Annotated in this window: 50 protein-coding genes, 3 tRNA genes, 1 other RNA gene and 1 pseudogene (1 of these 55 running past the window's edge); 27 read left to right on the top strand and 28 right to left on the bottom strand. The window is 32.8% G+C overall.

Going from position 1 to position 57,671, the window contains the following annotated elements; all coding sequences use genetic code 11:
- Positions 1-71 carry the 5' end (the start) of a type I methionyl aminopeptidase gene (gene map, locus GQ598_RS03095; protein WP_160402305.1) on the bottom strand. It extends 718 nt beyond the left edge of the window, so only the first 71 of its 789 coding nucleotides appear in the window; it begins with the start codon at positions 69-71; the stop codon falls past the left edge of the window.
- Positions 72-287: 216 nt separating this feature from the next.
- Between map and rlmC the strand changes: the two genes are divergently transcribed.
- The 3 genes from rlmC to GQ598_RS03080 all read left to right on the top strand — a co-directional run bounded on the left by rlmC (position 288) and on the right by GQ598_RS03080 (position 4,018).
- Positions 288-1,436, top strand: coding sequence for a 23S rRNA (uracil(747)-C(5))-methyltransferase RlmC (gene rlmC / locus GQ598_RS03090; RefSeq protein WP_160402304.1), 1,149 nt, complete (start codon positions 288-290; stop codon positions 1,434-1,436).
- A gap of 229 nt (positions 1,437-1,665) precedes the next feature.
- Positions 1,666-3,237, top strand: coding sequence for a glutamate--cysteine ligase (gshA, locus tag GQ598_RS03085; protein WP_160402303.1), 1,572 nt, complete (start codon positions 1,666-1,668; stop codon positions 3,235-3,237).
- On the top strand, positions 3,230-4,018 hold the full coding sequence (locus GQ598_RS03080; protein WP_160402302.1) for an endonuclease/exonuclease/phosphatase family protein: 789 nt from the start codon (positions 3,230-3,232) through the stop codon (positions 4,016-4,018). The genes gshA and GQ598_RS03080 overlap by 8 nt, the downstream gene beginning before the upstream one ends.
- On the opposite strand, the gene GQ598_RS03075 is transcribed toward GQ598_RS03080, so the two are convergent.
- The gene (locus GQ598_RS03075; RefSeq protein WP_160402301.1) at positions 3,990-5,261 is read right to left on the bottom strand and encodes a transglycosylase SLT domain-containing protein; all 1,272 of its coding nucleotides are present in this window, start codon (positions 5,259-5,261) and stop codon (positions 3,990-3,992) included. The genes GQ598_RS03080 and GQ598_RS03075 overlap by 29 nt on opposite strands.
- Before the next feature lie 725 nt (positions 5,262-5,986).
- A complete protein-coding gene (gene rnhA / locus GQ598_RS03070; protein ID WP_160402300.1) occupies positions 5,987-6,460 on the bottom strand; it encodes a ribonuclease HI in 474 nt (157 codons plus the stop codon).
- A 218-nt stretch (positions 6,461-6,678) separates the two neighbouring features.
- Here rnhA and dnaQ point away from each other — a divergent pair, with 218 nt between their 5' ends.
- Together dnaQ and GQ598_RS03060 are read left to right on the top strand one after the other, a co-directional pair.
- Positions 6,679-7,413, top strand: a complete 735-nt coding sequence (dnaQ, locus tag GQ598_RS03065; RefSeq protein ID WP_202112660.1) for a DNA polymerase III subunit epsilon — start codon at positions 6,679-6,681, stop codon at positions 7,411-7,413.
- A 115-nt stretch (positions 7,414-7,528) separates the two neighbouring features.
- A tRNA-Asp gene (locus GQ598_RS03060) sits at positions 7,529-7,605 on the top strand.
- Positions 7,606-7,900: 295 nt separating this feature from the next.
- Here GQ598_RS03060 and GQ598_RS03055 read toward each other — a convergent pair.
- The gene (locus GQ598_RS03055; RefSeq protein WP_160402299.1) at positions 7,901-8,950 is read right to left on the bottom strand and encodes a dihydroorotate oxidase; all 1,050 of its coding nucleotides are present in this window, start codon (positions 8,948-8,950) and stop codon (positions 7,901-7,903) included.
- A 533-nt stretch (positions 8,951-9,483) separates the two neighbouring features.
- Here GQ598_RS03055 and GQ598_RS03050 point away from each other — a divergent pair.
- The 3 genes from GQ598_RS03050 (at position 9,484) to GQ598_RS03040 (ending at position 14,949) form a co-directional block, all read left to right on the top strand.
- Positions 9,484-12,255 (top strand): flavocytochrome c, encoded by a 2,772-nt coding sequence (locus tag GQ598_RS03050; RefSeq protein ID WP_160402298.1) that lies wholly within the window; start codon positions 9,484-9,486, stop codon positions 12,253-12,255.
- Positions 12,256-12,285: 30 nt separating this feature from the next.
- Positions 12,286-13,251: an FAD:protein FMN transferase gene (locus GQ598_RS03045; RefSeq protein ID WP_160402297.1), complete on the top strand. Its 966-nt coding sequence runs from the start codon at positions 12,286-12,288 to the stop codon at positions 13,249-13,251.
- 237 nt (positions 13,252-13,488) lie between these two features.
- Positions 13,489-14,949, top strand: a complete 1,461-nt coding sequence (locus tag GQ598_RS03040) for a DASS family sodium-coupled anion symporter (RefSeq protein ID WP_160402296.1) — start codon at positions 13,489-13,491, stop codon at positions 14,947-14,949.
- Between the two features lie 76 nt (positions 14,950-15,025).
- Here GQ598_RS03040 and GQ598_RS03035 read toward each other — a convergent pair whose 3' ends face one another.
- The 4 genes from GQ598_RS03035 to GQ598_RS03020 form a co-directional block, all read right to left on the bottom strand.
- Positions 15,026-16,549, bottom strand: a complete 1,524-nt coding sequence (locus GQ598_RS03035; protein ID WP_160402295.1) for an exopolyphosphatase — start codon at positions 16,547-16,549, stop codon at positions 15,026-15,028.
- A 10-nt stretch (positions 16,550-16,559) separates the two neighbouring features.
- Positions 16,560-18,617 (bottom strand): polyphosphate kinase 1, encoded by a 2,058-nt coding sequence (gene ppk1, locus GQ598_RS03030; protein WP_160402294.1) that lies wholly within the window; start codon positions 18,615-18,617, stop codon positions 16,560-16,562.
- A 108-nt stretch (positions 18,618-18,725) separates the two neighbouring features.
- Positions 18,726-20,138, bottom strand: a complete 1,413-nt coding sequence (gene pykF, locus GQ598_RS03025) for a pyruvate kinase PykF (protein ID WP_091346902.1) — start codon at positions 20,136-20,138, stop codon at positions 18,726-18,728.
- 352 nt (positions 20,139-20,490) lie between these two features.
- A complete protein-coding gene (locus GQ598_RS03020) occupies positions 20,491-20,910 on the bottom strand; it encodes an META domain-containing protein (RefSeq protein ID WP_160402293.1) in 420 nt (139 codons plus the stop codon).
- Between the two features lie 76 nt (positions 20,911-20,986).
- Between GQ598_RS03020 and hrpA the strand changes: the two genes are divergently transcribed.
- The gene (gene hrpA / locus GQ598_RS03015) at positions 20,987-24,862 is read left to right on the top strand and encodes an ATP-dependent RNA helicase HrpA (protein ID WP_202112659.1); all 3,876 of its coding nucleotides are present in this window, start codon (positions 20,987-20,989) and stop codon (positions 24,860-24,862) included.
- Positions 24,863-24,932: 70 nt separating this feature from the next.
- On the opposite strand, the gene GQ598_RS03010 is transcribed toward hrpA, so the two are convergent.
- The 13 genes from GQ598_RS03010 to thrS all read right to left on the bottom strand — a co-directional run bounded on the left by GQ598_RS03010 (position 24,933) and on the right by thrS (position 38,030).
- On the bottom strand, positions 24,933-25,976 hold the full coding sequence (locus tag GQ598_RS03010; RefSeq protein WP_160402292.1) for a YdgH/BhsA/McbA-like domain containing protein: 1,044 nt from the start codon (positions 25,974-25,976) through the stop codon (positions 24,933-24,935).
- A 50-nt stretch (positions 25,977-26,026) separates the two neighbouring features.
- Complete coding sequence (locus tag GQ598_RS03005) at positions 26,027-26,614, bottom strand: helix-turn-helix domain-containing protein (RefSeq protein ID WP_160402291.1); 588 nt, start codon at positions 26,612-26,614, stop codon at positions 26,027-26,029.
- A gap of 324 nt (positions 26,615-26,938) precedes the next feature.
- The gene (locus tag GQ598_RS03000; protein ID WP_237410305.1) at positions 26,939-27,388 is read right to left on the bottom strand and encodes a phage/plasmid replication protein; all 450 of its coding nucleotides are present in this window, start codon (positions 27,386-27,388) and stop codon (positions 26,939-26,941) included.
- A gap of 197 nt (positions 27,389-27,585) precedes the next feature.
- Positions 27,586-29,526: a U32 family peptidase gene (locus tag GQ598_RS02995; RefSeq protein WP_160402290.1), complete on the bottom strand. Its 1,941-nt coding sequence runs from the start codon at positions 29,524-29,526 to the stop codon at positions 27,586-27,588.
- Between the two features lie 122 nt (positions 29,527-29,648).
- Positions 29,649-30,518, bottom strand: coding sequence for a protease HtpX (gene htpX / locus GQ598_RS02990; protein WP_160402289.1), 870 nt, complete (start codon positions 30,516-30,518; stop codon positions 29,649-29,651).
- Between the two features lie 211 nt (positions 30,519-30,729).
- An RNA gene (gene ffs, locus GQ598_RS02985) (signal recognition particle sRNA small type) lies at positions 30,730-30,825 on the bottom strand.
- Between the two features lie 142 nt (positions 30,826-30,967).
- Positions 30,968-31,261 carry an integration host factor subunit alpha gene (locus GQ598_RS02980; RefSeq protein ID WP_065637551.1) on the bottom strand — a complete coding sequence of 98 codons (294 nt, stop codon included), beginning with the start codon at positions 31,259-31,261 and terminating at the stop codon, positions 30,968-30,970.
- Positions 31,262-31,265: 4 nt separating this feature from the next.
- Complete coding sequence (gene pheT / locus GQ598_RS02975; protein ID WP_160402288.1) at positions 31,266-33,653, bottom strand: phenylalanine--tRNA ligase subunit beta; 2,388 nt, start codon at positions 33,651-33,653, stop codon at positions 31,266-31,268.
- A gap of 16 nt (positions 33,654-33,669) precedes the next feature.
- Positions 33,670-34,653 (bottom strand): phenylalanine--tRNA ligase subunit alpha, encoded by a 984-nt coding sequence (gene pheS, locus GQ598_RS02970; RefSeq protein WP_160402287.1) that lies wholly within the window; start codon positions 34,651-34,653, stop codon positions 33,670-33,672.
- Positions 34,654-34,870: 217 nt separating this feature from the next.
- Complete coding sequence (gene rplT / locus GQ598_RS02965; protein ID WP_024496189.1) at positions 34,871-35,224, bottom strand: 50S ribosomal protein L20; 354 nt, start codon at positions 35,222-35,224, stop codon at positions 34,871-34,873.
- A 31-nt stretch (positions 35,225-35,255) separates the two neighbouring features.
- On the bottom strand, positions 35,256-35,453 hold the full coding sequence (gene rpmI, locus GQ598_RS02960; RefSeq protein ID WP_025315575.1) for a 50S ribosomal protein L35: 198 nt from the start codon (positions 35,451-35,453) through the stop codon (positions 35,256-35,258).
- Between the two features lie 84 nt (positions 35,454-35,537).
- Complete coding sequence (gene infC / locus GQ598_RS02955; RefSeq protein WP_065587350.1) at positions 35,538-36,077, bottom strand: translation initiation factor IF-3; 540 nt, start codon at positions 36,075-36,077, stop codon at positions 35,538-35,540.
- Positions 36,078-36,104: 27 nt separating this feature from the next.
- The gene (gene thrS, locus GQ598_RS02950; RefSeq protein WP_160402286.1) at positions 36,105-38,030 is read right to left on the bottom strand and encodes a threonine--tRNA ligase; all 1,926 of its coding nucleotides are present in this window, start codon (positions 38,028-38,030) and stop codon (positions 36,105-36,107) included.
- 241 nt (positions 38,031-38,271) lie between these two features.
- On the opposite strand from thrS, the gene GQ598_RS02945 reads away from it, so the two are divergent.
- A complete protein-coding gene (locus GQ598_RS02945; protein WP_160402285.1) occupies positions 38,272-38,727 on the top strand; it encodes a YaiI/YqxD family protein in 456 nt (151 codons plus the stop codon).
- Positions 38,728-38,756: 29 nt separating this feature from the next.
- Here the strand turns inward: GQ598_RS02945 and recO are convergent, their stop codons facing one another.
- Positions 38,757-39,449 carry a DNA repair protein RecO gene (gene recO, locus GQ598_RS02940; RefSeq protein WP_160402284.1) on the bottom strand — a complete coding sequence of 231 codons (693 nt, stop codon included), beginning with the start codon at positions 39,447-39,449 and terminating at the stop codon, positions 38,757-38,759.
- Positions 39,450-39,604: 155 nt separating this feature from the next.
- Here recO and GQ598_RS11095 point away from each other — a divergent pair.
- The 14 genes and pseudogenes from GQ598_RS11095 (at position 39,605) to GQ598_RS02870 (ending at position 51,314) form a co-directional block, all read left to right on the top strand.
- Positions 39,605-41,233 (top strand): annotated as a pseudogene (locus GQ598_RS11095) (Na+/H+ antiporter).
- Positions 41,234-41,254: 21 nt separating this feature from the next.
- A complete protein-coding gene (locus GQ598_RS02930; protein WP_160402329.1) occupies positions 41,255-41,740 on the top strand; it encodes an SCP2 domain-containing protein in 486 nt (161 codons plus the stop codon).
- A gap of 128 nt (positions 41,741-41,868) precedes the next feature.
- On the top strand, positions 41,869-43,302 hold the full coding sequence (sbcB, locus tag GQ598_RS02925; protein WP_160402283.1) for an exodeoxyribonuclease I: 1,434 nt from the start codon (positions 41,869-41,871) through the stop codon (positions 43,300-43,302).
- 96 nt (positions 43,303-43,398) lie between these two features.
- Positions 43,399-43,854 carry a CidA/LrgA family protein gene (locus GQ598_RS02920; protein WP_160402282.1) on the top strand — a complete coding sequence of 152 codons (456 nt, stop codon included), beginning with the start codon at positions 43,399-43,401 and terminating at the stop codon, positions 43,852-43,854.
- Positions 43,851-44,540: a CidB/LrgB family autolysis modulator gene (locus GQ598_RS02915; protein ID WP_160402281.1), complete on the top strand. Its 690-nt coding sequence runs from the start codon at positions 43,851-43,853 to the stop codon at positions 44,538-44,540. Before GQ598_RS02920 ends, GQ598_RS02915 begins: the two co-directional genes overlap by 4 nt.
- A gap of 1 nt (position 44,541) precedes the next feature.
- Entirely contained in the window at positions 44,542-45,189 is a 648-nt protein-coding gene (locus GQ598_RS02910; RefSeq protein WP_091346871.1) for an ElyC/SanA/YdcF family protein, read from the top strand.
- A 164-nt stretch (positions 45,190-45,353) separates the two neighbouring features.
- The gene (gene artP, locus GQ598_RS02905) at positions 45,354-46,082 is read left to right on the top strand and encodes an arginine ABC transporter ATP-binding protein ArtP (protein WP_160402280.1); all 729 of its coding nucleotides are present in this window, start codon (positions 45,354-45,356) and stop codon (positions 46,080-46,082) included.
- A gap of 23 nt (positions 46,083-46,105) precedes the next feature.
- Positions 46,106-46,840 carry a transporter substrate-binding domain-containing protein gene (locus GQ598_RS02900; protein WP_160402279.1) on the top strand — a complete coding sequence of 245 codons (735 nt, stop codon included), beginning with the start codon at positions 46,106-46,108 and terminating at the stop codon, positions 46,838-46,840.
- Positions 46,841-46,985: 145 nt separating this feature from the next.
- A complete protein-coding gene (gene artQ / locus GQ598_RS02895) occupies positions 46,986-47,714 on the top strand; it encodes an arginine ABC transporter permease ArtQ (protein ID WP_160402328.1) in 729 nt (242 codons plus the stop codon).
- Between the two features lie 12 nt (positions 47,715-47,726).
- Positions 47,727-48,404, top strand: coding sequence for an arginine ABC transporter permease ArtM (gene artM, locus GQ598_RS02890; protein ID WP_160402278.1), 678 nt, complete (start codon positions 47,727-47,729; stop codon positions 48,402-48,404).
- Between the two features lies 1 nt (position 48,405).
- Positions 48,406-50,241: an excinuclease ABC subunit UvrC gene (gene uvrC / locus GQ598_RS02885; RefSeq protein WP_160402277.1), complete on the top strand. Its 1,836-nt coding sequence runs from the start codon at positions 48,406-48,408 to the stop codon at positions 50,239-50,241.
- 108 nt (positions 50,242-50,349) lie between these two features.
- Positions 50,350-50,904: a CDP-diacylglycerol--glycerol-3-phosphate 3-phosphatidyltransferase gene (pgsA, locus tag GQ598_RS02880; protein WP_160402276.1), complete on the top strand. Its 555-nt coding sequence runs from the start codon at positions 50,350-50,352 to the stop codon at positions 50,902-50,904.
- Between the two features lie 234 nt (positions 50,905-51,138).
- A tRNA-Leu gene (locus GQ598_RS02875) sits at positions 51,139-51,226 on the top strand.
- 12 nt (positions 51,227-51,238) lie between these two features.
- Positions 51,239-51,314, top strand: a tRNA-Gly gene (locus GQ598_RS02870).
- Between the two features lie 151 nt (positions 51,315-51,465).
- On the opposite strand, the gene GQ598_RS02865 is transcribed toward GQ598_RS02870, so the two are convergent.
- The 4 genes from GQ598_RS02865 to GQ598_RS02850 form a co-directional block, all read right to left on the bottom strand.
- Positions 51,466-51,810, bottom strand: a complete 345-nt coding sequence (locus tag GQ598_RS02865) for a DDE-type integrase/transposase/recombinase (RefSeq protein WP_160402275.1) — start codon at positions 51,808-51,810, stop codon at positions 51,466-51,468.
- A gap of 178 nt (positions 51,811-51,988) precedes the next feature.
- Positions 51,989-52,270: a YciI family protein gene (locus tag GQ598_RS02860; protein ID WP_065586252.1), complete on the bottom strand. Its 282-nt coding sequence runs from the start codon at positions 52,268-52,270 to the stop codon at positions 51,989-51,991.
- Between the two features lie 211 nt (positions 52,271-52,481).
- A complete protein-coding gene (locus tag GQ598_RS02855) occupies positions 52,482-52,709 on the bottom strand; it encodes a hypothetical protein (RefSeq protein ID WP_160402274.1) in 228 nt (75 codons plus the stop codon).
- 4 nt (positions 52,710-52,713) lie between these two features.
- Positions 52,714-53,340, bottom strand: coding sequence for a TetR family transcriptional regulator (locus tag GQ598_RS02850; protein ID WP_202112654.1), 627 nt, complete (start codon positions 53,338-53,340; stop codon positions 52,714-52,716).
- A gap of 467 nt (positions 53,341-53,807) precedes the next feature.
- Here GQ598_RS02850 and GQ598_RS02845 point away from each other — a divergent pair, with 467 nt between their 5' ends.
- The 3 genes from GQ598_RS02845 to GQ598_RS02835 are packed head-to-tail and all read left to right on the top strand — an operon-like array spanning position 53,808 to position 56,027.
- Positions 53,808-54,173 (top strand): hypothetical protein, encoded by a 366-nt coding sequence (locus tag GQ598_RS02845; RefSeq protein WP_160402273.1) that lies wholly within the window; start codon positions 53,808-53,810, stop codon positions 54,171-54,173.
- Between the two features lie 11 nt (positions 54,174-54,184).
- Complete coding sequence (locus tag GQ598_RS02840; RefSeq protein WP_160402272.1) at positions 54,185-55,666, top strand: MFS transporter; 1,482 nt, start codon at positions 54,185-54,187, stop codon at positions 55,664-55,666.
- Positions 55,667-55,682: 16 nt separating this feature from the next.
- Complete coding sequence (locus GQ598_RS02835) at positions 55,683-56,027, top strand: AMP-binding protein (protein WP_160402271.1); 345 nt, start codon at positions 55,683-55,685, stop codon at positions 56,025-56,027.
- Positions 56,028-56,176: 149 nt separating this feature from the next.
- Here the strand turns inward: GQ598_RS02835 and GQ598_RS02830 are convergent, their stop codons facing one another.
- Together GQ598_RS02830 and GQ598_RS02825 are read right to left on the bottom strand one after the other, a co-directional pair.
- Positions 56,177-57,445, bottom strand: a complete 1,269-nt coding sequence (locus GQ598_RS02830) for a glycosyltransferase N-terminal domain-containing protein (protein WP_160402270.1) — start codon at positions 57,443-57,445, stop codon at positions 56,177-56,179.
- Between the two features lie 86 nt (positions 57,446-57,531).
- A partial coding sequence (locus tag GQ598_RS02825; RefSeq protein WP_160402269.1) for an IS3 family transposase occupies positions 57,532-57,671 on the bottom strand: 140 nt, incomplete at its 5' end.

Here is a 57,671-nt window from a genome sequence, read left to right as displayed (position 1 = left end):
ACTTCAGCTGCAAGTTTTCCAGCTATTCGCATTTTTTCAATTTCGACGGGGGTTTTTAACTTTATAGACATTAAATTTTTCCTGTAATATTAATGACAATATCCTATCATACCCCGCTATTTCGTCAAATCATACCGGATGATTAATTATGCATTTTACTTATATTCTTATAAAATTTTGTAAAAAAGTTTCAGGAAAGTATGTGTTTTAGTATAAAATAAAAAATTATACTTATTTCAATACGGTTTTATATATAATAACTCATTATAAAAAAGGGTTTTATCGCAATGCAATGTCGTTTTTATCAGCAGAAAAAATGTTTATCTTGTCAGTGGATGGATAAGCCCTATCATGCACAACTAGCAGAAAAACAAAATAATCTGTTACAACAATTAACTCAATTTAAACCTAATGACGTTGTAGAACCGTTTGCTAGTCATGAATTTGCTTTCCGTAATAAAGCAAAAATGGCGGTGTTAGGTACTGTTGAAAGACCTATTTTAGGAATACAAACAGATAATGAGATGGTCGATTTATGTGATTGTCCTCTTTACTCAAATAGTATGCAAAACATCCTAAAACTTGTTCGAACTTTCATCCGTAAACAGGGACTTGTACCTTATAATATTAATAAGCGAAAAGGAGAGTTGAAATTTGTTATTGTTATTGAAAGTAAAGAGAATAATACAAGCTGTTTTATGCTGCGATTTGTTTTAAAATCGCACAAACTTGTCGAAAAAATAAATAATTCTTTTAAACAATTACAAGATAAAATACAAAATTTAAAGGTAATTTCAATAAATATCCAACCTAATCATGCCGCTATTTTAGAAGGGGAAGAAGAGTTAGTTTTAACCGACACCTCATTTTTACCAATGACATTAAATGGCGTTCCTCTTTTCATTAAGCCTAAAAGTTTTTTTCAAACAAACAGTGATGTTGCCAGCAATCTTTATAAAACTGCAAGTGACTGGGTCACAAATTTATCTATTCACTCTATTTGGGATTTGTTTTGTGGTGTAGGTGGTTTTGGCTTAAGTTGTGTTAGTCTTGCTATTGAAAATCAAATCCAGCTAACAGGAATTGAAATTAGTCCAGATGCAATTGAATGTGCAACAAAATCAGCTAACAAGTTAGGTTTTAAGCGATTAACGTTTAAATCACTTGATGCGACCCAATACGCTATTGCTGAACAACACACTCCAGATCTAGTGCTGCTTAATCCACCAAGACGAGGGGTTGGTAAAGTGCTTATGCAGTATTTAGAAAATGTACAACCAAGCTATATTTTATATTCAAGTTGCAACTTAACCTCGTTAGTCGAAGATTTGATGTTGTTATCCAACTATCAAATCATGAAAGTGCAACTGTTTGATATGTTTCCCCATACATCACATATGGAAGTCTTGGTTTTATTACAAAGAAAAGATAGATAATTTAATTATCAAACCCTAATATTATCTTCAATTAATGAGGTAGTTGTTATATTTAAAAATCTGCCAATATTCAATTATCTGTAATAAAAATAGTGAATTGTATTTTCTAATCATTAAATTACACATTATATTTAGTTTTTATTTTAAAGGTTGTTATAAATTAGACCATTGTTAATATCAAATTATGTTAATATAAAAAATAAATAATTTCATTTAAGGAAGGCAAAATATGATTCCTGATGTTTCTAAAGCGCTTAACTGGTTAGAAAAACACTACAGCATCTTACAAGGTATTCAACGCGGTGTTGAACGTGAAACTTTACGCATTTTGCCTGACGGGACATTGTCGAAAACTTCATTCCCCGCAAAAATTGGCGCAGCGTTGACTCATCCTTGGATAACAACTGATTTTGCTGAATCAATGCTAGAATTTATTACACCAGTTAATACCAATATCGATTATATGCTAACGTTTTTACGCGATCTGCATCGTTATGCTAGTGTAAATATTGATGATGAAATGATGTGGCCATTAAGTATGCCATGTTTTGTTGCCAATGAAGAAGATATTATTTTAGCTCAATATGGATCATCAAATGAAGGGCGTTTTAAAACGGTTTATCGAGAAGGTCTAAAAAACCGTTATGGTGCAATGATGCAAACCATATCTGGCGTTCATTATAATTTTTCATTACCCATGGCATTTTGGCAAGCAAGAGATGGTGTAAAAAATACAGAAGAGGGTAAAGCTGTTATTTCTGAAGGCTACTTTACATTGATTCGTAACTATTATCGCTTTGGTTGGGTTATTCCTTATTTGTTTGGATCATCACCATCGATGTGCTCCTCATTTATTCAAGATCCACAAAAAGCAAAAGCCTTTATTGAACAAACAAATGGTAACTGTTATTTGCCTTACGCAACCTCTTTAAGGTTAAGCGATATTGGGTATACTAATAATGCACAAAAACAACTAGGCATTACTTTTAATCATTTAGATACTTATGTTGAAGGATTAAAACGAGCAACGCATACAAAATCAGCGGAATTTGCTAAATTGGGCATCAAAGTTGATGGTCATTATCGTCAATTAAACGATAATGTATTGCAGATTGAAAATGAATTTTATGGGCCAATTCGACCTAAAAGAGTCACAATGACTGGGGAGTCGCCGTCGGATGCACTTTTACGTGGCGGTATTGAATATATTGAAGTACGCGCATTAGATGTTAATCCATTTTCACCGGTAGGGATTACTGAAGAACAGATACGATTTATCGATCTGTTTTTAATTTGGTGTGCACTAGCACCTGCGCCAGAAATGAGCAGTCAAGAACTTGAGTGTGCCAAGTTAAATTGGAATAGGGTAATAATGGAAGGACGAAAACCAGGGCTTGAGATCGGTATAGGTTGCAATAGCTATCAAGAACCTTTGGCCAAAGTTGGACACCAATTATTCAAAGATTTATTACGTGTTGCTGATGTTTTAGATCATCAAGATGACAAGCAGGGGTACCGTAATGTTTGTGAGCGTTTAGAGTTAATGTTTGATCAACCTGAATTAACTTTATCAGCAAGAACACTACAAGCAATAAGTGATTTAGGTACAGCAAAATTTGGTTTAGCTTTAGCAAGCCAATATAAAAAACAGCTTATGGCAGAACCCTTAGCATTATTAACTGAAGGTGATTTTGTTCAACAACGCGATTTATCTATTGAAAAACAGAAGAAGAAAGAGCTGAGTGATGCTTTAACTTTTGATCAATATTTGCAGAAAAAGTTGAACGATAAAAATGTTTAAAAATCGATGTTATACTTTACGTTATCGGGCAAGCAACGAAGTTGAGTTGATCTTGCCTAATCAACCAATAATAGTTAATAAACCGTTAATTGAACATACATCATTTTCGATTTTAGTTTGGAATATTTTTAAACAAAAAAGAGCTGATTGTATTGATATACTTCAACAATATGCAGATAAAGTTAAACTGATCTTGTTGCAAGAAGCCCAAACAACACCACCATTACTTAATTTTATTTCACAATATAATAAAATTGCGGATCATGTCCCTGCATATTGTTTTAACGATATATATGCTGGCGTAATGACAATTTCTGATTCATTACCAACTTCGCTTTTTTCTTTTAGAGAAAAGGAACCACTTATCCGAGTACCTAAATCTGCTTTGATTACTATTTATCCTATTAATAATTCCAAGCAACAATTATTAGTTGCGAATATTCATGCTGTAAATTTTAGCATTGGTATAAAAATATACCGGCAACAAATACGTATGCTATTAACTCGAATAAAAGAGCATAATGGCCCAGTTATTTTGGCTGGGGATTTTAATGCATGGAGCAGACAGCGAGTTGATTTGTTGTATAATCTTGTTCGTTCAATTGAACTTAAGCCTGTTAGTTTTTCTGTTGATATTCGAAAAAAATTTATGGGTAGGCCACTTGATTTTGTTTTTTATCGAGGATTACGACTTGATACAGCAGAAATTATTAGCACAACCACATCAGATCATAATCCTCTATTAGTAAATTTTAGATTGGATTTGCATCCACAATATTAATCGTCAAAATATCACCTTCTTGGACACGAGCGTTTTTCAGATTATTCCATTGAAGTATGTCTGTTATTTTAACTCGATAATTTTGTGCAATAGAATATAAATTATCGCCAACTTTAACCTGGTAGGTTATCTGCTTTTTACCATTAGATTTTGCATTAGCTGTTAAAATAGAGTTCGTTTTTCTATTATCAATTGCACTATATTTAATGCTTGTCGTTGATTTAACTTCAAATGGCATATTTGTGTGTGGTACATCTTGTAAAAGCTCGGTAACTTGATTTACCACTAAGTTTTCTGCTTTCAGTTTTTTAAATAACTCTTGAGCATGAATATATGGTACTAGTAAATGAAACGGACCATTGACTTTTTGCTGAACATAACCAGCGTTATATGTCATTAAATCATTCAACGGTAAGCCCGTATACTTAGCTACCTTAGCTAATGAGATATTTTTTGACATATCAATACGAACAAGCGAATTTTCATAATTACAATCAGGCAATTTAATACCATACCGTTTGTTATTTTTTACAATATCAATAATGGCTAAAATTTTAGGCACGTAGTGCATTGTTTCAGTTGGTAAATCGAGTGACCAATAGTTTGTAGGTAAACCATTCGCTTGGTTTTTTTCGATAGCTTTTCTGACTCGACCCTCACCAGCGTTGTAAGCCGCTAATGTTAATAGCCAATCGCCATTAAAACGATTGTTCAAGTTTTGTAATAACGAAATAGCTGAACTTGTTGAAGCAATAAGATCTCGTCGTCCGTCAAAATAACTATTTTGTTTAATTCCATATTCTTTAGCGGTAATTGGTACAAATTGCCATAAACCAGCCGCTTGCGCAGGTGAAGTTGCCAATGGATCGTAAGCACTTTCAATCAATGGAATTAATGCTAATTCAACAGGTAAGTCGTTTTTTCTTAGTTGATTAATAATGTAATAAACATAAGGTTCCGAGCGTAATGCAACAGTTTCGAATGCTTGTGGATTACGTAACAAACGCTCTCTTTCTGTTTTGATGCGATTATTTTCAGGTACTTTCACATCGATTTGAGTTAGCATGAATTGCCAAGGGTTTTGCGTGACAGAAGTGTGACTAATACCACCACTCTTAATGCTACTATTAACTATTGATTTTGAGTTAGATTTTTTATAGACGCTATTATTGTATTGATAGCCATGGTTCTGACAGGCGCTCAAAGATAAACATAACACTGTAAATATTAATAACTTTTTCATTAGTTTGTGACTTTTACTCAAATTAAGCTTGGCATTATACCTAAAAAATGTCTTTTTGGCTTCTAAAAAAAAGCAAAGAAATATAATTAATTGTTAAATTTAAATCTATTTTTTACTAATGTTTATGCATTGTAAAAATAAGCTTATTTCTTTTCTTTAGACAAAATAGACAGTTATGTTACTGATTTTGTTGAAACCAAATCCAAATAGTCTTTAATGTTTTTATCATAGGCTAGCATTTGAGTTGCAAATGCTAAATTTAATAAGATATATTACATTAACTATGTAAATTAAAATATCGCCAGAAAAAATAAGCACGACTAAAAGCGTTATGCTTAGGTACCGCTATTACGTCAAAGTCAAAATTACCAATAGAGGCTTTATCTTAATTAGTAAAATAATTAATCGGTAAATCAATTTCATTGGGGGCGAAAATATCGGAGTTTAGATATTGTGCTTTTTATTCACATTCCCCATTTGTGGAACCTATATGGTGATAGTCAGTAAAATTTCAAGGGGAATATTTTATGTTTGTTAATATGATTAATCTTATTTCTGGCTTCTCAAAAGTCAATAATATTAGCTAAATTGGTTAAAATTCAAATATAATCATCTTTAAAGCTAGAATGCAATAGATACATATTACGTTTTAGCTTTATTTAGGAAGAACCTACTTTAGAAGTAGATAAACTTATACAAGTTGCATAAAAAATTTTCTCCATTAATTAATCTTGTATAGATTGTTCAAATACTGTGTCTTGCAAAGTAGGGGATTGAGCTTGTGTTTTTGCCATAATATCACAACGTTCATTTTCAATATGGCCGGCATGACCTTTAACCCAAATCCACTCAATTTTGTGAATTTGTACTAATTCATCAAGCTTCTTCCATAAGTCAATATTTTTTACTGGTTGTTTGCTAGCTGTTTTCCAACCATTTTTTTTCCAACCGTTTATCCAATTGATAATTCCATTTCGCAAATACTGACTATCGGAATAGAGTTCAATTTGACAAGGTTGTTTTAATTGTTCTAAAGCAACAATGGCAGCTAATAATTCCATACGATTATTTGTTGTTTTAAAAAAGCCTTTCGATAATACTTTTTCGGTTTGCTTATATTTTAATATAGCAGCATAACCACCAGGACCAGGATTACCAAGACATGAACCATCAGTATATATTTCGATTTTTTTTAGCATTTTTTATTTCTTTTATAACTATTATAACTATTTTAATTTATTTCTTATCCCAATTAAACGATAAATAGTATCACTCTAATTTATTTATAATTACTCTATAAATAAGTAAAATTGGTTGCTACTTTCACTTATGTAGGTATCAACATTAAAAGATTTTAGTGCTAGACTATACCATTAAAAACGTTTTTCCCCAATTGTTGATATAAAAAGAGAAGAAAGTGATACATAATTCTGTGCGACAAATTGTCTTAGATACTGAAACAACAGGCATGAACCAAGGTGGCAATAATCACTATGAAGGACATAAGATTATTGAAATTGGTGCCGTTGAAGTCATTAATCGTCGTTTAACTGGTAACCATTTTCATGTCTACATTAATCCAGAACGCTTGATTGATGAAGGTGCGTTTAAAGTTCATGGTATCAGTGATGAATTTGTTAAGGATAAGCCAATATTCAAGAATATAGCACATGATTTTATCAAATTTATTGATGGTGCTGAATTAATTATTCACAATGCCTCGTTTGATGTGGGGTTTATGGATTATGAATTTCGTCTTTGTGGACTGGATTTTAAAACTTCGGATCATTGTCTTGTTACTGATACCTTAGCTATGGCAAGGCGTCTGTTTCCAGGAAAACGTAATAACTTAGATGTATTATGTGAACGCTACCAGATTGATAACTCTCACCGAACATTGCATGGCGCATTATTAGATGCTGAAATTTTAGCCGAAGTTTATTTAGCAATGACTGGTGGGCAGACAACTTTATCTTTTAGTTCAGAGGATAATAACTCATCTACATCCGAATCTAATGTAATAAAAAGAGTTGAACGCAATGGTGTGCCTTTAAAAGTAATTAAGGCAACAGAATATGAACTTTCTGAACATGAATCGGTTTTAAAAAAAATTGATAAAAAATGTGGTGGAGCATTGTGGAATTTGAATTAATGATTGTTTTATATTCAGTTGAACATTTATTTATAGAATTTTATTGACGCGAATAAAAATAATCTTTAATATCATGCCTACTTTAGTGCTCTAACATTAAAGCTATCAAAAAAGCGGAGCGGTAGTTCAGTTGGTTAGAATACCTGCCTGTCACGCAGGGGGTCGCGGGTTCGAGCCCCGTCCGTTCCGCCAATTTTTAAGAATATCAATAGATTAAAGCACTTCATCAAAGTGCTTTTTTTGTTGCAATACTCTTTGTATCAAGTTTGTGGTGTTTTCTGATAATTCATTTCCTATACTAGTAAGAATTTTGAGTGTTCTTTATTTCTGTGCTACTAAGCAAATATGAGTATTAGTTATAATTTTATTACTATTAGTTAGTATTTTGATTTTATTCATTTATTATTGTTTTTTTTTGTTAAACTACTCTTGATTTTTTAAATAAAAAAACAGGGCATAGAGCCCTGTACTGGAAATACTTATCAAATTAAATATTCTTTTTGATTTCTATCGCAAGGAGCGGATTCCACATAGCACCAGTTGCACTCATAACCGCATCAGCACCACTTTTTATAAATTGATGATAATGTTCACTAGAACTAACACCACCAACGCCTACAATAACAAATTTTAGATCCATTTGTTTACGATACTTAGCTAAACGGCTCACCATATCTAAACCAGCCCAACGGATTGCATCACCACAAACTCCGCCTTCTTTTCTATTTTCGCCTAATGCAGGATGGCCATGAGCATCAACAGGTTTTGCAGATAATGTGTTAATAGTACTTAAACCATCAATAATGGATCCTACTCGATTGAGTAATGATATAATTTTTTCATCATCAGCAAAATAAGCTAGTTTTAAAATAAGTGGACGATCAGGAACAGCCGTTTTAATTTCATTAACAATTCGTTCAACTTTATCAATATCAAAGCAAAGTAATTTGCTAGCGCCTTCATTTGGGCAACTTAGGTTTGCTTCAAGAATGGGGGCATTTGTTTCTCTAACTAATTTTGCCGCTAAAGCATAATCTTTTTCAATTTCACCGTTACCTTGTGTACCTTGAAAACTACCAATAACACATTGACCATGCCCTGCTGATTTGACGGCATCAGCCATATCAGGTTGCCAGACATCTGGAGCAAAAGAAGGAACGCCAAAAGAGTTAGTTATTGATAATGGTTGGTTGTAATTGGTATCAGCTAATACTGTATCTAAATTACACGATAATTTACCGTTAGGGTGGACTGATAAAACATTAGGTAATGGATGGCATTTATGTAGTTTAGTTCTTACTGTTTTATATACACATAAGTCAAATCCATAAGCAAAAGCAGCTTTGATATAGTTTGCATTTAATAGTGGGCCTGCAGGTTGACCAAATGGTAAATTAACCTCAACATTTAAAAATTTTGAAGGTTTTATTGATACTTGTTGTGCTTTATCTAATTGTCTAAAAAGTCCAAAAGGTCCTTGAGCATAATTTTCTTCGTAGCTTATACTTGGATCATAAAAAGGTGTTAAAGATTTCATATTGTCTCCTAATTGTACGTATTCTCAACGTAGAATTGATTATTAACCTTGCAATGAAAATAGAAATAAAAAAGTTTTTTTAAACAAAAAAAAATCCTCCATGAAGGAGGATTAAAAATAGGATAAATAGAAAATCGAAAGTTGATCTTAATCTGTTAGCTAGTATTACAAACATTACGATGTTCTCTTTTCCTTATATTTCAAGGCATTCTATCTGAATAAATTTAAAGTTCAACATAAAAATTACAAAAAAAATATAACTAAATGAAAAAGTTACAGTGTTTTTTTTTAGATTTTTAATGATATATCCGATACTTTAAAAACGATAAAATATCAAAAATTGATAAAATCTTATTTTATTAATATTGATAATTTTCTAATTGATTAATAAAAATAAAAAAATTTCTGTCGAAAAAATGATACTTATCATTATTCAATACTAATGAAACTAATCTAAGTGGAGAATGATTATTGGTAATGTTATCATCGTTGATAGCTATAAAGATTAAATGATAATGGTTAGGTATGAAAAAATGAGAAATGAAAATATTTTTAAGCCATTAACTTTGCCTAATGGTGTTGAACTTAAAAATCGCATAATGATGGCACCAATGACAACTTGTTCTGGTTTTTATGATGGTTCTGTTACGCATGACTTGATTGAATATTATCGAGCAAGATCAGGATCAATTGGTACTATTATTGTCGAATGTGGATTTATTGATAATAAAGGGTTAGCTTTTCCTGGTGCTATTGGTCTAGATAGTGATGATAAGATTGAAGGGTTAGCAAAAATAGTGCAAGCCATCAAAGAAAAGGGCTCAAAAGCGGTTATTCAAGTTTATCATGGTGGAAGAATGGTGGAGCCTAAACTTATCGGAGGTCAATTGCCAGTAGGACCTAGTGCTATTGCAGCCCCTCGCCCAAATGCGCCCACTCCAATTGAATTAACTGCTGAAGAGGTAGAAGAAACGATTGATAAGTTTGGTCAAGCTGTACGTCGAGCGATTCAAGCTGGCTTTGATGGTGTAGAGATTCATGGCGCTAATACTTATTTAATTCAGCAATTTTATTCACCTAATTCAAATCAAAGAAATGATAAATGGGGAGGGAACCGTGATAATCGTACGCGATTCGCGCTTGCTGTTTTAGATATTACCCACAATATGGTTAAGCAATATGCAATATCTAAATTTATTGTTGGATACCGTTTTTCTCCTGAAGAGTTAGAAGTTCCAGGAATTCGTTTTGATGACACAATGTATTTGCTTGAAAAATTGGCTAAAAAAGGACTTGATTATCTCCATTTTTCAATGGGCGAGACGCTTAGACCATCAATTGTTGATACACAAGATCCGACTCCATTAATTAAAAAATATGTGACAATTCGTTCTGCAACATTAGCAAAAATTCCCGTTGTAGGTGTCGGTAATGTAGTTAATCAAAATGATGTAGATGATGCGATTGAGCATGGTTATGATTTAGTTGCTGTAGGGCGTGCTTGTATTGCTTATCCTGATTGGGTTGACCGTATTGAAAAAGGTGAGAAATTAGAATTATTTATTAATAGTGATAAGCGTGAAACACTTAATATTCCAGAACCTTTATGGCGCTTTTCTCTTGTCGAGAGTTTGATTCGTGATGTGAATCTTAATGTAAAAAAATTCAAACCTGGTCATTATCAAGAAAAAGTTAATGATGAGTCTTATGAGTTTTTAATTAATGTTGAGCTGGGTAAAGATTTTATAAAAGATATGCAATTAATTAATGCCCAAAATTTTGATAATGAGGTTTTGGATAATTTTGCTGAAATTAAACATAGAATTATTGACTCAAATAGCTCACATGTTGATGCAATTTCTGGCGCAACAACACAATGTGAAGCATTTAAAAAAGCCGTAACCAAAGCGATGGCAAGATCTAATAAAGAAGCGATTATTGCCGAAGGCGGTGATCCTAATGATCGAGCTTTTGATGTTGTGGTCGTTGGTAGTGGTGGAGCAGGGCTTACTGCTGCGATTCAAGCTCATGATCTTGGTGCAAGTGTCGTTATTGTTGAACAAATGTCTGTAATAGGTGGTAATACCAATAAAGCCTCAGCTGGTATGAATGCGGTTGAAACCAAATTCCAAAAACGAAAAGGGATCGTTGATAGTAAAGATCTATTTTATCAAGAAACCATGACTGGAGGTAAAAACAAAAATAATCCTGATTTACTTCGTTATTTTGTTGAAAATGCACCAGATGCGATTAATTGGTTAGATGATAATGACATTGAGCTTAGTGGGATTACTACAACGGGAGGAATGAGCATTGATCGGACTCATCGCCCAGAAAGTGGTGCTGCAGTTGGTGGTTTCTTAATTAGTGGTCTAGTTAAAAATATTAATAAACGAGGTATTGAAGTTATACTTGATACTACTGTGACTGAAATTGTCACCGAGCATCATAAAGTGACAGGGGTTAAAGTTTCAGAAGAAGACGGTTCGATCCATTTTATAAAAGCTAAGGCAGTTATTATTGCAACTGGTGGATTTAGTGCCAATACCGCAATGGTTGAAAAATATCGTCCTGACCTTAAAGGATTTGTGACCACTAATCATAAGGGTGCAACTGGTTCTGGAATTGAGATATTAGAAAAATTGGGCGCTGGAACTGTCGATATGGGTGAAATTCAAATCCATCCAACGGTTGAACAGACAACGTCTTATTTAATTTCTGAATCCATCCGTGGTGGTGGAGCGATTCTGGTATCGAAAAAAGGTCAACGATTTGTTAATGAACTTGATACAAGGGATAAAGTATCAGCTGAAATTATTAAATTACCTGAACATTATGCTTATATTTTGTTTGATCAGCAAGTTCGTGATGAAAACAGAGCCGTTGAAGAGTATGTTGCAAACGAGCTTGTTATTCAAGCAAATACTCTTGAAGAATTAGCACAAAAGTTATCGATTGATGGCGACGCATTAGTTAAAACAATTGAACGTTACAATCAGTTTACGTCAACTAAGCATGACCAAGACTTTGGCAGAATAACAGGCATGCGCCATCCGTTCAAAAAAGGGCCTTTTTATGCAATAAAAATTGCACCAGGTGTGCACCACACGATGGGAGGGGTCACTATTAATACCCAAACACAAGTGTTGAATACCGATAAACATGTGATTCAAGGTGTATTTGCTGCTGGCGAAGTCGTAGGTGGTGTTCATGGAGCTAATCGTATTGGTGGCAATGCTGTCGCCGATATCATTATCTTTGGTATGCAAGCAGGTAAAAAAGCGGCTGATTATATTAAACACTAATTTGTTACAACTATTTTGAGTTTGTTTAGCATGGTAAATGTAAACTATGAATACACTCAACATTTGATGGGAACAACGGTTTCATTAATGCTTTTTGAGCCTAATGAAACCGCAGTGCAAGCTGTTTTTCAAACCATAAAAATGCTTGAGGATAAACTGACCGTTAACAGGTCATCATCAGAAGTTATGTCTATTAATTTAGCTGCAGGACACCATCCCGTTATAGTGAGCCGTTCTGTTTTTTCTTTGATTGAACAAGCGCAAAAAATAAGTCTATATTTTAATAGTTGCTTTAATTTTGCTATTGGTCCCTTAGTTAAACTTTGGAAAATTGGTTTCAATGGTTATCAAGTTCCATCTGCTAAGTTAATTAGAGAAAAACTGTTGTTAATTGATCCTAAAAATATTGAACTTGATGCAAACACATATTCTGTTTTTTTAAAAAAACCAGGAATGGAAATTGATTTAGGTGCAATTGCTAAAGGATATATTGCTGATGTTGTCAAATCAATTTTACACCAACATCAAGTGTACAAAGGTATCATTAACTTAGGTGGTAATGTATTAACATTAGACTCATCTTTAACAGATGGTAACGGCTATTGGCATATAGGATTAAGAAAACCCTTTTCCACTAATGGAAAACTATCTGGAATTATAAAAGTTAAAGATAAATCAGTTGTCACATCCGGCATTTATGAGCGTTTTTTTATACAAAATGATCGTCTTTATCATCACCTATTAAACCCTCAAACAGGTTACCCATTAAATAATGAATTAGAAAGCGTAACTATCATTTCAGATTCTTCATTAGAGGGTGATATTTACTCAACCGTCTTTTATGGATGGGGAGTTGATAAAAGCAGACAATACTTGCAAAAGCATCAAAACTTGTCGGCTATCTTTTTGTTAAAAAATAAAACAGCCATATTAGTAAACCCCGAGAATTTTATTTTTCAACAAATTGATACTCAATATCAAATAAAAACTGATTAAAATTAAATTTTCGATTAAAAATGTTTCAGAAAAGATACTGATTTTATTGATGTTTTTTCCTTGGATTTGTTTAATGAATTTTAATAAAAAGTCGTCAGAAAAGGTATTGATTTTATTAAAGTTTTTATACTGATGTTAGTGCGATAAATTTGGCCAATAATAGTATGAAGAGTAGCATAATTGTAACAGAATTAAATCTTAACTTATTAAAATATTTAAATTTAAAAGGATAATACTATGAATTTAGTAAAGAAACCTCCAGTGAAATGGCCTGCGCTCATCATTATTGCGGCAATTTCCGCGTTACTTTGGTTATGTGTCTCACCACCAGAAGGTATTAGCCAAGAAGGTTGGCAAACGAGTATTATTTTTGTTGCCACCATAGCTTGTATTGTGGCTGAAATAATGCCAATTGGGGCAATTGGTTTACTAGCAATTACCGTTTTTGCCGTATTAAGACCGTCTGGTGCAACCTCCGCAACTGAATCGATAAAAATCTCGTTAAGCGAATTAAATAGTAGTCTTATTTGGTTGATTGTTATTGCTTTCATGATCGCTCGTGGTTTTATCAAAACTGGTTTGAGTAAACGCATTGCATATTATCTTGTTAAAATGTTGGGTAAAAATACATTGGGGCTTGCTTATGGTTTATCTGTCACTGATATTGCATTGGCACCAGCTATTCCAAGTACCACGGCGCGTGCTGGCGGTGTAATATATCCAATAGCAGAGGCTTTAGCCATTAACTTTAATTCAAATCCTAAAGATGAATCAAGAAATCGTATTGGTACCTTTTTAATGCTAACAATTAGTCATATGAATGACATCACCTCTGCAATGTTCTTAACGGCATTTACTGGCAACTTATTAGCCGCTGAATTAGTCACCACATCGCTAGGTATTACACTAGGGTGGGGGCAATGGTTTGTAGCAGCTATTGTGCCATGTTTAGTTTCATTTGTTGTGATTCCTTTGGTAATTTATTTTCTAACTAACCCAGAACTCAAAAGAACTCCAGAAGCACCAAAATTAGCTGCTGAAGAATTAAAAAAAATGGGGTCAATTACAGTTAAAGAAATCATTATGGGGAGCACTGTTTTTTTATTATTAGTACTTTGGATTTTTGGCAAAAATATTGGTATTGATTCAACAACTACAGCCTTTATTGGTTTGGCCATTTTAATCTTAACTGGCGTATTAAGTTGGGATGATATAAAAGGTGAAAAAGCGGCTTGGGACACATTAATTTGGTTTGCGGCATTACTTATGATGGCAGACCAAGTAAATAAATTGGGTGTAACTAAATGGCTTGGTGACACAATAGGTAGTGCTGTAAAAGGTCATCTAGGCGAAAGTAGTTGGGTGTTGGTCTTAATTATTTTATGTGTTGCTTATGTTTATTTACACTACTTTTTTGCGAGTGGGAATGCTCATATTGCCGCACTATTTCCCGTATTTTTATCTGTCTCCATTGCCCTAGGTGTGCCACAACTCATCGCTATTTTTACATTAGTTATTTGTACTAATTACTTTGGTTCAATTACTCAATTTGCAAATGCGAGAAATCCATTATTATTTGCAGAAGGATTTGTGCCAGTAAAAACATGGTGGAAAGTGGGGTTCATTTGTAGTGTTGTGAATCTAGTAATTGTCTTTACTGTCGGTATTTTGTGGTGGAAGATCATTGGTCTTGGTTAATAACAAGTAGATAATTTTATTCTTAATATTGTAATACCGCCACCCTAGTTGGCGGTATTTTTATGTGTTTCTATTGTTAACTAATTACAATCGATAGTTTCCAATCATTAACTGTTTTCCAATATTTTTGTTCTTGCTCCAAATCAAGCAATATTAATTTGTTATTTTCAACAAAATCTTGATTAATTTCTAAAGTCACATTAGTGAGTTTATTTTTTAATAATTTTAATTGAAATGCCCGTAAATCAATCTCAGAATTTCTTTGATTATTGATTAGTATAGACAATCTTAAAATCTGCATTAACGATATGATATGTTTGTATTCAAATAAACTAAAATAAGGTATTGCATCAATATTTATCGACTTTCTATGGTAACGGACAAGAGTAGATAACAGTAACTGCTGTTCTTCATTAAATCCAGGTAAATTACTGTTTTGTAAGATATAACTTGAATGCTTATGGATCGAAGAAAAGTTGATTTTTAATCCAACTTCATGCAACTGAGCAGCCCAATATAAAATAGATTCAAGATTAGGGGGAATAGTCATTGATGCTTGTTGTTGCCATTGTGAAAATAAATATTTTGCAGTTTTAACCACTTGCTTGGCATGACGTTTATCTATGTTGTAATGCTCAGAAAGCGATTGTGCGGTATTTTGCCTAATATCTTGGTAATTAGGGCCGTCGATCAATTCGTAAAATACGCCTTCTCGTAATGCACATGGGCTAAATTGTAAAGCCTCTAATCCAAGTGCATTAAAAACACCACTAAATATAGCCAGTCCGCTAACAAATACGTTTTTTCTTTCTTTGGAAAGTGAAGGATAGTCAATATCATAAAAATAATCGAATTCTAAAACATAACTAATTAAATCATCTAACCTTTTAGGTGTAATAATGCCATCGCTAACACCAAGATCCAACAATATCTGATAAATTGATTTTATGGTTCCCGATGTGCCAAATGCGGCAGTAATATTCAATTTTTTTATTGCATTAATCATACCTTCAATTTGTTGTTCTGCAGCAAGTTTTGCCTGTTGAAAGGAAGCAGAGTTAATTTTTTGTTCATGAAAAAAACGTTTTGTATAAGTGACACATCCCATGGGACGGCTAGCAACGATCACGGGGTTTAAATCATTTCCTTTTCCTATTGCAATTTCAGTTGATCCACCGCCAATATCAATGACAAATTTTGTATCAGTTGACGATGTTGATTCAGCAGTCATTGTACCTAAATAAACAAGACGAGCTTCTTCTTGACCTGAGATAATTTCAATAGGGAAAGGGAATACCTTAGCTGCAGCTGTTAAAAATTCATGCCTATTTTTTGCTACTCGTAATGTATGAGTTGCAACAACCCGAACATGTTCAGGAGGGAATCCATTTAATCGCTCAGCAAATAATGAAAGACATTCCACACCTCGCATTATGCTTGATTCACTCAATTTGTTATTAGCATTAAGCCCTGTTGCTAGGTGTATATTTTTTTTATTTTTATAAATAATCTGTATTGCACCATTAATGATCCGGGCAATTACCATATGGAAGCTATTTGAACCAAGATCGACCACCGCATATTCATTGAATTTATTCATTTTAAAGTCCTTATGCAAATGATTCTAACTGCTTCAAATAATCATAAATGGCATATTGGGCTCTAATTTTTTTCTTATTCCCTCTTTGCACATAATTATTTGTTGCATCTTTATCAATGATGCGTGCTTTGACATTATCATTGCACTGTATGTCAAAAATACTATGGATAGTTGATTTTATTATTGAGTCAAAGATTTTTACGCCCACTTCAATACGATTATCGATATTACGAGGCATCCAATCTGCAGAGGAGATGTAAGTGTCTTTTTTTCCTTCATTTTCAAAAATATACACACGAGCATGTTCTAAAAATTGATCCACAATACTGGTCACATAAATATTTTCGCTTAAATTAGGTATTTGTGGCACTAATACACAAGTACCGCGCACAATTATTCTAATTTTTACACCGGCACAAGATGCACGGTAAAGTTCGTCGATCATTTCTTTATCGGTAATTGCGTTAAGTTTTAGATAAATTCCTGACTTTTTACCTGCTTTGGCATTGCTTATTTCGCGTTCTATAAATTCATTGAATCGTAATCGTGTATTTTGTGGTGAAACAAGTAAATGATTGAAAGAGACTGGTTTAAATGGATTTTCAATAAAATTAAAGACTTTTTTGACTTCTTCGGTAATAGCAGGATCTGCAGTTAACAGTGAAAAGTCTGTATAAATTCGTGCGGTTCTTTCATTAAAGTTACCTGAACCAATATGAGCATAGCGAACAATTTCATCGTTTTCTTTACGATCGATCAAAAATAATTTCGCGTGAATCTTGAGTTTTGGTTGTGAATAAATAACTTTAATACCACTACTAATTAGTCGTTTTGCCCATTTTATATTGGCTTCTTCGTCAAACCGTGCTTGTAATTCGACAACTACGGTAACTTTTTTACCATTATTGGCCGCATTAATTGCAGCGTGAATAAAGCGTGAGTCTTTGGCTACTCGATAAATGTTCATTCGAATGTGTGTAACTGAAGGATCAAACGAGGCTTGTCGCATGATTTCTAAAACATGGCCAAAAGAGTAGTAAGGATAATAGAGCAATACATCTCGATCTTTAATCGCATCAAATGCATTACGAAATTGTTTAAATCGATTATAACTTAAGTTTGGGATTTTTTTATTTAATAAGCTCTTTTGTCCAAAATCAGGGAATTTAACAAGATCTTTAAAATTAGGATAACGTCCTCCAGGCATTGCATCTTGTTCAGTTAATCGTAATTTATTGATCAATAATTCAAACAACGCTTTGGGCATGTCTTTTTGATAAGTAAAACGTACTGGCTGTGCGGTTAATCGTTGTTTTAGGCCTTGGGACATCAGTTCAAGTAAACTGTCTAACTCTGTATTTAATTCGTATTCAGCATCTCTATTGATGTTAATTGAATAAGCATTTAATTCTTTGGCATCAAAAAACACTTTAAAAATATCGGATAAACAGTAGCGCAATATGTTGTCAAGAAAGATGATGGACTTATTTTTAGTTGATACTTCTGACGGTAATAATACAAAACGAGGAATATTATCTGTCGGTAGTTCAAGTAGTGCATAACTGATGCTATCTTCACAAATAATTTCTACAGCTAAATAGGCATGATCATCTTTTAAAAATTGAATAAGTTCAGTGTGACTATCAAGTAAAATAGGAGTAATGTATTGTCTAAGATTTTGTTTATAATAATTTTTTATCCAATTTTCTTGATATGATGAGAGCTGTCTTTCGTTAATCAAAAAGATTTGATTTCTAGCCATTTCCAATAACAATTCATTATAGAGTTGGTCAAACTGTAATTCTAATTGTATAACTTTTTGATTTACTTGGCGCAATAAGTTTTTAGCATTAGAAGAAGAATGAGCTTGTTCTTGTTCTATAAGTACATATTTTTTTAAGTTAGCAAACTGTACTTTATAAAATTCATCAAGATTACTTGAGTATATGCCTAAAAAATGTATTCTCTCAATAAGAGGATTACTCTTATCTGCGGCTTCTTGCAAAACTCGCTGATTGAAAGATAACCAGCTAAGCTCTTTAGGTAAATGGACTTTTTCTTCAATCATGTTAGTCTTTTAAATTTTATTAACAATATTTTATACAGAATAACTTATGTGAAAAAAAAAGCTAGCAGATAGCTAGCTTTTATTTTATATAGATTGGAAATTTAATGTTTAGATGCGGTGGACTGATGTTGTGTTAGTGGTTCCACTAGGTACTAATGCACCAGAAACCATCACAATGATATCGCCCTGTTTTAAGCCACACACTTTTAAAGCCATCTCTTTACCTAAACGATAAAAATCGTCCGTTGAGTTAATTGAATCAATCAAAATAGGTTCCACGCCTTTAGTAACTGCTAATTGATTTACCGTTTTTTGACTTGATGAAAGCGCTAAAATGCGAGCTCTCGGGAAGTAATGACGAACTTCACGAGCTGATTTACCACTACGAGTTGCAACAACAATTAATGGCGCATTTAAACGTTCTGCAATTTCTACAGCACCACAGCATACAGCGGCTGTTATGCTTAATTTTTCTTCTTTGGATGTTAATTCTAATGAGGCAGGAATTGTTTTATCAGTGCGTTTACAGATAGTTGCCATAACATTGACTGTTTCAAGTGGATATTTACCTTTAGCACTTTCACCAGATAACATCACAGCATCAGTTCCATCAATAATTGCATTAGCTACATCGCCAGCTTCAGCACGAGTAGGGCGTGGATTTTTGATCATTGAATCAAGCATTTGTGTTGCAGTTATCACTGGTTTAGAAGCTTTATTACATTTTTTGATCATCATTTTTTGAGCAAAAATAACTTCTTCAACTGCAATCTCAACACCTAAATCGCCACGAGCAACCATTATACCATCAGAAGCTTCAAGAATTTCATCAAAATTATCTAAACCTTCTTGGTTTTCAATTTTAGAGATGATTTTTATGTCTTCTCCACCATGAGCTTTTAAGTGAGCACGAATATCTTCAACATCAGAACGTTTACGGATAAATGATGCAGCAATAAAGTCAACACCTTGTTCACAACCAAAAATAAGGTCATTTTTGTCTTTTTCTGCAAGTGCTGGTAGCTTAATTGAAACACCTGGTAGATTAATACCTTTATTTTCACCGAGATCACCATTATTTAAAACTGTACAGATAACTTCGTTACCTTTGATTTCTTTAACGTCCATGGCAATTAAACCATCATCAACAAGTACACGATTACCTGGTTTAAGGTCATGGGCAAATCCTTCATAAGTGACGGCTACTCGTTGAGAATTTCCAACAACTGTTTTATCTGTTGTAAAGGTAAATGTTTGACCGGCTACAAGTGATACATCATTACCGCCTTCTAGTTTAATTGTACGGATTTCAGGTCCTTTAGTATCTAGCATTATAGCTGCTTTTAAACCTGTTTCTTGCATTACTTCTCGTAAGTTTTTTATACGGTTGCCGTGCTCTTCATAATCACCATGTGAAAAGTTTAAACGCATCACATTCATGCCTGCATTTAATAATTTTGCTAACATTTCTTTTGATTCAGATTTTGGCCCGATGGTACAAACAATTTTTGTCTTTTTCATAATAGTATCTACTTAGTAATTTATTTAATGTTAAAGTTTTTAATCAATCTAAAAATTCGATAAACCAGTATCACGCAAAAAAAAACCAATGACAAAGCATTGGTAATATTATTGGTAAAAGAGTTTTTTGTAGCTTTGAACAGCTACCAAAGTTGCACAAGTCATTTGAAGAATATAATAATTTCATCAATAAGTTAAACCCTTTAAAAATTGCTCTTATTATATTCTTAACGGTATTTTAAATAAAGGTTTTTATCTTAAATTTATTTTATTGTTTTGTAAAATAATTGAATTATAGTAACTTAACAAAACGATTTGTGTCTAATATATTAAAAAAAACGAAACTTTAGGGTTACATTAGATCCTTAAGTTGGTAGATTAGCTCGTTTTCGTGGTTCTTTAAGGTCAATTGATTATTGCTTAGATTGATTTCAGCACCATTAGTAATCAATTGATCAATAATATAATCTAATTGGTTTAATTGATCATCATTACAAACCATTTTGGTCATTACAACACCTATGCCTTTAATGTTGTTTTTATCTAAAATAACTTGACCTGAAAACTGGTTACACATTTTGCCTGTGATGGTCATTTTTTCACCAAATATAAGCTCAGCTTGATCATCTAATGGAATGTGCTGACCATTTGCACTAATTAATATAAAACGGTGATGCATAAGAGCTGTGTCTTGTATTTTACTCGATTTATGGCATCCAGACATAACCAAAGCAATAGTAAATAGAGAAATTAGCAACAATGTTTTTTTCATATGAACTCCTAATGACAGGTTAAATTTGCTATAATTAAATCTAATTATGACGTTAATTAAAAATATCTGATTCTCTATGTTACCTCAAGACCAATTAAAATACCTTGATTCAATGACTTTCTTAGATAAGCACAAAATAATAAAAATTGCCCAGAAGAGTCAAGCTATAGCTAATATAGATTCTGCTATACAAAATGCTAAGTTACATTACCTAGCTAGAATAGAATCATTACCAAAGAACATTGATTTTCCAGATAATCTACCTGTTGTTGAAAAAAAACAAACAATTTATGAAGCAATTAAACATCATCAAGTGGTCATAATCGCTGGCGAAACAGGTTCAGGAAAAACCACGCAAATTCCTAAAATCTGTCTAGAGTTGGGTTTAGGCGTCAAGGGCTTTATAGGTCATACCCAACCAAGGCGGTTAGCCGCACGTTCAGTAGCTAATCGTATTGCAGATGAGTTGAAAACAGAAATAGGGCAATTAGTTGGTTTCAAAGTCAGATTTTCTGATCATGTTAGTGAAACAACACTGATTAAATTAATGACTGATGGTATATTGCTTGCTGAAATTCAAAAAGATAAACTTTTATTACAATACGATACCATTATTATTGACGAAGCTCATGAACGTAGCTTAAACATTGATTTTATTTTGGGATATCTTAAGCAATTATTACCTAAACGTCCAGACTTGAAGGTCATAATTACATCGGCAACGATTGATGTGGAACGTTTTTCTAAACATTTCAACCAAGCACCAATTATTGAAGTATCTGGTCGTACCTATCCAGTTGAAGTTAGATATCGTCCTTCAATATTAGATGGAGATGATAGTTGCAACGATAAAAATAGTGATTTTCAATCCATCGTAGATGCGATTGATGAACTTTCAGCTGAAAGCGATGGTGATATACTTATTTTTCTAACTGGTGAAAGAGAAATTCGAGATCTTGCCGATACACTTAATAAATTGGATCTTCGTCATACTGATATCTTACCATTATATGCAAGATTATCAGCATCAGAACAAAATCGTATTTTCCAATCACACACTAAAAGGCGAATAGTTCTAGCAACAAATGTGGCAGAAACATCGTTAACGGTGCCTGGAATTAAATATGTTATCGACACGGGTTTAGCTAGGATTAGTCGCTATAGTTATCGCACTAAAGTTCAACGTTTACCGATTGAACCAATATCCCAAGCTTCAGCCAACCAACGAAAAGGGCGTTGTGGCCGAACTTCAGATGGTATCTGCATCCGGTTATATGATGAACAAGATTTTTTATCTCGCCCTAAATTTACCGATCCTGAAATTTTACGTACTAATTTAGCATCAGTAATATTACAGATGACTTCGTTAGGTTTAGGTGATATTGCAGCATTTCCTTTTGTTGAAGCACCTGATGCAAAATATATTCGTGATGGTATCCGATTGTTAGAAGAACTTGGTGCAATATTTACTAAACATCATCGATATCATTTAACTGAAATAGGACGAATTTTAGCGCAATTACCTATCGATCCAAGATTGGCCAGAATGCTGGTTGAAGCAAGGCGATTAGGTTGTACTAAAGAAATTATGATAATTACGGCAGCTTTGTCGATCCAAGATCCCAGAGAAAGACCTTTTGATAAACAGCAAGCCTCAGATGAAAAACATCGTCGTTTTGTTGATAAGGAGTCTGATTTTATATCTTTGATTAATTTATGGAATTATATCAAAAAACAACAAACCATATTATCTGGAAATCAATTTAGACGATTGTGTCAGAAAGAATTTTTAAACTACCTTCGGATTCGAGAATGGCAAGATGTTTATACACAAATTAGACAAACCATTAAACAATTAGCATTCCCTATAAATAGTAAAGTAGCAGATTATAATTCATTACATGTTTCATTGCTAAGCGGTTTATTATCCCATATCGGAATGAAAGAACTTGAAAAACATGAGTATATTGGAGCACGAAATATTAAATTTGCAATTTTTCCTAATTCGGCACTTTTCAAAAATCAACCTAAATGGTGTATCGCTAGTGAACTGATTGAAACCAGCCGGCTATGGGGAAGAACAGTAGCTAAAATTGAAGCTGAATGGATTGAACCCATAGCAAAACATTTGGTGAAATATAGTTATAACGAACCAAAGTGGTCTAAAAAACAGGGGACAACCATTGCAAATGAAAAAGTGACATTATTTGGTTTACCTATTGTTGCTAGTCGAATGGTGAATTATAGTAAAATAGATCCTGAATTAAGTCGTTCTCTATTTATTCGTCATGCTTTGGTTGAAGGTGATTGGTTTACCAACCATCAGTTTTATAAAAAAAATAAAAAATTGATTAATGAAGTTGAAGATCTTGAGCATAAATCTCGCCGGCAAGATATTTTAATAGATGATGATGAACTTTTTAATTTTTATGAAAAGCGAATAGATAAATCGGTTGTGTCATCTAAACATTTTGATGTTTGGTGGAAACAAAAACAGAAATCAGATCCTGATTTTCTTAATGTTGAGAAAGAAATGTTGATTAAACAGTCGGCACAACAGATTGATTTAAATGACTTTCCTGATTTTTGGAATCAAGACAATTTGAAATTAGCACTGAGTTATCAATTTGATATCGGACATAAACGTGACGGCGTCACTATAAAAATACCTCTTAATCTATTAAACCAAATCAAAAATAGAGGATTTGATTGGCTAGTACCTGGTTTTAGAAAAGATTTAATTATTGCATTAATTAAATCATTACCTAAATCATTGCGCCGAAATTTTGTTCCAGCACCAAACTATGCTGATGCATTTTTGAGTAGAGGTATTTCAACGGATCAACCTTTACTTGAAAGTTTAGAAACCGAATTTCACAAAATGACAGGTGTAAAAGTTGCCCCAGAAGATTGGCAATTGGATCAAATTCCTGACTATTTGAAGATGAATTTTAGCATTGTTGATAGTAATAATAAAGAAATTGCTGTAAGTAAAGACCTAGTTTTATTAAAAGAAGAACTCAAAAATCAACTCCAACAAGCATTTTCATCTTTAACAATTAAGAAAACGGTTCAAATTGAACAAAATAATTTAACAGAGTGGAATTTCGGCTCTTTGCCTAATATTTATGAAGAAAATCATAAAAATTATACGATTAAAGCTTATCCAGCAATCATTGATAATCAACATTCTGTAAGCATTAAGTTAGTCGATAATCAAGATGAGCAACAAAGACTAACAAAACTAGGGCTAAGACGCTTGCTTATACTCAATATACCATCGCCAATCAAGTACTTACATGAAAAATTACCAAATAAATCTAAATTAAGCTTATACTTCAATTCTTTTGGTACAGTACTGAGTTTAATTGATGACTGCATTGCTTGTGGTGTTGACTATTTGATTGAAAAAAATGGTCAGGTAATTCAAAACCAAGATAATTATGAGGCATTATTGGATTATACCAAAAGTCATATTAATGATGTTGTGGTTGATATTGCCAAAGAAGTTGAGTCCATTTTGACTTTATATTACAACATCGGTAAAAAATTAAAGGGGCGAATTGACATATCATTAGCTTTTGCTTTATCTGATATAAAAAAGCAAATGGATCATCTTATTTATAAAGGCTTTGTTGCACAATCAAGCTATAAGAGACTACCAGATATCAATCGTTATTTATTGGCGATAGAAAAAAGAATTGAAAAACTAATGTTGAATACCACTAAAGATAGGCAGTCGATGAATATAATTGATGAAGTTGAAGTTCAATATAAAAAATGGCTGAATAGCTTATCAGAAAACTTAAAATCACAAGAAAAAGTAACAAATATCCGTTGGATGATTGAAGAACTTAGAGTGAATCTATTTGCTCAGCAGTTAGGTACTGCATATCCAATTTCAGTAAAACGTATTAAGCAACAAATCGACAAAGTAAAATCTGAGCTATAACTGTTAATTGAATGAAGGTATTTGTGTGATAAAAAATAGGGCGCTTATGCGCCCAGTTATCTATATAAGTTTATCGATAAAGATCGACAAAAACAGTTATATTCGGACCATTTGAATCATGCGCTACTCTAGCAATATGATAATACTTGGCTCCAGCATCAATAGCTCGTTTACCTGCCTGATAAGAAATTTCCTGATCGGTCACATAATAACCTCTAAATTTAATTGTATCAAATGCCACCATTTTAGCCGCAGTTGCATCATTTAATTCTTGAATTTTTCGTCCGTCCGATAGAGTGACAGTGTAACGATTGACTCGTTGAGGTTCAGTTGCAACCGTGGTAACTTCAGATTCATGAATACTGGTTGCTGCAGAAGTTTTCATTTTATCAGTAGGTTGATCAATAACTTTTACTTTATTATTAAATTTATCTGCATAAAACTTTTCATTAAATGCTGATGGAGAATAATATCCTGGTTTTTCAACTTGCATTGCAGCATCACCACCTTTAGCTAGAGCTTGTTGGCCTGCTTCAGAATCATAAGGAATAGCATCTTCTGGTTGTAGTTTACGTTCAGGTGCATCCTTTTTAAATAAATAGGCAGCAACTTGTATATTACTACCTAATTCAGAACGTGAATCGATATAAAAGGCGTAAGCACCTTTTGCCGATGCTTCTTTAGCAATCGCTTGATTCATATCATATTCATTAGGAAAATAGCCGCGAATACGCACAATATTGAAGGGCTCTAAACGAATTGCTTTAGATTTTGGATATTCATATACACCTTCAAATTTACGTAAATTTTCAGTTTTTTCTTCAGCTTTAGGAGCATCCGCTTTATATAATTTAGCGTAAACAATACGTAAAGTATCATTAGAAGGGCTAATATTGGTGGTCGTTATGAAAAAAGAAACTGCACCTTCTTTATCTGCCGCTTTGGACATAGCTAAAACATAATCATTATCAGTATAAAATGCTCCACGAATAGTTATACTTTTAAATGACTGTAACTCTTTAGCTTGCTCCTCAGTTAGTTGTTGAGCAGCAAATGAGGAAAGCGGGAATAGAGCCATTGTTACTGCAATAAATGTCGTTTTTAAACTTGCCATATATTAAGACCTTACAATAAATTATTGTGATTATTTTAACATAAATAAATTTAATTGCCTAAATCTATCAAAGCATTTAAGTTTTTAATAAATATATATTTTCCTCTAACTGATAAAATATTTTTTTCTTGAAGCTTTGATAAGTTTCTACTGATAGTTTCGATTTTTAAGCCTAAATAATTAGCAATATCAGCTCGACTCATCATAAGTTTGATATTTAATGAAGAGTGACCTCGTTGTTCATAATGTCGATAAAGAGAATATATAAAAGTGGCTAGTCTTTCATCTGCTTTTTTCTGTGAATAGCATAATACTAATTTTTGATAATCATTAATACTAGAACTTAGCAAATTAAATACCATATCTCTAACATTTTTTTGAGTATCAACTAGTGACATAAGTTCGTCATAATAAAGTTCGCAAACAAGCGTGTTAGTAAGCGATTGAATATTATTGTTGTATATTTTAGTTGAAATAGAATCTAAACCAACAATATCACCAGGTAAATAAAAACCATTAATCTGTTGGTTATTATCTGGAGTTGTCACAAAAGTTTTTAGTGCTCCAGAATGAATAATATAGAACTTTGTAAAAGGAGTATTTGCTTTGGCTATAATTTCATCTTTAGCATAAGACATTTTTCTGTCTAATATATTATCTAACTTATTGTTGAGTAATATAGGAATACAAAGAGATCCGATACTACAGAATTCACATGGAACGGAATAACTTTTTGAACGCAATGTCTTAAAAATATTTTGCATATTAACAGAAAAAATAATCATAGTTCGTTGATTGATTAGATTATCATATTTTATAAATAAAACAAAAATTAGTAGAAAAATAACAATAAAGTGTTCGTATAGATAAAGCAAAATATACTTAAACACATTATTTAACATAATATAGATTATGCGCACCAACATGAACGTACGTGAATTCTGTAGATGCAACCAACAAAATCATGACACTAATTTAAAAATTTGTGGCATCTTATACCAATCCGGAATCTGACAATCTGCAACTTCAACTTTCCTTATTTCTCTAACTGTTACTGGACTAAACTTAGCTAAGTTACAACGTTGTGCTATATCGATGCCGATTTTTCGTAATCTTGCTCTGTGTATTTGCATCTGAGATTTTCTAAAATTAAACGTTTGCCCATACATCCACTTATAGAAATTCAGTTTTCTTAAAAGTTTTGAATGTCGATAAAATTCTAGATTTTTTGGGTTGGACAAGTGGAAATACTCGCTATGTGAACATTTATTTTTGAGAATTAATCTTTTAACTAAATATTCGTTTTTTTCTTCTTTATGTAAATTCCAATATTCGACAGAACGATTTTCATCACACGTAGTTAAAGCTAAAAATAAAGATATTACTGCAGTTACTAATATGACTCTCTTCATCATATTAAATTGATATTTAGTATAAAAATTCCATGAAAAAAGATTTTCTGCAATACAAAAATTAATTTGAGTCAATGCTTTATTTTAATATGAACCAATAATCTATATTATGTTAAATAACATAGATTATTGCGAACTGTTTATCTGTTTCCTACCAAATTATTTATCTAAATTTTATAATATGCTTTAAAATATTTTTAACTTTTGGTTATTAAAATAACATCACTTCCTGCTAATGGCAATTTTAAAATATGATTTTTAATTTTACCCCAAACTTGCATTTCGCAGGCTTTACAGTTGAATTTTAGTAATAATTCTTCGTTATTTTGAACTAGTTTCATTGGTGTTACTTTAGTTTTAACACCTTGAATTCCTTTAGCCTGTTTAGGGCATAAATTAAATGCAAATCGTAAGCAATGTTTGGTTGTCATTAATGGTACATCATCTTTAACTTCGTGTGCTTCATAAGCACTTTCGATTAATTCGACCCCATGTTGTGTATAAAATTCTCTTGCCTTATGATTATAAACATTGGCCAAAAAGCTCAAATGATTTTCTGGGTAAATTGGAACTGGTTTTTGTTCTGGTTTACGTTTTTGAGGATGATAATTTTCTAATCTTGCTATAGTTAATTTATCGATAGTGTCTCTTCTAAGTTGGTTTAATTGGCTACTTGAAATAAAATAAATTTCTGATAAATTCGCTGTGAAGCCAGTTAAGTGATATATGGTTTGTCCTAGCTTTGATAAATTATCTTTAATGTTTTTTAGTGATTTATCTGGTTGTGTTGCAAGATCGAAATAGCCATTTAGTTCTGTTTTGACGCAAATGCCCTCTTCACTTTTGGCTACTAGCTCAACGCCATTTCCTATATTATTCAATTGAAATGACACACCAATACGACGGTTGCTTGACTCTTTTAGCAAATTTTGTTGCCATATATGATCGAGATTTCGATTGACCAAATAAGGTAATTTGACTGAAAAAAGCGATTTAGGGATTTCATTTGGATAAATTCTATATTGATTAATCGAAAGTCTTTCAACTTTATCGGCTCTAAAACCAACAATTTCTCTTTTTATTAGTATATTTAAGCCATCACCATTAGTTAATGTGCTTTCAGATTTGATATCAATAGTTTTAGACGTAATTTTGGTTATTTCACCAATTTGCAAGCCAATAAATTTAGGCGAATCAAATGCCCCAATATTTGGCTTTCTACCATTAATAAAATAATCTGTACTGCCTCTGTTAAACGTTCGATTAGGATCTGGGGTAAAAAAGTGTTCAGTTTTACCACTTGATGCTGAGGATAACTCAGATGATTCAGATAAAATCTTATCTAATTTTTGGCGATAAAATGCTGTGATATTTTTAACATAACTTATATCTTTATAACGTCCTTCTATTTTAAACGATGTTACACCGGCTTGAATTAATTCTATCAGATTGTCAGATTGATTATTATCTTTTATTGATAGTAGATGTTTTTCATAAGCAACAACACGACCTTGATCATCTTTTAAAGTAAAAGGAAGACGACAAGCTTGTGAACAATCTCCTCGATTAGCACTACGTCCAGTTTGTGCATGAGAAATATAACATTGTCCTGAATAAGCAACACAAAGTGCTCCATGAATAAAAAACTCGATTTTGGCATCAACCTGTTCGCTAATTTTGGTTATTTCAGCTAAATTAAGCTCACGAGCCAGTACTATTTGTGAAAAACCAACATCGGATAAAAATTTAGCTTTTTCAGGTGTTCTAATATCCATTTGAGTACTAGCATGCAAATCTATAGGGGGAATGTCCATATTCAAGATCCCCATATCTTGCACAATTAATGCATCAACACCTGCATCGTAAAATTGCCAAATTAGTTGCCTTGCAGGTTCAAGCTCATTATCGTGAAGTATAGTGTTTAAAGTCACAAACACTTTTGCATAATAGCGATGAGCAAACTCAACTAATTGGGCTATATCATTTATCGAATTGCCGGCATTATGCCTAGCACCAAAATTTGGTCCACCAATGTATACGGCATCTGCACCATGTAATATCGCCTGCTTTGCAATTTCGATATTTTTAGCTGGGCTAAGTAATTCTAATTTATTATTGGAGCAATGATATGGTGGCATTATAAACTCTTTAGGATATAACTATTTGATAGTTTGATCTTTATTTGACAATTATTATTGTTAATTCAATAATAATTGTCAAAATCTTCAGAACAACAATACTTTTTATTCTAAAATATGTATTAGTTTTGGTAAGTTCTATTTCGTAAAGCTTCTATACGTTTTTCTAACGGTGGATGAGACATAAACAATTCGGAAAATTTCGCTTTTTTTGCACCATTAATACAAAATGCTAAGATGGAAGCATCTTCATTTGGTTCATAACTGGTTTTTAGTTTTTCTAAAGCTGCAATCATTTTTGTACTACCAACTAATTTAGCTGAGCCAGCATCTGCGTGAAATTCTCGATAACGAGAAAACCACATAGCTATAAGGCTTGCTAAAATACCAAATACTGTTTCAAAAACCATAACTATCAAGAAATATGCTAACTGTGATAAACCACGATTGCGATCATCCAATGCTTGCGCTACAACAGATGCTAAAATTCGAGAAATAAAGATAACGAAAGTATTAAGCACACCTTGTAATAAAGTCATTGTAACCATATCGCCATTAGCAATATGGCTCATTTCATGCCCAATCACCGCTTCAGCTTCATCTTGAGTCATAGCATTTAACAAACCAGAACTTACAGCAACAAGTGATCTATTTTTAGTAGCACCAGTTGCAAAAGCATTAACATCTTGAGCATCATAAATAGCAATATCAGGCATTTTTATATTAAGATCTGCTGATAAACGACGAACTACATCAAATAGCCACTGTTCTTGATTATTACTTGGTTGAGTAATAATTTTCCCACCTACTGATCTTAAAGCCATTCGTTTAGATAAAAGAAGAGATATAAACGATCCTCCAAAACCAAATATTGCTGCAAAAATAAGTAAACCTAGCGTACTATGTGAATCAACACCTAAAATGCTTAAGATAATTCCAAATACAAACATAACAGCTAAGTTAGTTAGAATAAACAACCCTACTCGCATCATAATTTTTCTCTCTTTCGGTATATATCAATTTTTGAATAATTAAATGAAATCGTAATATTTCGATTAAAAGTACGTAGTGTATATGATCGCAAAAATAAATCATAGATACAACTATAAATATAAGTATATTTTAAGATTAAATAATACTTGTTGGTTTATTAAACACAATCAAAATAATATATTAGATAATAACTGAAAGGTTTGGAGGAGACCCTATCAGCCACATCCCACACACATATTTTTTACTTTGGCTGCTTCCTTCCGGACCTGACCTGATGAGCAAAAAAATGTTGCAAGAGGACCCATAGAGACTCCATTGAGGAGGAAATATTATGCTTTATTTAAGATATTAATACAACTATTTTTACAAAAAAATAACTAGCCTTTCTAATATTACTAATAAAAGAAAGGCAATTACATTGAGTAATAAAAAATATAACTTTAGTAATTTAGATAACTAAGTTTTTTTCTACACGTTCTCTAAATTTGATTCCAGGTCTAAATGTAACAACGCGACGAGCTGAAATATCTACACTTTCCCCTGTTTTTGGATTACGTCCAGGACGTGAGTTTTTATCACGGACTGCAAAGTTACCAAATCCAGATAGCTTTACTGGCTCCCCTTTTTCTAAAGCCACACGGATCTCTTCAAAAAAGAGTTCAACAAGGACTTTAGCTTCTTGACGATCAATGTTAAATTTTTCGGCAAGACGATCTGCAATATCTGCTTTAGTTAATGTCATATTATTATTCTCTTAATAGGGCTTTAAAACGATTTTGTAAAGCAATGACGCATTTGCTTACAATGTTTGTTATATCTTCTTCTTCAAGTGTACGCGATTTATCTTGCAAAATCAAACTGATAGCAAGACTTTTTTGATCTTCTTTGATATTTTCACCTGTATAAACATCAAAAAGATTAACCTTGATAAGTTGCTCACCACCTGCTTTTCTACACTCTGAAATAATATCTGCTGCAGGTGTTGTTTTTGAAACAATAATAGCAATATCTCGTTTATTAGACGGATATTTGGATAAGTCATGAGCAACTGGTACTCTTTTTTGACTAATTTTAGCTAAATTTATTTCAAAAACAAGCGTTTTACTATTTAAAGATAATTTTTTTTCAATTTCTGGATGTAAGACGCCAAAATATCCTATTAGCTCCTCATTTAAATAAATCGCTGCGCTTTGTCCTGGATGTAAGGCTGAGAAATCTGCTCTTTTAAACTGTACTTGCTCGGTACAGCCTAAAAGAGAAAAAATTGTCTCAAGGTCACCTTTAAGGTCGTAAAAATCCGCGTTCTTTTTAGGAAGTTGCCAATGTTCTTCATATAAAGAACCAGAAACAACACCAGACAACGTTAGTTCTTGTCGTACACCAAATTCACAGTTTTCATCAGGTATAAAACGCAAACCAGTTTCAAATAATCGGATACGTGTTTGTTGACGATTTTGATTATATAAAACTGCATCTAACAAGCCTGACCATAGTGATAAACGCATAACTGACATTTCACTTGAAATCGGATTAGGTAATTTTATTTCAGCTTGCTCAGGATGAAGGATTTGTTGAATTTTCGGATCAACAAAGCTATATGTTACTGCCTCTTGATATCCCTTATCAACTAATAAATCTTTTATTCTCCGTAATGATATTTGACTTTCTGGTTTAGGTTTCATGACTGATTCAATTTTAAGGTTAGCATTTGGAATATTGTTATATCCATAAATACGGACAACCTCTTCAACTAAATCTTCCTCAATTTGTAAATCAAATCGCCAACTTGGTGATTTTACAATCCAAACATTATTGTTATATTCAACTTCACAACCAAGTCTAATTAGAATATCACTGATTTTTTTTGTTTCGATTTCATAACCGATGAGACGATCAATTTTATTACGATGTAATTCAATAGTTGCTTGTGTAGGAAGCTCATTTTGATGTGTTATATCTATAATTGGACCTACTTCGCCACCACAAATATCAATTAATAATTGGCTAGCTCTTTCCATTGCCATAAATTGTAACAAAGGATCAACACCTCGTTCGTAACGGTGTGAAGCATCTGTATGCAAACCATACTCTCGAGCCCTGCCTGTTATGGCTAATGGATTAAAAAACGCTGACTCAAGAAATACATTTTTAGTCGATTTCGTCACACCTGATTTTTCCCCCCCCATAATCCCAGCCAACGCTAAGATTTTTTTGTGATCAGCTATGACTAAAGTTTTTTCATTAAGTTTAATTTCATTACCATTTAGTAGAACTAATTTTTCATTTTCCTTTGCATAACGAACAACAATTCCATTTTCTATCTGAGCCAAATCAAATGCATGCATTGGATGTCCAAGTTCTAATAATAGATAGTTAGTAATATCAACAACTGCGTCAATTGAACGAATTCCACCACGTCGAAGTTTTTCTTTCATCCAAAGAGGTGTTGTTGCATTAACATTAATATTTTTAATTATTCTACCTAAATATCGTGGTGCTGCTTTTGGTTCAACGACTTGAATTGGTAATGTATCGGTAATCGTTGCTGGTACACTGTCGACTTTTAGTTCTTTCATAACAATATTGTTAACTGCTGAAACATCTCTAGCAATACCAATAATACCAAAACAATCCGCGCGATTTGGTGTTACACTGATATCAATTATAACGTCATTAAGCTTTAAATAGTTGCGAATATCCATACCTAAAGGTGCATCATCAGGTAACTCAATAATTCCGTTATGCTCATCTGAAATTCCTAATTCAGAATAAGAACAAAGCATGCCTTCTGATGGTTCACCTCGTAGTTTAGCTGCTTTAATTTTAAAATCGCCCGGCAAAACAGCTCCCACTGTTGCACAAGCAACGGTTAATCCTTGACGGCAATTTGGCGCACCACAGACAATATTAAGTGGTTTTGCTTTACCTATATCGACTTTTGTAATACGTAGTTTATCGGCATTAGGGTGTTGCATACATTCAATGATTTTACCAACGACCACACCAGAAAAGTCACCTGCTACCTTTTCAATATCATCGACTTCTAAACCTGCCATTGTTAATTGATCTGCTAGTGTACTGCTACTAATTTCTGGATTGATCCATTCACGTAGCCAACTTTCACTAAATTTCATGTTTTGATCTCCAGAATTAATTAAATTGTTTTAAAAAACGTAAATCATTTTCAAAAAAAGAACGTAAATCAGTGACACCGTAACGTAACATAGTTAATCGTTCTATCCCCATCCCAAAAGCAAAACCACTATATACTTCAGGATCAATACCCACATTACGTAGTACATTAGGATGAACCATTCCGCAACCTAGTACTTCTAACCATTTGCCATTTTTAGCTTTAATATCAACTTCAGCTGAAGGTTCTGTAAATGGAAAATAACCGGGTCTAAAACGGATTTCCATATCATCTTCAAAGAAGCAATGTAAAAAATCGTGTAATAGCCCTTTTAAATGAGTAAAACTGATATTTTTATCAACTAGTAAACCTTCCATTTGGTGAAACATTGGCGTGTGAGTTTGATCGTAATCATTACGATAAGTTCTTCCTGGAGCTATGATTCGGATTGGAGGTTTTTGATTTTCCATTGTGCGAATTTGTACGGTTGAGGTTTGTGTTCTTAATAGTCGTTTTGCGTCAAACCAAAATGTATCGTGATCAGCACGGGCAGGATGGTGAGCAGGAATATTCAGTGCATCAAAATTATGGTAGTCATCTTCAATTTCTGGACCAGTTTCAACAACAAAACCAAGTTCACCAAAGAAGTCGACTAATCGATTAATTGTTTTTGTGACTGGATGTAGTCCACCTAATTCAAGTGACTTTCCTGGTAACGTAATATCAATTGTTTCATTAGCTAGTTTTGCATCAAGAGCCTGACGCTCTAAAAGATTGCGCTTTTGATTTAATATTTCAATGACTTCTTGTTTTGCATCATTGATTTTTTGACCGACAGCTGGACGTTCATCGGCAGGAACATCACGTAATGAAGCCATTTGTATTGTAAAATAGCCTTTTTTACCAAAATATTCTACACGAATTTGTTCGATCGTATTAATGTCATTAGCACTTTCAATAGCGGATTTGGCATTATTTACCAGTTCAACTAATTGAGACATACAGTTCTCCTGCTTATTGTTCATTACATAAAAAAAGCCTCTCTTTGAGGCTTTTATAATCATTTTTTGTTTTTTCTTTGCCTCACGAATTAGTATTACTAAAGAAACCAAAAAACAAACAAAAAATAACTAAATTCATAATCAAATTACTCTTTATAATAAAAAATTAAAACTTAAAATGATAAAAGCCGAGATAACTCGGCTCTTATAAAGCTTATTACAGTGCAGCTTTAGCTTTTTCGACTAATGCAGCAAATGCATTTTTGTCAAATACAGCAATATCAGCAAGAATCTTACGATCTATTTCAATTGAAGCTTTCTTTAGACCATTGATAAAACGACTATATGAAAGACCACATTGACGTGCTGCAGCATTGATACGTACAATCCATAATTGACGGAATTGACGCTTACGTTGACGACGGTCACGGTAAGCATATTGTCCAGCTTTGATTACAGCTTGGAATGCAACACGATATACACGTGAACGAGCACCATAATAACCTTTTGCTTGTTTTAAAATTTTCTTGTGACGTGCACGAGCAATAACACCACGTTTAACACGAGCCATAAACTATATCCTCTAAATAATTAACCATGAATTAAGCGTATGGAACACACGCAGTAACTAAACCTAAATCGCCTTTTGACACAGTTGTCAAACCACGTAAATGACGTTTACGTTTGGTTGATTTTTTAGTTAAGATATGGCTTTTGTTAGCTTGTTTATGCTTAAAGCCGCCAGAAGCTGTTTTTTTAAAGCGCTTTGCTGCGCCTCTTACAGTTTTAATTTTAGGCATTTTATTAATTTCCACTTCGCATTGTTAATAAAAATAAAATAATGGTGTAATTTTCAATAAATTAAAAATTCACTTGTAGAACCATTACTTTTTCTTCGGCGCAAGCACCATGATCATTTGGCGGCCTTCAATCTTAGTTGGATAAGATTCAATTATCGCCAAATCAGCTAAATCTTCTTTAATGCGATCAAGCATTTCAGAACCTAACTGTTGGTGAGCCATTTCACGACCACGAAAACGTAGTGTGACCTTGGCTTTATCGCCATCTTCAAGAAAGCGAATCAGGCTGCGGAGTTTTACCTGATAGTCGCCTTCGTCTGTACCAGGTCGGAACTTAATTTCCTTAACCTGAACAACCTTTTGCTTTTTCTTCTGTTCTTTTGTTGCTTTACTCTTTTCATAGAGGAACTTGCCATAATCCATAATTCGACAAACAGGTGGCTCTGCATTAGGGCTTATTTCAACTAAATCTAAAGTTGCTTCTTCAGCTTGTTTTAAAGCTTCATCTAAGCTTACTATACCGAGCTGCTCACCATCGACGCCGGTTAATCTCACCTCACGAGCGGTAATTTCATCGTTGATCTTATGTGCTCGTGTTGACTGAATTCGTTTACTGACTTTAATATCTCATTCCTCCAAATTAATTTATCATTAATTCATTTGTTCTAATGAACGACTATGAATTTCGTTAAGCAACAATTCTATAACATGTTTCACTTCAAAGCTACCAAGATCTTTACCTTGACGAGTTCGAACTGAAATTGTTCCTGATTCCATTTCTTTGTCTCCACAAACAAACATATAAGGAACACGTTTAAGAGTATGCTCGCGAATTTTAAACCCTATTTTTTCATTTCTCAAGTCCGCTTTTGCTCTAATCCCAACTTTTTGTAGTTGTGCGGTTAATTGTTTTGCATATTCAGCTTGATTATCGGTAATATTAATTACTGCAACTTGCAATGGAGCAAGCCATGTAGGGAAAAATCCTGCACAGTTCTCTGTTAAAATTCCCATAAAGCGCTCCATTGAACCTAAAATAGCTCTATGAATCATAACTGGAACATGACGTTCGTTGTCTTCACCAACATAAGTTGCATCTAAACGTTCTGGCAGCATAAAGTCTAGCTGAACTGTACCACATTGCCATGCGCGACCTAAACAATCATGTAGGGTAAACTCGATTTTTGGACCATAAAAGGCACCTTCACCAGGTAGATATTCAAATTCAATACCATTTTCTGTTAAACATTCAGCCAAATCTTTTTCTGCAAGATCCCATGTTTCATCTTTACCAATGCGTTTTTCAGGGCGAGTAGATAACTTAACAGTAATATCATTAAAGCCGAAAGTACTATAAGTATCATAAACCATTTTGATACAGCTGTTTACTTCACTGCGAATTTGGTCCTCAGTACAGAAAATATGTGCATCATCTTGGGTAAAACCTCGAACACGCATTAATCCGTGTAAAGATCCTGATGGCTCGTTTCGATGACAACTACCAAATTCCGCCATACGTAATGGTAAATCACGATAAGATTTTAAACCTTGATTAAAAATTTGCACGTGTCCTGGGCAGTTCATTGGTTTAATGCAATATTCACGATTTTCAGATGAAGTGACAAACATTAACTCTTTATAATTACCCCAATGTCCTGTTTTTTCCCACAAAACACGATCCATCATAAATGGACCTTTTACTTCCTGATAATCGTACTCTTTCAATTTTGTACGAACAAAAACCTCTAGTTCACGGAAAATAATCCATCCATCATTATGCCAAAATACCATACCCGGTGCTTCTTCTTGCATATGATAAAGATCGAGCTGTTTACCTATTTTACGGTGATCACGTTTAGCCGCTTCTTCTAAAAATTGTAGATAGCTATCAAGTTGTTTTTTATCTGCCCATGCTGTCCCATAAATACGTTGTAACATTTTATTGTCACTATTACCACGCCAATAAGCACCTGCAACTTTTTGCAATTTAAAATGGTGGCAAAAACGCATATTAGGTACATGAGGTCCACGACACATATCAATATATTCTTCATGGTGATAAAGAGCTGGTTTTGAATCTTTAGAGATATTCTCATCCAAGATAGCAATTTTATATGGTTCACGTCGCTCCCAAAATACTTCTCGAGCTTGTTCCCAACTAACTATTTCTTTCTTTACTTCATAATCTTTTTTAGCCAATTCATGCATCCGTTTTTCTAATGCATCAAGATCCTCCTGCGTTAGAGAGCGCTCTAAATCAACATCATAGTAAAAGCCATTATCAATTGTTGGACCGATTGCCATTTGTGTATCAGGCCATAGCTGTTTAATAGCATGACCTAATAAATGAGCACAAGAATGGCGAATAATTTCAAGTCCATCTTCATCTTTAGTGGTAATGATGGCTAATGTTGCGTCCTGATCAATAATATCACAGGCATCTTTACGCTCACCATTTACACGCCCAGCTATACAAGCTTTCGCTAGCCCTGCACCAATACTTTGTGCAACATCTAAAACAGTAACAGGTTTATCAAATTGACGTTGACTTCCGTCAGGAAGAGTAATAATTGGCATAATAAATCCTTATAACAGTGGTGCGCCACACGAAAGCGCACTTGCGTACATAAAAAATAGACCAGATATACTACCACTTATCACCAGGATTTTGAATAGAAAAATAACTATTATATCACTCTAAATAAATTCAAAAAAAAACTAAAAGGCATATTCATCTAAATATTTGATAAAAATAAATAGTTGTTTTTTAGAATAATAGTTATAATTGCTAGCTATTAATAATATAAATATAACTGCTATGAATATTTGGATTGATGCTGATGCATGCCCTTCTCCTATTAAAGAAATTTTATATCGTGTAGCTAATCGAAAAGCAATTTATACAACATTGATTGCTAACCAGCGATTAACAATCCCTTTATCACCTTATATTAAAACTCTACAAGTTGAAAAAGGATTTGATATTGCAGACAATAAAATTATTGAGTTAGTCAAAACAAATGATTTAGTTATTACATCTGACATTCCGCTTGCTTCAGATGTTTTAAATAAAGGTGCTTTCGTACTTACGCCTAGAGGTGAAAAGTATACGCTTGATACAATTAAAGAACGATTAACTATGCGAGATTTTATGGAAACTATGCGTGCCAGTGGTATACAGTCTAAAGGCCCAACTATGTTTAGCAATAAAGACCGAGAAAAATTTGCAAATCAGCTTGATATATTAATTAATCAAGTTTCTAATAAAGTTTAACTAAAAGTTATTTTTAATAATTTAAGAACCTAAATTTTTAGAAATAACTCTCTGCTTTTAAAAGGTTTAGGCCCTACATAAGGTTTTAAAGCCATTCTAGTAAAACGCTTAGCTGCTTTTAACGTATTTTCATTATTAAATTGACGTTTTCCTAAAGCCAAAACTTGTTCACCTGTAAAACTAGTACTATTTTGCAATAAACTGCTCATAAAACCTTTTTCTGATTGATATTGATAATACATAGATTTGACAACATCATCACCAGTGATATAACAATGGAAAAAATCAATGTGATAACCTAAATTTTCTAATAACGATAATTCAAATGTTCGCAATACATTTTCAGCTGGTACTTGTTGAGCTAGTTGTTGTAAACTTTTTAAATAGTCATCAAAAAGAGTTGGTATTTCAGTTTCTGCAACTAAAACTCGATGTAATAATTCATTTAAATAAAATGCGCTATATAAGAAAACAGATACCAACGGCAATGCCAGCGACATAGCTTCAACTTGCCGCAATGTTTTTATTTCACCTTGGCCTGAATATTGTACAATAAGTGGAGTAAAAGGTTGTAACATGCCTTTCAATGCTGAACTCTTTCTTCTAGCCCCTTTTGCTAATACTGTTACCTTTCCGACATTTTCAACGAAAAGATCGGCTAATAAACTGCTTTCTGTATAAGATCGGGTATGTAGTATAAATGCTCTTTGCCAATTTTCCATTCAAAATGCCTTTTAATTACATCATTATTTTTTGATTAATAATTGCATTTGACCAAAATTTAAATAATTCTATGAAATTTTCACCTGAAATTTAACTAAAGATCCGATATAATCAATGCAAACAATAGGATTATAGGATAAATAAAAGACAAGCTATGGAACTTTTTTCAATAATTTTACTTCTAGTGTTAATTGTATCACTTTCTGGTGTCGTTGTTAAAATGTTACCAATTCAAATTCCACTACCGTTAATGCAAATATTATTAGGTTGCATATTGGCGGCGTTTAACGTTTATGTAGAATTTGATCCAAAACTATTTCTTGTTTTATTTATTCCACCTTTACTTTTTGCTGATGGCCGTAAAACATCAGTAAAAGATTTCATATACAATGGTAGAGAAATTGTAGGATTGGCTTTAGTTTTAGTTGTTATCTCTATTATAGCATTAGGTTATATTCTTCATTGGATATTACCAAATGTTGAATTAGCTGCAGGTTTAGCTTTAGCTGCGGTGTTATCTCCAACTGATGCTGTTGCATTAAGTGGAATTGTTGGTAAAGGGCGTATTGAAAAAGAAAAGATGGAAATCATTGAAGGTGAAGCATTAATGAATGATGCTTCAGGTTTGGTGTCTTTGAATTTTGCTATTGCTATTGCAGTTGGTGATGCAGTATTTAACATCTTTGATATTAGCGTACAATTTTTTATAGTTGCTATTGGTGGCTTGACTATTGGCGTTTTATTTACTTGGTTATATGCACGTATTTTGCGTAAAATAAATCAGCTGACTCACAATGACCCTGCAATCTAAATCGTATTATTATTCTTACTTCCGTTTGCCGCTTATATTATTGCTGAGGAATGTCATTGTTCTGGTATTTTGGCTGCAGTAAGTGCTGGTATGACGGTTAATCATTCTGGTATGATGCGAAATGCACCTTTAACTGCACGGTTACAATCAGATAGCACATGGTCAATGTTAACATTTGTTTTTAATGGTTTTGTATTCGTTTTATTAGGTATTCAATTGCCAAGTATTCTTCACAATACTTTTGCTGAAAACCAGATCGACACATCGATTGAAGTATGGCAATTATGTTTAATTGTTCTATTTGTTTTTGCAGTATTAATGGGAACTCGATTTGCTTGGTTATGGGCAATGAAGCATATGCCTATAATGCCATTTGGAACCAAACGACCTCTTGCATTCAGATCCTATTCAAACCGAGACCTGCTTATTTCAACATTTGCAGGAGTTCGAGGTGCCATCACTTTAGCTGGTGTATTGTCTATTCCAATGACAATTGGCGGTCGTTATCAACTTGTTTTTATTGCAACCGGTATTATTTTAATTTCATTGATTGTTGCAGTAATTATATTGCCTATCTTATTAAGAGGTAGTGTTATTTTAGATAATTCAGAACAAACCAATGAAATTTTAACTGTAAAAGGTCATATGGCTGAAGAAGCAATTGTTAGCTTGGAAAAAATGCAAAATAATTTATTGCAAGAAACAGCTGAAGACCGAGTAGATCAAGAAATCATTCATGAAGTTGGCTCACGTGTTATCGGTTCATTAAGACGTAGAACGGGCCTTAAAGATTTAGAACAAAAAGCACTTGAAGCAGAAAATCTAGAAAGACGTATGCGTTTAGTTGCTATAGGTGCAGAACGTACAGCCCTTTTACAAATGAAAGTTCGTAATGAGGTTAGTGAAGAGGTTTTTGAGCATTTGAATACCGACTTGGATATTTATGAAAAAATGATTTCTGGGGATGCATAAATGATTGGAGAAAAAAGCCAAATTTTAAACAAGATTCATTCACAATTTGTCAATAATGCGCCCCATGTTTTGGGGCTTACCTTACGATGCATTCCTTTTAGTATCAAAAAGCAAGCCATAGAACAATTATTACAGCTACAATTTAAACATTCTCTAGAGGATGGTGATCTCGATTTTTTAGAAAATCGTTGGCTTAAAATTGAAGTTACAGATCTAGGACTTATCTGGTTTGTAAGCCTGATCGAAAATAAATTAGTTGTTAGTCGAGAAGAAATTTCTGATGTGAGTTTTATCGCTAATGCTAATGATTTAATTATGATAGCAACTAGACGTCAAGATCCCGACACCCTATTTTTTCAACGCCGCTTAATTGTTGAAGGAGATACTGAATTGGGGCTTTATGTAAAAAACCTTATGGACTCAATTGAATTAGAAACCATGCCCAAATTTTTAAGACTAACACTTGAAAAGCTAGCAAATATTATCGAAAGTGTGCCTACCAACTAATAAAAAATAAAGTAAGGTCTTCTAGAATCGAATATTCAGGTAAAATCCTCTTAATACCATATCTGTATTCAAGAATGAACATAACAGCTTCGGGAATAAAGTAAAATAATTACGAGCAAAATCAAACAATGAAAAACGATCAAGAACAACAGACTTTTTACTTCCACGATTATGAGACTTTTGGCGTTAACCCATCTTTAGATAGGCCAGCACAGTTTGCTGGAATCAGAACTGATAAAGATTTTAATATTATTGAAGAACCATTAGTTATATATTGTTCACAAGCTCAAGATTATTTACCTAGCCCAGAAGCTGTACTAATTACAGGGATTACCCCGCAAGAAGCCAATCAAAAAGGTGTTTGTGAAGCAGAATTTACTCGCCTAATCCATCAAGAATTTAGTGTGCCCAATACGTGTATTTTAGGCTATAACAACATTCGTTTTGACGATGAAGTAACACGTAATATTTTATATCGTAATTTTTATGATCCTTATGCTTATAGTTGGAAAAATGGAAATTCTAGATGGGATCTTCTTGATGTAGTTCGAGCTTGTTATGCACTAAGACCAGAAGGAATTAATTGGCCAATCAATGATGAAAATCTACCAAGCTTTCGTTTAGAGCATTTATCAAAAGCGAACAATATCAAGCACGAACATGCGCATGATGCAATGTCTGATGTTTATGCAACTATTGCAATGGCCAAATTAATAAAAGAAAAACAACCTAAGCTTTTCAATTATTTTTTTACATTACGCAATAAAAATAAAGTAGCAGAACTTATTGATACCGTTAATATGACCCCCATTGTTCACGTATCCGGTATGCTTGGTAGCTATCGCGGTAATATGTCATTAGTTTGCCCTATAGCTTGGCATCCATTACAAAATAACGCTGTAATTGTTTGTGATTTAACTGGTGATATCAATTCAATTATTGATTTGCCTGTAGAAAAAATTAAAGAAAAGCTTTATACCAAAACAGAAGATCTTGAGCTTAATGAATCACGGATTCCTTTAAAACTAATTCATATGAATAAGTGCCCTATTGTAGCCCCGATAAAAACACTACTACCTGAAAATGCAAAAAGGTTTAATTTTGATGTAAACCACTGTTTAATCAATCAACAAAAATTATTGCTGAACCAAAAAATATTACAAAATAAAATGAGAGAATTATTCATAATAGGTGATAATTACTCACCTCCCCCTGATGTCGATGCTCAAATATATGCTGGCTTTTTAAATAAACAAGATAATTTACGTTGTGAAACGATTAGAACAACACCAATTAATTTATTAGATACTTTATCACTAACGTTTGATGATCCTCGCTTAGCAACCCTATTTTTTAGATACAAAGCACGGAATTATCCACAAACACTAACAGAACAAGAACAAATAATCTGGCTAGATTATTGTCGCGATAAACTCAATACATCAAAAGTACAAGATTACTTATTAACATTAGAAAGACTTGCCGAAACTTATATTCAAAACCCCACAAAATTAACAATAATTAAAGAACTTTATAACTATTGCCATTATTTAGTTGGATAATTAATCTTGGCGGGCGTATTATATAGGTAAATATAGTCTACTCTAACGTAGGCGTAATCATCATAATTAAAGATTAAGATAATTAGCATTTACATAATGAAACATTTTTTAGCTAAGCACGCCACAATCAAACATCGACTTTATTCTTTCTACTATACTGCTTTTAGTTATGGTCGAGGTTTACTTGTTTTAACTCTCTGTTTATGGGCGGGTAATATAATTTCTAAATTATTACCAATAATGATTCCTGGTAGTATTATTGGACTACTAATCCTATTTTTTTTATTAGCTTTTCAGTTAATTCCCACTTGTTGGATTAAAAATAGTTGTAATCTTTTTATGCGCTATATGACATTACTTTTCGTTCCTGCTGCTATGGGGATTATGGATAATTATTCTCTTTTACTGCAAAATTGGATTCCAATTATATTTGGCTGTGTTGGTGGTACTCTTGTCGTATTACTTTTTACCGCTTTTTTAACAGAATATTTTCATAAAACAGTCCCCCAAAATTCAATTGAATCACAAAAAAATGAGGATAATCAGCCATGATATGGATGCTGCCATTAACGCTTTGTGTTTTTCTCATTGTTCGAAGGATGTCGTTTAAAATAAAAAATCCGCTATTTAATCCCTTAGTAATTACGGTTATTGTTTTAATCCCAATTTTGCTAATAACTAAAACGAATTACACCAAATACGTCCGTAACGTGCAAATCATTAATGAGTTATTACCTTATTCTGTTGTTGCCTTAGCCTATCCTTTATATGAACTTATTCCACAAATTAAAGCGCGATGGAAATCAATAATGATTATTACGTTTACCGCTTCACTTGCATCAATGATAACTGGTGTTTGTATTGTATTCTGGTTAGGAGGAAATATCGAAATTGCTGCATCAGTACTACCAAAATCAGTTACTACAGCCATTGCGGTCACAATTGCAGGTAGCCAAGGCGGTGTTCCATCGATAGCTGCATTATGTGTAATATTTGTTGGTACACTAGGTGGTATATTTGGGCACCAAATATTAAATTTAGCAAAAATAAAGTCAGCACCTGCAAGAGGATTGTCTATTGGTGCTGTATCACATGCAGTCGGTACTGCTCGTTGTATTGAGGTGGATTATAATGAAGGTGCGTATAGTTCGTTATCATTAGTTTTATGTGGTGTCATGACATCGTTGACAGCTCCGTTTTTATTTCCAATAATGGTACTTATTTTTAACTGGTTTTAGCATGAAATTAAAAAAGCTTATTGCTTGTATTGCTAGTTTCAGCTTAATTTCAATGATTGCAATTGTCAGTTTAGATTATTGGATCAGTTATAAAACTGCACCTTATATTTACCATGACGAAAACAAACTCCCCTATCGAGCGATTGGTGTTGTTCTTGGCACCTCAAAATATGTTCGAGGTGGTGGTTTAAATGATTTTTATCGCAATCGTATTGATGGCGCAATCAATCTTTATTGGCAAAATAAAGTTGATTATCTATTACTAAGTGGTGATAACGCTCTTTTAAGTTACAACGAACCCATCACCATGAAAAAGGACTTAGTCAAAGCAGGGATTCCTAGTGATTCAATTGTTTTAGATTATGCAGGATTCCGTACTTTTGACTCAATTATTCGAGCGAATAAAGTTTTTGATGCAAATGATTTTACTATCATCACTCAAGAATTTCATTGTGAACGAGCAATTTTTATTGCTCTTGCACAAGGCATACAAGCACAATGTTTTGCCGTACCTTCCCCTAAAAGCATGAAGCTAGTTCGCATTCGTGAAATGTTTGCTCGTGTTGGCGCTTTTATTGATCTTTACGTTCTAAAAAAAGAACCTAAATACCTTGGTCCCGTAATTCCGATCCTTTCTACTGTTCAATAAACATTCTTAGAAAGAAAAATTCTGTTAAAAAAATTTCAAGAAAGTTGTGTTTAAGCATAAAAACAGAGCAAAAAAACTAATAGTCTAATAAATTGGATTGCATTATTATGCAAAAAAATGTAATATTTAATCAATTATTGTTTTAAAAAAATGTATAACTAACAATGAATATTGAATTAAACCATATTAACTGTTTTTATGGTAAACACCAGGCCTTAAATGATGTTTCTCTCTGCTATCCACTTGGTGAGACTATTGTATTACTTGGTCAGAGTGGCGCTGGAAAAAGCTCTTTATTAAAAGTTTTTAATTTACTTGAAATACCCGCATCAGGACAGATGACTATTGCCAATTCACATTTTGATTTTTCTGAAAAAATCAGTGAATCAACAATTCGTCATCTTCGTAAAAATGTAGGAATGGTATTTCAAAACTACAATTTATGGCCACATTTGACGGTGTTAGAAAACTTAACTGAAGCACCTTGCCAAATATTAAAGTTATCTAAAAAAGAAGCTAACGATAAAGCAATGGCTATTTTAAACAGATTACAAATTGATGATATGGCAAAGCGTTATCCGCTTCATCTTTCAGGCGGTCAACAGCAGCGTGTTGCTATTGCTAGAGCATTAATGATGGAACCTCAAATATTATTATTTGATGAACCAACAGCAGCATTAGATCCTGCGATCACATCACAAATTGCTGAAATTATTAATGAACTTTCTGAAACGGGAATTACACAAATTATTGTTACTCACGAAGTCGATTTTGCTCGTAAAGTTGCTTCACAAGTCATTTATATGGAGCACGGTAAGATTATTGAGCAAGGGCAGTTAGAATGTTTTGCTCATCCTCAAACTGAAGAGTTTAAAGCTTATTTGTCACATTAATTAAAATAAATTTAGGTGGATATATGAAAAAAACGTTACTAGCCATTTTTCTTGCAGGAACAGCGTTTGTAGCTCAAGCAACAGACACTTTAACAATCGGCACAGAAGCAACTTATGCGCCTTTTGAATTTACTAATGAAAAAAATGAAATCATTGGTTTCGATATTGATGTGATTAATAAAATTTGTGATGAGATAAAAGCCTCATGCAAAATTGTCAATCAATCATTTGATGGCTTAATTCCTAGTTTAAAAACACGCCGAATTGATGCTGCTATAGCTGGAATTGACATTACAGCAGAACGTAAAAAGCAGGTTGATTTTACCAAAATTTATTATGATGATAGCTCAATTCAATTCATTACATTAAAAGATACATTAACTGACCTTGAGCAATTAAAAGGTAAAACTGTAGGCCTTCAAAAAGGAACAACTTATCCAAAATATCTGAATGAGAAATTTCCAGATATTAAACAAGTCAGTTACGATAGTTATCAATTTGCTTTTTTAGATCTAAAAGCAAAACGAATTGATGCAATCGTATCAAGTTCAATTGTCGCAGGTGAATGGCTAGGTAAAGATTCTGATATTGTACCATTAAGTGATAAAATCACTGATCATGAATTTTTTGGTGAAGGTTTAGGTATTGCAGTTCGTAAAGGCAATGATCAATTACTAAATCAATTTAACCAAGCTCTGGATAAACTCAAAGCAAATGGTGAATTAGATGTTATTTATAAAAAATGGTTTAATAAATAATTATTAAACAGTAAAACTCGACTTCGCTATGATCTCGCCGCATATTTTGCGGCGAGTTTATTTTTTAATTCAACAACGTTAATTTAACAACGGTTTTTTTATGTCAGACTTTCTAACAAATGGAACAAATTGGGTTCTATCTTTGATGAATGGATATATCTTGCCATTAATGCAAGCTACATCAATCACATTATCATTAGCTTTAGTATCGCTAATTATAGGCATATTTTTTGCCTTTGTTTTTACACTATTAGAATCGGCTCCATTCAAACCTGTTGCATGGTTAATGTCTCTATTTAATTTAACGATTCGTGCTTTACCTGAACTATTAATTGTCGTCGCCATTTATAACGGATTACCCTTATTACTCATATTATTAAATGATGGTTTTACAGTTAATCTTTACTTTACCTCATTGACAATACAACTAGATATTCAAGATTTTAATATTAACCCATTTTTATGTGGTGTAGCTGCACTTTCACTATTATATGCAGTCTATGCATCACAAACGCTTCGTGGTGCATTTAAGTCAATTCCAAATGGACAAAAACAGGCGGCTCAAGTACTTGGACTAAATAAATCTCGTACATTGTTTCGCATTATCATACCACAAATGTGGCGTCATGCTTTACCTGGATTAAGTAATCAGTGGTTAATTTTGTTAAAAGATACAGCATTAGTTTCGACAATTGCAATTAATGACTTAATGATGCAAACTAAAACCATTATTGCTCGGACCAACCAACCTTTTTTATGGTATGTGATTGCAATGATTATTTATCTAATCATTTCAATTATAAGCCAAAAAATAATATCCAGAATAGAAAAACGTTCAACTTATTTTGAACAACCAACATCAGCAAAAAGTTAATAAGGTCGTATTATGTCTGATAATTTTATTTATTACTTTAAAATCATACTACAAGGTCTACCTAATACTTTAAGCTTAGGTATTTTGGGAATTCTATCGGCAGGATTACTGGCAATCGTCTTAGCATGTTTATTATCATTAAATTCAAATGTATTAACTAAAGTTATTCGTACTTATATTATTATATTTACGGGTTCACCACTGCTTGTGCAACTATTTTTAATTTATTACGGACCTTCGCAATTTAGTGATACGTTAAGTAAAATGCCTGCCCTTTATGAACTTATTTCATCATCTTGGTTTTGTGCATACTTAGCCTTAACACTTAATAGTGCAGCTTACACAACACAAATTTTTTATGGTGCACTAAAATCTTTACCTCAAGGACAATGGCAAGCTTGTCAAGCACTTGGTATGAATAAAAAACAAACATTAAAAGTTGTCATGCCATATGCATTAAAACGAGCTCTTTCAACTTATTCAAATGAAGTCATTTTTGTGATTAAAGGCACGGCCTTAGTATCAATGATTCAAGTGATGGATATTATGGGATATAGCAATCAATTAAATGGTGATTATTATGATTTTTCTATTTTTGTGGTTGCAGGGCTAATATACCTCTTGATAAATGGCTTACTGAGCACCATTATGAGAGTTATAGAGAAAAAAGCCCTCACATTCGAAAACTAATATGAGCCAATTTGATTCAACATCCTTTTTGAAAACAGTCCCACATAAACCGGGAATTTATCAGATGTTTAATGATAAAGAGACGATTATTTATGTGGGCAAAGCCAAAGATCTCAATAATCGCTTAAAAAGCTATTTTGATAGCAGTAAAAAAACACTAAAAACAGATATGCTTGTTAGCCATATCCATCATGTTGAATTTACAATTACCAATACTGAAACTGAAGCCCTGCTACTTGAACAGACATACATCAAAAAACATCAGCCACGATATAATGTGCTTTTAAAGGATGATAAAAGCTACCCATTTATAAAACTAAGCAAAGAGAGGCATCCTCAACTATCCCTTTATCGTGGAGCAATTAATCGTAAAAAAGATGAATTTTTTGGTCCTTATCCTAATGGTTATGCAGTTAAACAGATATTAACACTATTGCAAAAAACGTTTCCAATAAGACAGTGTTTAAATACAACCTATCGAAATCGAACTCGTCCCTGTTTGCAATATCAAATTAAACGTTGTTTAGGTCCTTGTGTTCCAGGTTTAGTCAGTGATGAAGACTATTTAGAGCAAGTTAACTATGTTAGGTTATTTTTATCCGGTCAATCAGATCAAATACTACAAAAAATAACCGAAGATATGCAAAAAGCCAGTAAAGAGCTCAATTTTGAAAAGGCTGCGGTTTTGCGAGATCAACTACAAGCAATAAAACATATTAATGAAAAGCAAGCTATATATAATAATAATGATAATCTTGATGTCATTGGTTTCCATTATGAATCAGGCTTGGCTTGTATATATGTCCTATTTATTCGAAATGGTCAAACCTTTGGACATCGCTCTTATTTTCCTAAAGTGCCATCGAATACTGAACTAGAAGAAGTTATTGAGACCTTTTTGGGACAATTTTATTTGCAAGGCAATCAAAATAGAAATATCCCTAAAAAGATTTTACTTAATTTTTCGTTGTCTGATAAACAACCAATGGAAGAGACACTGTCACTTATTGCTGAGCATCAAGTTAAGCTGGTTGATGAACCCAAAGGTGATAATCTTAAATTACTCAATATTGCAACTGTGAATGCTCAAACTGGGGTTAAAAATAAACTATTAGCAAACTCAACAATTAAACAACGTTACGATGCATTGAAAGCCTTTTTGGGGATTGATAAAATTAATCGAATGGAATGTTTTGATATTAGCCATTTTATGGGTAAAAATACCATTGCATCTTGTGTTGTGTTTGATGATAAGGGACCGGTTAAATCTGAGTTTCGACGCTACAATATTACCGGTATTACACCTGGTGACGATTATGCAGCAATGGAACAAGTATTAACTCGCCGTTACAATAAAAAAGAGCTACCAACTGAAAAAGTGCCTGATATTATTTTTATTGATGGCGGTAAAGGACAACTTAACCAAGCACTACAAGTATTTGAACAATTGGATGTCAATTGGAACAAAAATCACCCTATTTTAATTGGTGTAGCTAAAGGCGCTGAGCGCAAAGAAGGATTAGAAACCCTCTTTTTTGAAGCTCATGGCACGGGATATTACCTTGATGACCATTCCCCTGCACTATTGCTCATTCAACAAATTAGAAATGCATCACATGATCATGCTATCGTAGGTCAACGTAAAAAAGGGACAAAGCAACTTACTGACAGTGCATTAGAGCATATTGAAGGCATTGGTTCCAAAAGACGTCAAGCACTACTCAAACATTTTGGCGGATTAAGAGAGTTAAAAAGTGCCAGTATTGACGAAATAGCTCAAGTGCAAGGTATATCAAAATCATTAGCTGAAAAAATTTATCTAAATTTACAACAATAACACATTGAAAAAATAACATATTTCAGGCAACATAACCATTAAGAAAAGACTGTTTTTTATCAATCTCTAATGCATTGATTAATAAAATAAAAAAAGAGTTTATGTCACATGAAAATTAATTTTCCAACAGCCTTAACACTATTTCGAGTTATTTTAATCCCTTTTTTTGTGTTGGCATTTTATTTGTTTCCCTATAAATGGTCTGGTTTTTTTTCTGCATTGATTTTTTTAATTGCTGCCGTGACTGATGTATTAGATGGTTATCTTGCCCGTCGCTTAGGTCAAACAACTAAATTTGGCGCATTTTTAGATCCAGTCGCCGACAAAATCATGGTAACAATTGCACTAGTTTTAATTACCCAATATTACCAAGCATGGTGGATCTCTGTCCCTGCAATTATTATCGTTTCGCGCGAAATTATAGTATCGGCCTTACGCGAATGGATGGCTGAAATCGGCAAACGCAACAATGTAGCCGTTTCGTCTATTGGTAAAATCAAAACGATAGCACAAATGACAGCGCTAACTTGGCTACTTTGGCGCCCTTGTGACATTGTTATTTACGCAGGTCTTGCAGCATTATTTATTGCAACAGTATTAACGCTATTATCAATGTTACAATATTTATGGATAGCACATAGCGATTTATTAGAAGAAGAATAACTTTTGGTTAATATTTCCATCTAAACATTTTTTTATATGAGTAGTTTTGTTCAAAAAGTTCGTATAAACAAAACTACTCATCCCCTTTCAAATTCAAAATACTGCATTTAAAGTGATAATCAGTCAAACATTGAACAGTTAAACGATTAATTTAAAATTTTTATTGACTGAAATCATAAGATCGGTAAAATGCACTGCATTCAAGACGAATTACTTCCTAGTAATCAGTTTTGAGCCCGGGTGGTGAAATCGGTAGACACAAGGGATTTAAAATCCCTCGGCCTTTTTGGCCGTGCGAGTTCAAGTCTCGCCCCGGGCACCACTTCTTACCTATGCGGGAATAGCTCAGTTGGTAGAGCACGACCTTGCCAAGGTCGGGGTCGCGAGTTCGAACCTCGTTTCCCGCTCCAATTCATGATGTATAAAGCTGTACTAAAATATACAACCTAATGATTTTTAATTAATATTTAGTTGTTTCTCGTATACTGAGATGTACCCAAATATACCCACAGGTACTCAAATTTAGTACACTTCGAGTTCGAGCTAGTACACTTTTATCTTTTAAACGAATCTGTCCCTTTTTTCTTGAACTAGCACATCGATCGTTTGGCTATCTTGATCTACCGCTCGCCATAAATAAACACGTTTACCGTTAATTTTACAAAAAACTTCATCGATATAAACATCATCGCCATACCGTTTGGTCTTTTTAAGACTTTTAGCATAAAGCGTTCCAAATTTAACACACCAATAATGAATGGATTCATAAGTAACAGAAATGCCTTTTTGCATCATAATAAGTTCAATATTGCGATAGCTTAAGGCGAAGCGATAATAGAGCCAGACACAATGACTAATAATAGCTGCTGGATAACGATGACGTTGATAGATTTTATTTGTTTTCATCTGTATGATTATACAAAAGATGAGTTAACTTGACAGTACCGCAATCAGAGGTGCTTTTAAAGCACCTTTTTATTTCAATTGATAAAACTGATCGATTATTCAATTTATTTACTTAGGACTTTAGGTATGTTAAAAATCTCGAGTAAACAAAGAATTCTTTTAAATTAAGAAAGTCGATTTATTTTGAAGACAGACTCGGCGATAATTTCGTTGCATTAAACAACGTGTAGTCAAAATCTACGAGGTCATAAATATAAAAAGGATCATTTTTCATAATATCTTTTGCTTCTTCAATCGAATCACTCATTACTAAAATTATACCACTTGTTTTACTCTCTAAAAGTCCAGATGCCAAAAATTTATTTTGAGCGAAATAATTATCTAAAAACACATTATGTTCGTCCAGTTTTGCAAGAATTTCAGGCATCGGTTTTTTAAACTTTAGGGCTGCAATTATCACTTTATTCTCCTTATATAATAAAAACTAAATTTAACGTAGTAGGTTTCGTATCTCAAAAAAATCACCAGAATTTACGACAGAGCTCCTTGACAGGAATACCAGCTTCAGCTTCTTTTAAAATAGCTACGATTTGATGTTCAGTCATTTTTTTCATAATTAAATTCCCTTTTCTTTTATCATAGAGAATTTTCTACTTTTTTGCTGTACTATTTTAGGGGATAGTTACAATCCTACCAGCCAAATATTCAGCCTTTCTTTTTATGGATATTTCATGTAATTTATTGATGGATGGAATATTGTATTTTTTAAATACGCTATCATCATAGATACCATTAAAAAACTCCGCATTATAAATATCTATAAAAGTTTCTTCAAATGCAGAAAAAATTTGTATAGGCTCATTCATTTTGATGAATTGTTGTGGCGGTACCTTCATCATGAATTTAATATACGCAAGGATAGTTCATTCCATTTTCTATAAGAACAAAGGTTTCATCTAATACATCATAAAATGGTGCAGAGTCCTTTTTCTCTTTCCATATATCATAGGCAGCACTATATACAAACTCTAATAGAGTCGATAATATCATCGGTCTCATATCATGCAAATGGTTTACCCCTAATTTTTTTGCAATTAATTCGGTAAGGAGTTGTTTTTTGGATTGTAATATTTCATTATTTTTTGCACGAATCGACGGATGATTCCGAATTAGATCTCTTAGTGTTTTAAATCTATTTGGATCTATTCCGTAAGCTCCCTCTTCACAGCATTTTGTTACATTTACCGATGATTTTCGTAATGCAAGTAATATGGATTCAGTTGCCGGTCTAAACTCCAAAGATGTGATAATTTCATCATATTCGACTAGCTGATAATCTAGAACCACATCCTCTTTACAGGAAAAATAACGAAAAAACGTCCTAGATGATACATCAGCAAGATCTGCGATATCATTTATGGTGGTATTATCAAACCCTTTTTGTACAAATAACTTGAATGCGGCTTCAACTAGCTCTTCTCGCATTTTTATTTTTTTTCTTTCTCGAAGAGAGTCGTTTGTTTTTGTCACGTATTAATGCTCCACTAAAATTTAAATTGAGTACTTCATTCTTATATGTCATACCTTTTAGGTACCGATTCTAACAGTATAAAGCTATATTAGATATGTAAGAAAATCTAAGTATTTTACTAATTATTCTTGTCAAGCAGCAATACTTTTCATATAATCAACATGTCATTTCATGACAAATTACATAAACAGACAATTGTCGCTTAGCGACAAAGTTCGCAAAATGCCACTCTAGTTGTAATTATCTCACTTGTATGGCTTTATATATAACAATTTGGGTTTTTAACATAATTAAAAGGACCGTTGATATGAAATATATACCATTAAAAATTAATTACTCATTCCCCCAAAAAGATGAGTTATTCTCAAATATACCAAATTGGAAAATTGATTGCTCTCGATCAGTATTATTAATTCATGATATGCAACATTTTTTCTAAATTTTTTTGAAAATGAAACTAAATAATATGAACGAGAATTTAGAATCAATTCTTTCAGATCATCCCACTCCATTTGCTATCGTTTATAGACCGAAATTAGACAACAACACAGTCGACGTATTTACTGGCAATTTTGCAACTTACGACACACTTGACGATATTTCGTTTGATTCTTTCAATTATAAACAAAATAAACTACATGATGTATTAGCATTGATCCCATTTAAACAAATTAAAGAGATCGGAGCTAGTTTTGTTTTAAAGAGAACATATTTCGCTACTATCAAAGACTATAGTATCAAAAAATCTCTATCTATATTTAAAAAAAGCTTACTCAATATTCTTATTGATAATCAAGAATTAACTTTTACAAAAAATACTTTATCAGCTTAGGATAATTAATTATGACAGAAAAAAATCAATATAGTTCAAGTGTTAACTCGAAAGCAGATAAAAAAGCATGGTTTGGGTTAATAACTATATTAGCGTTAGTACTTTTGGTTTCAATGGATGGTTCTGTACTATATTTGGCTATGCCAAAGATTACATCTTCAATTTTACCTACAGCCGATCAGTCATTATGGATATTAGATATTTATGGATTTATTGTTGGCTCTTTATTAGTCGTATTTGGAAACATAGGAGATCATTATGGAAGACTACGATTAATTATATTTGGCTCAATAACTTTTGGTGTTGGTTCAATTTGTGCTGCATTTTCATCAAGTCCAGAAATGTTAATTATTAGTCGAGCGATTATGGGGTTAGGAGGAGCTACATTACTGCCATCAGGGCTTGCTATTCTAAGTAACTTATTTTTGAACCCAAAGCAGCTTGCACAAGCAATTGGAATATTTGCTGCTACATTTGCTGGGGGATTTGCCATTGGACCAATAATAGGTGGACTTCTTCTAAGTAAATTTGACTGGGGAGTTGTATTTTTTATTAATATCCCAATAATTATTTTATTTTTGATCTTTTCACCTATTTTTCTAAAAGAAGTTAAGCAAGTAAACAATGGAAAGATAGACATATTAAGTTTAGTTTTATCATTTGCAGGAATTTTATTATTCACTTATTCAATAAAAAACGCCGCAGCCTATGGTATATCTACTTTACAAATCACAATTGGTTTGATTGGTATCATAAGTTTAATTTGGTTTGTCAGAAGACAAAATCATATTAAATATCCACTGTTGAATGTATCTTTATTTAAAGATCGTGTTTTTTCAATTGCAATTGCTACAGGATTATTATCCTTGGTCGTATGGTCTGCTTCGGGCTATTTAACGGGTATTTATCTTCAATCTGTTCTAGGATTTGATGTTTTTACAGCTGCATTATTTGCTCTACCTGGTGCGTTTGTATTAATCATTACTTGTATCGTAACAAATAAAATAGCTGATCGTATTGGTAAAAAGAGTTCTCTAGTCATGACTCATTTTTTCCTTAGCTTGGGAATAGCTATTCTATTGTTTACAAATATAGAACACGGAGTTATTGCAGTAATAATTTCATCTATTATAGCTGGTGTTGGATATGGACTATCTTTTAGCCTAGTCGCAGAGATAGCTATTTCAGCCGTACCTCCTGCTAACGCCGGAGCAGCAGCTTCATTAGCAGAAACAAGTAACGAAATAGGAAATGCATTGGGAATTACTATCTTGGGTTCTTTAGCTGCATTTTACTTTAGAGTTTCTGGACCAAATGTTGCTGGAACATTAAATGAAACACTGGATTATCCGAATTTATCGATTGCATTAATCAATCAGGCAAAGTTTGCTTTTGTCGATGGAATGCACATTGCAATCCTAGCAGCAAGTATATTAACTTTAATTGTCTGCATTTTAGCAATTTGCTGGATTCCTAAATCAACTTCTAAATAAATTTACGGGAGTTATTATGCGTTTGATCCATATAATATCTGACATAATGAAAAAATACTCATCTCGTCCAGCTATTGGAGAGAGGGATTATGAATACATAGAGAACCCACTTACAAAAGAAACATCAATAAAGCTATTACCACAATATAAAACAATAACATTTCAACAACTATGGGATAGAGTTGAACATATCGCCAATGAATGGTATTACCATCCACAATATCAATTAAATGACGGAGATAAAGTTGCTATACTTGCTTTCACTAGCAGCGACTACGTCTGCATTGATATTGCCTGTATAAGACTAGGTGCTATATCTATTCATTTACAAACAAGCTCAACTAAAGAGCAAATGCAATAAATTATAAGCCAAACTGAACCTTCAATAATCGCGGCAAGCATTGAATACATAGATATTGCCACACAACTAGCGAATGCAAACACTTAGAACTCTTACACTTAGTCCTAAACGTTTATGAGCATCAAAAATCAAACTACTACTTAAATTGTCTAGCTTCTTATCCATTTTTCTATCTCCCTAAAATGATTAATTAATATAACTGCCTCTTGTTCTACGGTCTTAACAAAACTATTATAAATACGAAGTCTATCTTGAGTCGTCAGACTTTCTATCTGCTGAAAAATACTATTTATGTCATGTTGTATATCTGGTATAAAAGAATGTAATAGTTCATCCATATATTTCTGAGAAGAAAAATGGGGTCCGTAATAAACCATAGCACCATGAAGAAGTGGTTCAAATAAACTATGTCCTTTTAAAGAGGAGTCAAAAGAACCAAATACAATCGAGGCGTGTGACATAGAATAAATGCGATTCAAAACTCCATAACTTTTTACAAAAACAATATCTGACAATATATTTTCAATATCGCTACATTCCGATATAACCTCTACTTGATTATTATATTGCTTTTTAAGTACCTGAATAAAATCATCAAAAAAATTAATATGTCTGGGCACAAGTATTATTTTATAATCAAGATGAATTAATTTAGATAAAAGAATATTAACAGTATCAAGTTCATTGGGATGAAAATTAGAAATTGCTATTACTTTCCTTTCGGAAGTGATATTTTCAACACCATTAACGCGAATATTTAAGGGAAGTTTGTAGCTAGGCACTACCGACACATTAATATCTGGCATTATATGTAGCAGTTTTGTTCTAAGCTCATCTGTTTGTACATAAGCATTTTTAATTGGCGAAAACATTAACTCTCTATAATATCTGTTACTAAGACGTTGTATTGTTTTATCTGAAATATGACCATTTAAAAGTATTACCTCTCGCTTTGGCATATTCATTACTGCAAGAAAGTTTGGCCAAAAATCATGCTCAATAATTATTGCTTTTTTGATATGAAAGTGACTAAGGAACAAAGTTTGATGAATTAATGAATCAAAAGGAAAATATAATATTTTCAAATTCAGTTTATTGTTATGTAGTTTTTTATAAGCCTGAATAGATGTTACTGTAAATATAATATTTTCATTTGATTCTGGTTCAAATGAATTAATTAAATTAATTGCTGCATCAACTTCTCCTAAAGATATTGCATGAATCATTATACAATTCTTTTTATTCCATCGATGAAACAAAGAAGTAAGAAAATAATGTTGACCAATATGTTGTAAATTATCTCTAATTTTAATATTCTGTTTACGAGCCTTAATGAAAGAATAAACAGCAAGCACAGGCAAAAATATTAACAAAAACTGAGTGACTATCAATAAACAATATCTAAATAATTTATTCATTTTTTTCTCTATCGTTTAAATAAAACTGTAACTATCCCCTAAAATAGTACAGCAAAAAAGTAGAAAATTTGATCCTCGCCAAAATATTAGATAGTGCCCACCTCTATCATTTTTTCGTTTTGGTAATATTGTTGTTCATACTGTTCAGGTGATACCCAGCCATTAGCTGAATGACGGCGTATCCGATTATAATAGATTTCAATATATTCAAATAGTGCTTTATTAG

The sequence above is a fragment of the Gilliamella sp. Pas-s95 genome, from assembly GCF_009795795.1.
In the GTDB taxonomy this organism is placed as follows: Bacteria; Pseudomonadota; Gammaproteobacteria; order Enterobacterales; family Orbaceae; genus Gilliamella; species Gilliamella bombicola.
This window is presented reverse-complemented; position numbering and strand designations above follow the sequence as displayed.

What these genes read in the sequence shown, in the direction of transcription:
- rlmC (WP_160402304.1), top strand. Translation starts at nt 288, where the DNA reads ATGCAATGTCGTTTTTATCAGCAGAAAAAATGTTTATCTTGTCAGTGG.
- gshA (WP_160402303.1), top strand. Translation starts at nt 1,666, where the DNA reads ATGATTCCTGATGTTTCTAAAGCGCTTAACTGGTTAGAAAAACACTAC.
- GQ598_RS03080 (WP_160402302.1), top strand. Translation starts at nt 3,230, where the DNA reads ATGTTTAAAAATCGATGTTATACTTTACGTTATCGGGCAAGCAACGAA.
- GQ598_RS03075 (WP_160402301.1), bottom strand. Translation starts at nt 5,261, where the DNA reads ATGAAAAAGTTATTAATATTTACAGTGTTATGTTTATCTTTGAGCGCC.
- rnhA (WP_160402300.1), bottom strand. Translation starts at nt 6,460, where the DNA reads ATGCTAAAAAAAATCGAAATATATACTGATGGTTCATGTCTTGGTAAT.
- GQ598_RS03055 (WP_160402299.1), bottom strand. Translation starts at nt 8,950, where the DNA reads ATGAAATCTTTAACACCTTTTTATGATCCAAGTATAAGCTACGAAGAA.
- GQ598_RS03050 (WP_160402298.1), top strand. Translation starts at nt 9,484, where the DNA reads ATGAGAAATGAAAATATTTTTAAGCCATTAACTTTGCCTAATGGTGTT.
- GQ598_RS03045 (WP_160402297.1), top strand. Translation starts at nt 12,286, where the DNA reads ATGGTAAATGTAAACTATGAATACACTCAACATTTGATGGGAACAACG.
- GQ598_RS03040 (WP_160402296.1), top strand. Translation starts at nt 13,489, where the DNA reads ATGAATTTAGTAAAGAAACCTCCAGTGAAATGGCCTGCGCTCATCATT.
- GQ598_RS03035 (WP_160402295.1), bottom strand. Translation starts at nt 16,549, where the DNA reads ATGAATAAATTCAATGAATATGCGGTGGTCGATCTTGGTTCAAATAGC.
- ppk1 (WP_160402294.1), bottom strand. Translation starts at nt 18,617, where the DNA reads ATGATTGAAGAAAAAGTCCATTTACCTAAAGAGCTTAGCTGGTTATCT.
- pykF (WP_091346902.1), bottom strand. Translation starts at nt 20,138, where the DNA reads ATGAAAAAGACAAAAATTGTTTGTACCATCGGGCCAAAATCTGAATCA.
- GQ598_RS03020 (WP_160402293.1), bottom strand. Translation starts at nt 20,910, where the DNA reads ATGAAAAAAACATTGTTGCTAATTTCTCTATTTACTATTGCTTTGGTT.
- hrpA (WP_202112659.1), top strand. Translation starts at nt 20,987, where the DNA reads ATGTTACCTCAAGACCAATTAAAATACCTTGATTCAATGACTTTCTTA.
- GQ598_RS03010 (WP_160402292.1), bottom strand. Translation starts at nt 25,976, where the DNA reads ATGGCAAGTTTAAAAACGACATTTATTGCAGTAACAATGGCTCTATTC.
- GQ598_RS03005 (WP_160402291.1), bottom strand. Translation starts at nt 26,614, where the DNA reads ATGTCTTATGCTAAAGATGAAATTATAGCCAAAGCAAATACTCCTTTT.
- GQ598_RS03000 (WP_237410305.1), bottom strand. Translation starts at nt 27,388, where the DNA reads ATGAAGAGAGTCATATTAGTAACTGCAGTAATATCTTTATTTTTAGCT.
- GQ598_RS02995 (WP_160402290.1), bottom strand. Translation starts at nt 29,526, where the DNA reads ATGCCACCATATCATTGCTCCAATAATAAATTAGAATTACTTAGCCCA.
- htpX (WP_160402289.1), bottom strand. Translation starts at nt 30,518, where the DNA reads ATGATGCGAGTAGGGTTGTTTATTCTAACTAACTTAGCTGTTATGTTT.
- GQ598_RS02980 (WP_065637551.1), bottom strand. Translation starts at nt 31,261, where the DNA reads ATGACATTAACTAAAGCAGATATTGCAGATCGTCTTGCCGAAAAATTT.
- pheT (WP_160402288.1), bottom strand. Translation starts at nt 33,653, where the DNA reads ATGAAATTTAGTGAAAGTTGGCTACGTGAATGGATCAATCCAGAAATT.
- pheS (WP_160402287.1), bottom strand. Translation starts at nt 34,653, where the DNA reads ATGTCTCAATTAGTTGAACTGGTAAATAATGCCAAATCCGCTATTGAA.
- rplT (WP_024496189.1), bottom strand. Translation starts at nt 35,224, where the DNA reads ATGGCTCGTGTTAAACGTGGTGTTATTGCTCGTGCACGTCACAAGAAA.
- rpmI (WP_025315575.1), bottom strand. Translation starts at nt 35,453, where the DNA reads ATGCCTAAAATTAAAACTGTAAGAGGCGCAGCAAAGCGCTTTAAAAAA.
- thrS (WP_160402286.1), bottom strand. Translation starts at nt 38,030, where the DNA reads ATGCCAATTATTACTCTTCCTGACGGAAGTCAACGTCAATTTGATAAA.
- GQ598_RS02945 (WP_160402285.1), top strand. Translation starts at nt 38,272, where the DNA reads ATGAATATTTGGATTGATGCTGATGCATGCCCTTCTCCTATTAAAGAA.
- recO (WP_160402284.1), bottom strand. Translation starts at nt 39,449, where the DNA reads ATGGAAAATTGGCAAAGAGCATTTATACTACATACCCGATCTTATACA.
- sbcB (WP_160402283.1), top strand. Translation starts at nt 41,869, where the DNA reads ATGAAAAACGATCAAGAACAACAGACTTTTTACTTCCACGATTATGAG.
- GQ598_RS02920 (WP_160402282.1), top strand. Translation starts at nt 43,399, where the DNA reads ATGAAACATTTTTTAGCTAAGCACGCCACAATCAAACATCGACTTTAT.
- GQ598_RS02915 (WP_160402281.1), top strand. Translation starts at nt 43,851, where the DNA reads ATGATATGGATGCTGCCATTAACGCTTTGTGTTTTTCTCATTGTTCGA.
- GQ598_RS02910 (WP_091346871.1), top strand. Translation starts at nt 44,542, where the DNA reads ATGAAATTAAAAAAGCTTATTGCTTGTATTGCTAGTTTCAGCTTAATT.
- artP (WP_160402280.1), top strand. Translation starts at nt 45,354, where the DNA reads ATGAATATTGAATTAAACCATATTAACTGTTTTTATGGTAAACACCAG.
- GQ598_RS02900 (WP_160402279.1), top strand. Translation starts at nt 46,106, where the DNA reads ATGAAAAAAACGTTACTAGCCATTTTTCTTGCAGGAACAGCGTTTGTA.
- artQ (WP_160402328.1), top strand. Translation starts at nt 46,986, where the DNA reads ATGAATGGATATATCTTGCCATTAATGCAAGCTACATCAATCACATTA.
- artM (WP_160402278.1), top strand. Translation starts at nt 47,727, where the DNA reads ATGTCTGATAATTTTATTTATTACTTTAAAATCATACTACAAGGTCTA.
- uvrC (WP_160402277.1), top strand. Translation starts at nt 48,406, where the DNA reads ATGAGCCAATTTGATTCAACATCCTTTTTGAAAACAGTCCCACATAAA.
- pgsA (WP_160402276.1), top strand. Translation starts at nt 50,350, where the DNA reads ATGAAAATTAATTTTCCAACAGCCTTAACACTATTTCGAGTTATTTTA.
- GQ598_RS02865 (WP_160402275.1), bottom strand. Translation starts at nt 51,810, where the DNA reads ATGAAAACAAATAAAATCTATCAACGTCATCGTTATCCAGCAGCTATT.
- GQ598_RS02855 (WP_160402274.1), bottom strand. Translation starts at nt 52,709, where the DNA reads ATGATGAAGGTACCGCCACAACAATTCATCAAAATGAATGAGCCTATA.
- GQ598_RS02845 (WP_160402273.1), top strand. Translation starts at nt 53,808, where the DNA reads ATGAACGAGAATTTAGAATCAATTCTTTCAGATCATCCCACTCCATTT.
- GQ598_RS02840 (WP_160402272.1), top strand. Translation starts at nt 54,185, where the DNA reads ATGACAGAAAAAAATCAATATAGTTCAAGTGTTAACTCGAAAGCAGAT.
- GQ598_RS02835 (WP_160402271.1), top strand. Translation starts at nt 55,683, where the DNA reads ATGCGTTTGATCCATATAATATCTGACATAATGAAAAAATACTCATCT.
- GQ598_RS02830 (WP_160402270.1), bottom strand. Translation starts at nt 57,445, where the DNA reads ATGAATAAATTATTTAGATATTGTTTATTGATAGTCACTCAGTTTTTG.